Origin of the sequence: Bartonella sp. AP36NXGY (genome assembly GCF_042195865.1) — a bacterium.
In the GTDB taxonomy this organism is placed as follows: domain Bacteria; phylum Pseudomonadota; class Alphaproteobacteria; order Rhizobiales; family Rhizobiaceae; genus Bartonella.
Map to the genome: position 1 here is coordinate 17,686 of NZ_JBHIPD010000008.1, position 44,959 is coordinate 62,644.

At 40.8% G+C, this 44,959-nt stretch carries 40 protein-coding genes; 12 read left to right on the forward strand and 28 right to left on the reverse strand.

Annotated features, from left to right (window positions below):
- Positions 1-442: 442 nt before the first annotated feature.
- From ACFINX_RS04715 to ACFINX_RS04790, 16 genes are all read right to left on the reverse strand, one after another.
- Complete coding sequence (locus ACFINX_RS04715; protein ID WP_375668390.1) at positions 443-601, reverse strand: hypothetical protein; 159 nt, start codon at positions 599-601, stop codon at positions 443-445.
- Positions 602-1,287: 686 nt separating this feature from the next.
- A complete protein-coding gene (locus ACFINX_RS04720) occupies positions 1,288-2,292 on the reverse strand; it encodes a phage tail protein (protein WP_375668391.1) in 1,005 nt (334 codons plus the stop codon).
- Positions 2,289-3,428: a tail fiber domain-containing protein gene (locus ACFINX_RS04725; protein WP_375668392.1), complete on the reverse strand. Its 1,140-nt coding sequence runs from the start codon at positions 3,426-3,428 to the stop codon at positions 2,289-2,291. The genes ACFINX_RS04720 and ACFINX_RS04725 overlap by 4 nt, the downstream gene beginning before the upstream one ends.
- The gene (locus ACFINX_RS04730; protein ID WP_375651070.1) at positions 3,425-3,877 is read right to left on the reverse strand and encodes a hypothetical protein; all 453 of its coding nucleotides are present in this window, start codon (positions 3,875-3,877) and stop codon (positions 3,425-3,427) included. Before ACFINX_RS04730 ends, ACFINX_RS04725 begins: the two co-directional genes overlap by 4 nt.
- Before the next feature lie 375 nt (positions 3,878-4,252).
- Entirely contained in the window at positions 4,253-5,716 is a 1,464-nt protein-coding gene (locus ACFINX_RS04735) for a hypothetical protein (RefSeq protein WP_375647466.1), read from the reverse strand.
- 119 nt (positions 5,717-5,835) lie between these two features.
- On the reverse strand, positions 5,836-5,961 hold the full coding sequence (locus tag ACFINX_RS04740) for a hypothetical protein (protein WP_375668393.1): 126 nt from the start codon (positions 5,959-5,961) through the stop codon (positions 5,836-5,838).
- An 80-nt stretch (positions 5,962-6,041) separates the two neighbouring features.
- On the reverse strand, positions 6,042-6,218 hold the full coding sequence (locus ACFINX_RS04745) for a hypothetical protein (protein ID WP_375668394.1): 177 nt from the start codon (positions 6,216-6,218) through the stop codon (positions 6,042-6,044).
- Positions 6,219-6,257: 39 nt separating this feature from the next.
- Positions 6,258-6,953 (reverse strand): hypothetical protein, encoded by a 696-nt coding sequence (locus ACFINX_RS04750; protein WP_375611682.1) that lies wholly within the window; start codon positions 6,951-6,953, stop codon positions 6,258-6,260.
- A gap of 83 nt (positions 6,954-7,036) precedes the next feature.
- Positions 7,037-8,155, reverse strand: coding sequence for a N4-gp56 family major capsid protein (locus ACFINX_RS04755; RefSeq protein WP_273791303.1), 1,119 nt, complete (start codon positions 8,153-8,155; stop codon positions 7,037-7,039).
- Between the two features lie 241 nt (positions 8,156-8,396).
- Positions 8,397-9,170, reverse strand: coding sequence for a hypothetical protein (locus ACFINX_RS04760; protein WP_375668395.1), 774 nt, complete (start codon positions 9,168-9,170; stop codon positions 8,397-8,399).
- A 340-nt stretch (positions 9,171-9,510) separates the two neighbouring features.
- Complete coding sequence (locus tag ACFINX_RS04765) at positions 9,511-9,669, reverse strand: hypothetical protein (protein ID WP_375668396.1); 159 nt, start codon at positions 9,667-9,669, stop codon at positions 9,511-9,513.
- A gap of 69 nt (positions 9,670-9,738) precedes the next feature.
- On the reverse strand, positions 9,739-11,580 hold the full coding sequence (locus tag ACFINX_RS04770) for a portal protein (protein WP_375668397.1): 1,842 nt from the start codon (positions 11,578-11,580) through the stop codon (positions 9,739-9,741).
- Positions 11,580-12,941 carry a PBSX family phage terminase large subunit gene (locus ACFINX_RS04775; protein ID WP_375666393.1) on the reverse strand — a complete coding sequence of 454 codons (1,362 nt, stop codon included), beginning with the start codon at positions 12,939-12,941 and terminating at the stop codon, positions 11,580-11,582. The genes ACFINX_RS04770 and ACFINX_RS04775 overlap by 1 nt, the downstream gene beginning before the upstream one ends.
- Before the next feature lie 858 nt (positions 12,942-13,799).
- Positions 13,800-13,931: a hypothetical protein gene (locus ACFINX_RS04780; RefSeq protein ID WP_375611677.1), complete on the reverse strand. Its 132-nt coding sequence runs from the start codon at positions 13,929-13,931 to the stop codon at positions 13,800-13,802.
- A 165-nt stretch (positions 13,932-14,096) separates the two neighbouring features.
- On the reverse strand, positions 14,097-14,228 hold the full coding sequence (locus ACFINX_RS04785; protein WP_375668398.1) for a hypothetical protein: 132 nt from the start codon (positions 14,226-14,228) through the stop codon (positions 14,097-14,099).
- A gap of 184 nt (positions 14,229-14,412) precedes the next feature.
- Positions 14,413-14,742: a hypothetical protein gene (locus ACFINX_RS04790; protein WP_375668399.1), complete on the reverse strand. Its 330-nt coding sequence runs from the start codon at positions 14,740-14,742 to the stop codon at positions 14,413-14,415.
- Between the two features lie 793 nt (positions 14,743-15,535).
- Between ACFINX_RS04790 and ACFINX_RS04795 the strand changes: the two genes are divergently transcribed.
- Positions 15,536-15,904, forward strand: coding sequence for a helix-turn-helix domain-containing protein (locus ACFINX_RS04795; RefSeq protein WP_375668400.1), 369 nt, complete (start codon positions 15,536-15,538; stop codon positions 15,902-15,904).
- 349 nt (positions 15,905-16,253) lie between these two features.
- On the opposite strand, the gene ACFINX_RS04800 is transcribed toward ACFINX_RS04795, so the two are convergent.
- A complete protein-coding gene (locus ACFINX_RS04800; RefSeq protein ID WP_375668401.1) occupies positions 16,254-16,490 on the reverse strand; it encodes a hypothetical protein in 237 nt (78 codons plus the stop codon).
- Between the two features lie 1,132 nt (positions 16,491-17,622).
- Between ACFINX_RS04800 and ACFINX_RS04805 the strand changes: the two genes are divergently transcribed.
- Positions 17,623-17,991 (forward strand): helix-turn-helix domain-containing protein, encoded by a 369-nt coding sequence (locus ACFINX_RS04805; protein WP_375668402.1) that lies wholly within the window; start codon positions 17,623-17,625, stop codon positions 17,989-17,991.
- A gap of 1,707 nt (positions 17,992-19,698) precedes the next feature.
- Here the strand turns inward: ACFINX_RS04805 and ACFINX_RS04810 are convergent.
- Positions 19,699-20,094, reverse strand: a complete 396-nt coding sequence (locus ACFINX_RS04810) for a hypothetical protein (protein ID WP_375638506.1) — start codon at positions 20,092-20,094, stop codon at positions 19,699-19,701.
- A 643-nt stretch (positions 20,095-20,737) separates the two neighbouring features.
- On the reverse strand, positions 20,738-21,973 hold the full coding sequence (locus ACFINX_RS04815) for an MFS transporter (protein ID WP_375646295.1): 1,236 nt from the start codon (positions 21,971-21,973) through the stop codon (positions 20,738-20,740).
- A 1,634-nt stretch (positions 21,974-23,607) separates the two neighbouring features.
- On the opposite strand from ACFINX_RS04815, the gene ACFINX_RS04820 reads away from it, so the two are divergent.
- Together ACFINX_RS04820 and ACFINX_RS04825 are read left to right on the forward strand one after the other, a co-directional pair.
- Positions 23,608-23,979: a helix-turn-helix domain-containing protein gene (locus ACFINX_RS04820; RefSeq protein WP_375638514.1), complete on the forward strand. Its 372-nt coding sequence runs from the start codon at positions 23,608-23,610 to the stop codon at positions 23,977-23,979.
- A gap of 383 nt (positions 23,980-24,362) precedes the next feature.
- Positions 24,363-24,734, forward strand: coding sequence for a helix-turn-helix domain-containing protein (locus tag ACFINX_RS04825; RefSeq protein WP_375668403.1), 372 nt, complete (start codon positions 24,363-24,365; stop codon positions 24,732-24,734).
- 404 nt (positions 24,735-25,138) lie between these two features.
- Here ACFINX_RS04825 and clpB read toward each other — a convergent pair whose 3' ends face one another.
- Positions 25,139-27,718 carry an ATP-dependent chaperone ClpB gene (clpB, locus tag ACFINX_RS04830; RefSeq protein WP_375668404.1) on the reverse strand — a complete coding sequence of 860 codons (2,580 nt, stop codon included), beginning with the start codon at positions 27,716-27,718 and terminating at the stop codon, positions 25,139-25,141.
- Between the two features lie 457 nt (positions 27,719-28,175).
- On the opposite strand from clpB, the gene ACFINX_RS04835 reads away from it, so the two are divergent.
- Entirely contained in the window at positions 28,176-29,207 is a 1,032-nt protein-coding gene (locus ACFINX_RS04835; RefSeq protein WP_375613817.1) for a DUF3472 domain-containing protein, read from the forward strand.
- Between the two features lie 607 nt (positions 29,208-29,814).
- Here ACFINX_RS04835 and ACFINX_RS04840 read toward each other — a convergent pair.
- Positions 29,815-29,952, reverse strand: coding sequence for a hypothetical protein (locus ACFINX_RS04840; RefSeq protein WP_375638510.1), 138 nt, complete (start codon positions 29,950-29,952; stop codon positions 29,815-29,817).
- A 1,338-nt stretch (positions 29,953-31,290) separates the two neighbouring features.
- Between ACFINX_RS04840 and ACFINX_RS04845 the strand changes: the two genes are divergently transcribed.
- Together ACFINX_RS04845 and ACFINX_RS04850 are read left to right on the forward strand one after the other, a co-directional pair.
- On the forward strand, positions 31,291-31,662 hold the full coding sequence (locus ACFINX_RS04845; protein WP_375655489.1) for a helix-turn-helix domain-containing protein: 372 nt from the start codon (positions 31,291-31,293) through the stop codon (positions 31,660-31,662).
- 157 nt (positions 31,663-31,819) lie between these two features.
- A complete protein-coding gene (locus tag ACFINX_RS04850) occupies positions 31,820-31,999 on the forward strand; it encodes a hypothetical protein (RefSeq protein ID WP_375668405.1) in 180 nt (59 codons plus the stop codon).
- Positions 32,000-32,089: 90 nt separating this feature from the next.
- On the opposite strand, the gene ACFINX_RS04855 is transcribed toward ACFINX_RS04850, so the two are convergent.
- The 4 genes from ACFINX_RS04855 to infA all read right to left on the reverse strand — a co-directional run bounded on the left by ACFINX_RS04855 (position 32,090) and on the right by infA (position 35,273).
- Positions 32,090-33,298, reverse strand: coding sequence for an MFS transporter (locus ACFINX_RS04855; protein WP_375668424.1), 1,209 nt, complete (start codon positions 33,296-33,298; stop codon positions 32,090-32,092).
- Between the two features lie 494 nt (positions 33,299-33,792).
- Positions 33,793-34,077, reverse strand: coding sequence for a DNA gyrase inhibitor YacG (yacG, locus tag ACFINX_RS04860; protein WP_375611670.1), 285 nt, complete (start codon positions 34,075-34,077; stop codon positions 33,793-33,795).
- 21 nt (positions 34,078-34,098) lie between these two features.
- Entirely contained in the window at positions 34,099-34,812 is a 714-nt protein-coding gene (locus ACFINX_RS04865; RefSeq protein WP_375611669.1) for a Maf family nucleotide pyrophosphatase, read from the reverse strand.
- A 242-nt stretch (positions 34,813-35,054) separates the two neighbouring features.
- A complete protein-coding gene (gene infA, locus ACFINX_RS04870) occupies positions 35,055-35,273 on the reverse strand; it encodes a translation initiation factor IF-1 (RefSeq protein WP_004857577.1) in 219 nt (72 codons plus the stop codon).
- A gap of 1,819 nt (positions 35,274-37,092) precedes the next feature.
- Here infA and ACFINX_RS04875 point away from each other — a divergent pair.
- The gene (locus ACFINX_RS04875; RefSeq protein ID WP_375668406.1) at positions 37,093-37,458 is read left to right on the forward strand and encodes a helix-turn-helix domain-containing protein; all 366 of its coding nucleotides are present in this window, start codon (positions 37,093-37,095) and stop codon (positions 37,456-37,458) included.
- Between the two features lie 1,058 nt (positions 37,459-38,516).
- Here the strand turns inward: ACFINX_RS04875 and ACFINX_RS04880 are convergent.
- From ACFINX_RS04880 to ACFINX_RS04890, 3 genes are all read right to left on the reverse strand, one after another.
- A complete protein-coding gene (locus ACFINX_RS04880) occupies positions 38,517-38,660 on the reverse strand; it encodes a hypothetical protein (RefSeq protein ID WP_375638483.1) in 144 nt (47 codons plus the stop codon).
- Positions 38,661-39,371: 711 nt separating this feature from the next.
- Entirely contained in the window at positions 39,372-39,953 is a 582-nt protein-coding gene (locus ACFINX_RS04885; protein WP_375613594.1) for a disulfide bond formation protein B, read from the reverse strand.
- A gap of 10 nt (positions 39,954-39,963) precedes the next feature.
- Positions 39,964-40,116 (reverse strand): DUF5993 family protein, encoded by a 153-nt coding sequence (locus ACFINX_RS04890; RefSeq protein WP_273790835.1) that lies wholly within the window; start codon positions 40,114-40,116, stop codon positions 39,964-39,966.
- A gap of 821 nt (positions 40,117-40,937) precedes the next feature.
- Here ACFINX_RS04890 and purE point away from each other — a divergent pair.
- The 4 genes from purE (at position 40,938) to ACFINX_RS04910 (ending at position 44,443) form a co-directional block, all read left to right on the forward strand.
- Positions 40,938-41,435: a 5-(carboxyamino)imidazole ribonucleotide mutase gene (gene purE / locus ACFINX_RS04895; RefSeq protein ID WP_375610656.1), complete on the forward strand. Its 498-nt coding sequence runs from the start codon at positions 40,938-40,940 to the stop codon at positions 41,433-41,435.
- 1 nt (position 41,436) lies between these two features.
- Positions 41,437-42,642, forward strand: a complete 1,206-nt coding sequence (locus tag ACFINX_RS04900) for a 5-(carboxyamino)imidazole ribonucleotide synthase (protein WP_375668407.1) — start codon at positions 41,437-41,439, stop codon at positions 42,640-42,642.
- A 1,260-nt stretch (positions 42,643-43,902) separates the two neighbouring features.
- Complete coding sequence (locus ACFINX_RS04905) at positions 43,903-44,277, forward strand: hypothetical protein (protein WP_375638481.1); 375 nt, start codon at positions 43,903-43,905, stop codon at positions 44,275-44,277.
- Positions 44,270-44,443, forward strand: a complete 174-nt coding sequence (locus ACFINX_RS04910) for a hypothetical protein (RefSeq protein WP_375651104.1) — start codon at positions 44,270-44,272, stop codon at positions 44,441-44,443. Before ACFINX_RS04905 ends, ACFINX_RS04910 begins: the two co-directional genes overlap by 8 nt.
- Positions 44,444-44,959 lie beyond the last annotated feature (516 nt).

Genomic DNA, 44,959 nt, shown 5'->3' on the forward strand with positions numbered 1-44,959 from the left:
GACAACCATATGAAAAGCTTTTGAAAAAAAATTCCTCATCGAAAATTTTTACAAGGTATTTTTTTAGATTATACTCTGTTTTCCACCTAAAATGATGATTTTACCACCTAAAACCAAAGAGAAATGCATGTCACCTTGCATGCTGTATCAACCTTTCCCAAAAGGACAAAGCCCACACCGGTCTTTAAATAATGGCAATCAATAAACAATGGTTTGTAAACAATCTGGCTTCTTATCTAACAGATTTGACTTGGCTTCCCCCTTCAAATGCATCCTTGTAATGTATCCCCTGTCCAGAGTTATTCTACAAAAAAATGCTGCGTTAGGAATACGCACAGATGAAAAACACCCCATGCATAAAATTTTAACCACATCTCAAACAATGGTATTTTACAACACAACGGAACAAACTATTGTCTTATAGATTTTTCTCGTATCACTCTCATCCCGTTTCAAGAAGTTGCCTGATAAACACAAAATGCCATCTCAGAGGGTTCAATGCCTCACCATGTACTACAACGCATCGCCAACCTGCTGCTCTTGCCAACAGTGCACCCATTTTGAAAACAAAGAGTGGCTTTTTTCCTACACGCTTTGCCAAAAAAGGGAGTGCTCCATTTTGCTTTTTCTCGCTTTAAATAAACATATCCGTTGACCTCTTTCCACCACCCTCAAAGGACAAAGGTTTTAGCCCCACATCGGTTTGTAAACAATCCAACTCCTCTGAAGGAGCTCCATATCTGCTCATTATTTATATGATTCACTTGCATAATACTTAACCAAGCAAATCCTCCCCAGAACAGTTGCTAATGTATTAAATACTTTAAGCTATCTTACTGATATCACCAGCTTCAATAATAGTGTTTTAATGACGGTATTTACGCTATAATAGGATAAAATTATCTAGGGGCTTTTTGTCATCGCACAGCAGCGGTTTAAACCCAGCACTTGAAACAATGGATCACGATACCACAAGAGAGAGGCATTTGGGATAAAATCTTTATTCCTCAGCAAAAAACGCCATGAATAAAGAAATTTTTTTTGTTCTTTCCCTACCTTTAATAATCACTGTCTTGATCCTCTAAAGAACAATAGGTAAACTCACCTTTAGGCATCCAACAAAGGCAGCACAAAAAATAAAAGAATAAAGAGAGTTGAGTTTTTTTTCTAAAGCGCCTCAAAACTTTCTGCACAATATATTCTATAAGACTTTATATTCAATAAGACTTTTTTTCATAACAAACATTTTGCAAGCATTTTTATCTTTCTCTCACACAGCTTTCATTCTCAGGCTTTGACAGCATAAACCACCGCCACATTGACAGGACGTGTTTCATCTCCCCCTGTTTTTTGCAACAAGACCTTATGTTCATGCTCTCCCGCAGGACCTGTCAACAAATTTTTATTGTAAATTTGAGCCAGATTTCTATAATATTCACCGTGATTCATATCCCAAACTACCTCTTCAATCATTGGATAACTATGCTGGTGGTTACCTGTTGAATCTGTTTTTCCCTCATGGGTATGGGATTGAAAAGACTCTTCTTGTCGGCTTCCCAAGCGACGTCCTTTATCAATTTCTTTTCCACTATCGAGCCCCCGTAAAAACATTCCACGCAAATCGGGAACATTGAATGTTGTTCTCCCGTTTCCTTTTCCCCATGTTTCTCCCAGAACAGCAAAGAGATTAGCATAGTTCCTTCGCGAATATTCTTTACCATCACACAGTAACCATCCAGAGGGTATTTTTTCTGTAGCAAAAGTCCCGATAAATCCAGAAGAAAAAGTTTCAGGCAAAGGAGGAAAGGGCGGAATTTCAGGAAGTTTTATAGTAGGATTGGTTAAAAACCAGCCATCAGCATTTTTTCCGGCAATATCACGCGTATAGACGACTTCATAAAGCCCCCCTTTTTGAATTTCCCCGCCCTTTAAAGGCATAATACCCTCTGGCGTTGCCATATAAGTTGGTCTTGGCGGCAATTGATTTAAAGAAATATTTGTTATTCCTCTGTTGACGCCTTGTGCTTTAAAGCGCACAACAATGCCATCCATATAAGTCTCAAAAAAAGACTTTGTTGCCAAACGAAGTGACGTTCTCTCATTTTTCACATCGACAGTAAACTGTGTTTCAATCCCGCCCCCATTATCCAACAAATATTCTTTGATGCGTTGCATCATAGCGCGAGCACTATCATTGACTGTGCTTGGCGGTTGCCCTTCTGCCCAGTTTATATTCTCGTCGACATAAGCATTTTCTGATGCAACAATTGACCAATCATAAATCGAGCTCATAGAAGATACTCTTTTTTCAAAAAGGGAAAACGAGCAAAAAATGAAGAAAAGAAAGCCGCAATTTTATTTTTAGATGCCGGCATTTTCTCCATTTTCATTTTTTCCATTTTCAGGCCTATTTTGTCATAATCAACATGCAATAACTTTGTTTTCGCATTGACATAAACAGCTTCAGGGTTCACACGCAACACGTCTTGCGCCATAACGCCCTGATAACGTTGTGGATTTCCCTTATAATTAAAGGTATAAAGTGGATATCCCTTTTTCTGCCCCACAGGGATAATATTTTCTTTTGCTCTCACATCACAAAGCCCTAAAATTCCTCCGACCAATCCAAGTACTTGCTGCGCATCACGCAATGGATCTTTTGTCACAGAAGGCATTGTCGTGGATTTTCCTGAAGTCGTTCCGTAATTTCCAGCAGCCTGTGTCCCTACCTGTAACAAGCTTTGCAATCGGTTCCAATCTTGATTATCTTTTTCTGACCATTTTTGGCGTTCAGCATCTAAGACATTTTGGCGGTTTATATCTTGAATCATGCCCCCTTTCAAAGCATTGCTTTGCACGTTACTCTGTCCTTGATAATAGCTATTTGCTGCATTAACCTGATCCTGCTGAGAGCGATCAATCATCTGGTTCGCGTTCATCATATTATTAATATCTTGATTATACTGCTGTACCGCAGCATTTGTTGCCAAGGCGCCTAACTCATCGGCCAGCACACCAGTATGAGCTCCAGAGCCATAACGTCCTGCTCCCGACATCGATTGATTAATTGCATCGGACGTTTTATTCAGAGCATTTTGCAATGCAGTATTAAATTTACTATTGCTTCCAATCCAGCTTCCCTTAGCCATACCGGAAAGATTTGTAGCGCTGTTGGTTGGTGCATTCAACCATTGCGTTACCGTTGGATTATTATAGAGCCCAGCTGCTTGTTGTAAACCAGTTAGCGCATTTTTTGTCATATCGCTAAGACCGGCAACTCTCTCTCCCTGATAAACGTTTCCGCCAATTCCTTTATTATAAAGTCCAAGCGCGTTAGCACTGGCTTGTTTAAGAATATCAGCAGCCCAAGCGGGTGGTGCATTTGTTTGTGTTGTTGTCTGCACTTGAGGTGTTTTTTTTCTACTCATGAACCCAGAACCTTTCTATATTGAATAAGATTACGAGAATATCCGTGATGAGCGAGCTTTTTCGCCCATCCAGTTCTTCCAAACATGTGCATTTCGTCCGCATTGATTGTTCGCGCCCATTTTTCGACTTCATCAATCAACTTGACCAATTTCAGCCCTCCCTCTCCCGCAAGATCTGAGAGAACGACGCATTTTTTTCCCGTATGGGTTATTTCAACTTTGGTAATTGCAAAAGCACTAAATTGGATTTTATTTTTTAAGACCAGCCACAATTGTGCTTGTCCTGTAGCGATTTCTTCAGCAATTTTTTCCAGACAAACATCATCCGGAAAGCGCTGCGCATATTTTTTCAATGCAGCATTGAGTGCCTCTTGATAGGGAGCTATTTTTCCCCATGGCCACTGCTCTGTCAGATGAGCAGAATATAAACCTTGACTCTCAAGCATCATAATTTGGGCTCTTTTAGCTTTGTCACCCCCTCTTTGAGCAATACGCATCCCCATACGTACTTCACGCGTTCGTGCTTACCGCACAACTTTCAAAAAGAAGAAGAGAGACACCACAACAAAAAAGAATTCCCCATCATCCCTTGTAACAAGAAATAGGGAATACGCCATTCCTACTTTATAGAAACCATGGTGCAGCCTATTTTTCCTTTATCGCAGAAAAGCATGAAACATAACGCACCACCTTGTTCTTCATATTATAAAGACACAGCTTATCGCATTGTGCCTTTGTTTATAAAGGTTTGGGAAGCCTATGGGGCATTTGTTCTTTAATAATAGAGGCTTGAGCCTATCGCATGGTATTACAAAAGGGCATGCCTATCGCATGCCGGCCCGCGTCAATTCCACATCAAATCCAGTGACATGAGTCCAATTCACCCCTTCAGGAATACGCAATTTAAAGCGATAAAACCGTGCCCTTGCACGACAGTGAATTTGTCCAGTATTATAAGAGGGCTGTTTTTCTGGCAACCAAACAGTTTCCTCTTCAAGAGATTGTCGAAAGCGCATTCCCACAGACAAATAAAACTTTCCACTATTGACTTGAGGCATAATATTTTTCACCCGTGTTATCATGCCATTTGTCTGCCCCATTTCTTGTGATGTCACGACACAAGCCATAGGACCCCCAGAAAACGAACCCAGTCTCCCCTGTTGATCAAATGCCCCCAGAATAGGCGATTCATTTTTCCAAGCTTTACTATCAAGAGAAAAGGACAAATCGTCAATATTCTTAGTCACAAAATCAAGACCTTCTAGGGTTGTTCCGGCTAAGAAAATAGGCAATATCATTTTGATATCGACGAGAGCTTTTGTCCATTTTTGCAATCCCCAATCATAAATGAGCAAGATACGTTTATGAAGGTTCTCATCAGAATCAACCATCCAATAAACACGATTATACACCCCATCGATAGCAGCAGACAGAGTGTACAGATTATCCTTCCTTGATTTTGCGGTCATCGTTCGATCGACTTTTTCGAACCCAATGGGTATAATCTGTCCCTCATTTGTTATTTGATAAAACCCGCCCTCATCGGCAAAGAATGCTAAATCGCCTCTACAAACAATTGATTCAGCATTTTTTGCGCCTCGTTTATCGTGGATTTTTTGGAAACTAAAAATAATCTTAGAGCCAGGAATAAAAGAACCAGCATAGATTGCAGAACGCATAAAGATAATTGGATTTGTTGTCTCCGTTGCCCCTTGGACGAATCCGCCATCAGGAAAATCTTGATAATCACAACTTTTTTTTCCCACGGTCCAAAATTCAGCATCATTTAATCCAGACCAATGAACCCGTCTTGGATTTTCGGTTAATTTCATCAAACAAACGAAATCTCCCCAGATTCGAACAATCCCTGCCTGTGGTGGATTTCCTCCTAAATTTCTAAATGTTTTATCATGATTAATATCAATCACTTGTGGTTTATCATTGGCATTCACAGCAATGATAAAATCACCAAACAAAGCAAAAGACCACGGAGCATCAACATTAGCCAGATAAGGTTTTCCTTTTTGGCTAATATCTTTCCAGTTCATTGTTGTATTATCAAGTAAGTAGATTTTATCTCTTGTCCCGACAATAATAGAAACCCCATTTTTTGTTTTAACCGCAAGAGTGCCTAAGATTGGCTCCGGACAAGGCTCTGATAAAGGCTCAAAACTTGGCATAGGGATATAGGAGCCATCCGCCGGGAGCACATTAACAAGTTCATCGGTAAAAATTCCATTGATATCCGCCACATCGGGTCGATAATCAGCGATTGGGAAAAAAGCCATCAAGACCCCCATAAAATCTTTGAAGAGCCCAGTGCCATTCAAAACACCAAGGCTTATTGATAAAAAACCACAAAAGCCCTTAAAACTCTAAAGGCATAAAATTCAACAAAATAAACAACCTAAAGTTGTTTAATGCACCAAAAAAACGATACCATCAATAATGGCCACCCCAACGCCATCCACCAGCGCCAAACCAAAATCAACTGCCCGCAATCACCCCCCACAATGACGGGGGAAAGAGCCATCAAAAGCCCCCATAAAATCTTTGAAAAGCTCAGTGCCATTCAAAATACCAAGGCTTATGGATAAAAAACCACAAAAGCCCTTAAAACTCTAAAGGCATAAAATTCAACAAAATAAACAACCTTAGGTTGTTTAACGCACCAAAAAAAACGATACCATCAATAATAGCCACCCCAACGCCATCCACCAACCCTTCACCATCAACACCCAACGCGCCCATCCAACCATAAGTGACAAACCAGCCGCAGTGCCAAACCAACCTTCAACGCCCGCCATAAACGATTTCGAAAAAAGCCTTTTAAAAACGCATTGGACGAATTTTTGAAGAACCTTTTCGGCGCGATGTTTCAATACGCAAAGCTTGAAGCTGTTCTTGAAAATCTCTGAAAGAAACGGCGGCATATTCAGGATCTTTAAGGATATTTTTATACAATTCATATTTTGCCCGTGCTTTAATAAGATCAAAAGCATAAATCAACCAAGGGTTATCATCCTCTTTCAGCTGTTCATCGGCAAAATGAACAGGAGCATAAGAAAGCTGTACAGCTTCCAGATGTTCTGGTGTTGGAAAGAGTCCTATTTTTTGATCAAGGTAGGTATAAAAGAATGGCGTTCCTAGCGCAGGATGCATACCATATTGTTGATGCAACACTTCCAAGGGCTTAAAGAACAACTTTGTTGGTGTTGCACTCTTTGTTACTAAAAAGACGCCCTCCAAACTCTTTTCTGCTTCAATAAAAACCCCTTCTTCTTGCCCATACCATGTTTTACCACTTTGTGTTTTAAACGTCCTTTCTCTTTTTTCATTAAAGAAAAAGGGTTCGCGTTCACACAAACGCAAAGCCGTAAAAATTGAATCTTGAATTTGCAGGGAATATTCCGCTGTTGTATCGTCAATTTCATCTTGAATAAGCGCGACCATATAAGCAAAAGTTTTAGAATGGTCTGAATGTGTAAGGTTTAGATTTTGGGGATCAGTGGATAAAGTGGTCATAAGCCTGTCCTTGTTTCTGGAAGCATTTTAAATTTTTCCCCCAACAGATCCCTCTTGTTGGGGGAAGAGAGCAAGCGTTCGCTTTAAGCGGGTGCTCCATAAGTTGGAATGACAATAGTGCCAAAATCCTGAGCCCCTTGCGTACTTCCTGGCAAGGTAAAGCAAGTTTTTTTCATCCCAATAATGGTTTTTGCCGCAACCCCGAATTCTCTTTCATAGTCGAAGAGTTCCTCCACCAATTTATAGCGTGTCGCCCCTCGATCTTTACCAAAAGCAATCACAGCACTCTGCGCACCAAGCAGAACAGCCCGCCGCACATTTGGTACAGCTTTGTTAGCGGTTCCAGCTTCGACCCCTTCGGTAATATGTTCAGCTTCGCGCAAAACCACACCATTATACATGCCCAAAGACCCATCATAGAGCGGATTTTTGATACGACTTCCACTATAGATTGCCTTAGTAATGTCGAGCCATTGCCCCGCATCAGTATTGGTTCGCAATTGTGTCACTTGGGTTGGATGAAGATAAAGCACATAAACATTTTCCCCATCGATCCGCACAGGTCTAATTTTAGGATTTGCCAATTTAGCCCGTTCAACTGCTTTATCAATCAAGCTGAGATCAAAAACATCGTCTTCTTTTAAGTCCTCATCTTTTGCTTTATCATTAGGACGTACCACACGTTTATTGGTTGGTGCCGTTGGCGCATTAAACCCATAATGAACTGGTTTAAGGGTAATCGTGCGTCCTTCAAAGTTAATTGTTTTTGCGGTATACCCGCAAACTTGAATGAAGAACATCATACTCAGACGATCTGCATACCAATCAACCAAACCATTTTTTGCCTCGGTGCGCAAATCATGGAGAATTCGTTGTTGATCAATCGTTCCCTCATTTTTGACACGCACAGCATGAACGAGTTCATTAATTGCCAAGCGATCATTGAGAAACTGTAAAGCTTCTTCATTGCCTTCCAATGTCTGCCCTTCGCTTACCCCATCGCCTAGCAACTGCACACGCAAATTAAAGCTAATAGCATCCCCACTTGCTTTCGTAGTTTCATCTTTTAATTGTACGATACTGTTTGAATCATTTCCAATCAACGGCGCAATTGGAAGTGCTTTTGAGACTTCTTGGTTTAGTAATTTAGACCATGTGCGCACTGCCATTGGGTCATTAAGTCCGATATAAGTTACAGTCATTTTGTCCTCTAAAAGTTTTATTGACATAAAAAACCCGGCAAAGCGCCGGTTGTTAAAACACCACATTTCATTTCAAATGGTGAATAGGTTGTTCGTGAGTTTTATCTAATTTCTGTTAGCGTCTGCCTCCTCCTTATAAGAGCTCTCCTCACCACATCCGTGTTTGAGAAATTCCCCCGCATTCTCCTGCGCTAAAAGCCTCTTAACGTTCCCGCAAAAAACACCTGCCACATTCTTGTTTTTAAAATTCTCTTCCCCCCATTAAACGATTAAAAGCGGCTTTATTTTTAGGATCAGCAACCCAAGCGCTAAACTCTGCTTCTGACATTTTATCAAGCATATCCAAAGAAATTGGCCCATTTGGAGTCAAGCCGTTATAAGCAGCAAGAGTACGCGCAGAATTGTGTCTTTCCTGTAAATTTTCATCCATGTTATTGGGAACATTTGTGTAGCCAATTTTTTGTGCAATCGTGTAAATCACTTCAGCGGGGTTTTGATTTTTTTGCGCACAATCGCGCAAGATCTGCTTCAACTCATCACCAATTATCGCATCAATATTTTTTGGGTCTGCCATCTCGGGATAGAGCGAAGCACAAGCTGCCAACTGTTTAGCCCGCGTTTCATAAATAAAATCAGCTGCTTGATCAAAATCATGATGCTTTTGTTTAACACTGGCAACAGACTGCTGAAAAAATGCATGCAACTGCTCTGCTTCGCGAGCCAGAGAAGGTTGTTGTTTTTCATGTAAAAGCCCTTGTTTTTGGAGTGTTTTTCCCAACCATTGCATATAGCCCATAAAGTCTTTTTGTGGATCTGGTGGAGCATCTTCTCCCCCTTGAACCTCTTTTCCAGCCTTTTGCGAAGAGTCCTGTTGTTGATGCATTTGCCCTTGGAAATTATCTTCAAGAGTTTTTTCTTCTCTTGCAATTTCACCATCTTCTCCCTCTTGTGTTGAGACCAGAAAATCTTGTTTCAATTGGTTTTGTTCTGCCGGCGTTAAGTGTTCTTGATCCATGACATTAGCCTTCTCTTTTTTTTAACAATAAAATCAAATTTTTCAGATAAAACAGCCCATAAGCACTTATCCCCTCAATGTTCTCCCATCATTTGAGCACCAGTATTCCCCCCAATGCTCTCCACCCCACATGACGGCAAAACTCCCCTCTCCACCCTACTTTTCCCAACAGTCCTGCCCTACAAAACAGGTCTTTTAAGAAAAGGGAGCCCATGCACTACGAAAATCGATAAGCCCATTCTGCGCTCACCATCCCCACCATGTTTTCACCCCACATGACGGGCAAGCCTCCCTCTCCACCCTACTTTTCCCAACAGTCCTGCCCTACAAAACAGTTCTTTTAAGAAAAGGGAGCCCATGCATTACGAAAATCGATAAGCCCATTCTGCGCCCACCATTCCCCACCATCACCCCACATGACGGCAAAACTCCCTCTCCACCCTGCTTTTCCCAACAATCCTGCCCTATAAAACAGGTCTTTTAAGAAAAGGGAGCCCATGCACTACAAAAATCGATAAGCAATTTATGATATATGGCGTTTATCAGAAGTCACGCATGACAAAGCACCCTATTGTTGAGCCTTTACTGTCTGCAACATCTGCATTATCTGTTCTGTCCCCACATTATCCCCCATCTGCGCTGAGGCATTTTGCTCTTCTTGAAAAGAGTTTTGCGCCTTTATCGCAATTTTATGAATAAGTGAAGCGGGTAAAGGCGAATAGCGTAAGAGATCGAGCATAATTTCAGGTGTTGCAAAATTTTGCATCAAAGGCAGCAATTGCATGATCAGTGCAAAGGTACGCTCTTTTTCATTAAGACTTGTTGGCGCATCATCCACGACAATATCATATTCCAAGCTTGTCACCATTTCGCGTGTCAGCGGCACATACTGGGCATTTTCATCCCCAGCAATACGCACCAACCGCCCATCGGAGAGATAATTTTGAATAAGATAGAGAATAATTTTTCCCTGTCGTTGCCGATATCGACGCAACCCATCAAAAAAGGAAGCCAAAAGATTAAGTGACGATTGTCGTCGTTGTTGTTCAAGAATACCAGGCTGATTGACAGCTCGCGTCCCAATAAATTCAGAAGACAACCCCGTCACCTGTTCGAGTGCGCTCTTTGCTTCATTAAACAATTGAAAAAAACCTTGCGGAAATTGCGCCACGGGTTTAGGTTGGATTCTTCCGCCAGACACAGCCCCACTTTTCAACCAAGTAATGCTATCGGCTCTAGCCCAACTCTCGACGGCTTGTCGATCATCATCAAAAGCATCGCGTTCTGCCATAATGCCGCCTTTTGATTGGCTATTGAGCAAATGCATCACTTGACTAAAATATTTATTTGCCCACCGTTGCGGATCTTTTGTTGGCTTGACCAGTCCATAAAATTGTCGGCTTAACTTATCAAAAGTACCGGTAATACACTCCCATCCCAATTGATTGGGTGGCCCCAAGGGCTTATCAGGCGCCTCGAGCAGCTTTCTGCCCAAAAATGCTCGTTTGACAATTTTTCTGGTCAATTTTGTTGCTTGAACATGCGGAAAGGTTTTACTTAAATTTTGGAAATCCTGCTCTGAATAATCGATAAATTTTCCACTTTGAGGCTCAAGGACTTTATAAACCACCTCGCGTTCAAACCAGCGACATTCCGCCAATGTCACCATTTTAGGACGTTGATAACAGCTTGCCTCTTCTCCCTCTAGCAGATCCCCTCCCTCTGCTTGATAATTTTGTGTCATTCCATTGCTGGTTGGGTGTAAAAAGCTCTGATATTTAACCCAATCAGCATGAAGATCGCTCCAATGAACATTGGGAAACATTTCCTGCGCCACAGCAAGCGGTTTTTCATCAATATACCATAAGCGTTGAGCATCAATGAGATTAGACTTAACAGCACTAGCATCCCACACCATTTTCATAGGGTCCAGCCGCGCAATGACTGGTTTTCCTTGCGGATCTTGTTCATAATCAAGGCGTGTATCTGTCCAGCCCATTCCGCAAATAATTGCATCTTGAAAGGCATCGGAATCTTCGTATTCCCCGTCAGCTTCATCACGAAACCATTCGGCTGCTCCTGTCAGAATCTGGTTTGCAAAGGCAGCGCCTTCTTGTCGTGGAATAAATTGGACTTGCCTTTTATTATTGCGCTCAGCCCCGATGACAGCATTAATTAAAGGTGCAATACGATTAAAAGTCATCACGGGTCTGTTTTGTTCGTGCAAGACAGCAAGGTCTTGCTCATTCCATTGCCGCCCATTATAAAAATCGTAATCTTCTTGGGCATTTTTTCGCCATTTTTCGACATGGGTAATATCATCCTGATACCATCCCACGAGTTTTTTAAAGAGAGCTTGATTTTCAAGCGTTTCGATTTGATTAAAAGAAGAATTTGTAGAACTATTCATTAAAAAGCCATCCATGAAGTTTGAGAATGGTGAGAAGAGCGATAAGGTTTTTTTTGCGCTCTAGCATTTGGTTGTTCATAAGCCACACACATCAGTCCAAAGGCATCGGCGCCATGGCTTGCCCAATCATGTTCAGCGCCTAGTCCGATATTGCGCTGTTCATCACGCTTTTCATGATACCAGGCGAGCGCTTTTCTCCCGGCAGATGTCGTTTCACGATTAAACCATAGAGCAGGAAACAACCGCCTTACGGCTTCGATACGCATTTTAACAGCGCCTGTTCCTTGGTTAGGAATTATTTTGGTTTGAAAACCGGCTTGTTGAAGGGCACTTTCAAAACTCACATTATAGACACGATCTTTTGTTGCGCCATCATGAGGCAAAACCATAAGAGCCTTTTCATATCCCCTTTGAAAGACCCAGCCCACATGTTCTGAGAGAGGTTGACCTTGGGCTTCATAATAATCGAGCACTCGGATTTCCCGTCCAACAAATTGCGCGACCCACAATGCGGTAGCATCAGCCTTTGCGCCTGTTCCCCCGATATCCCAAAAGATTCTCACCTGCATCAAAGGATCCCGTGGAACAGTGGTAATCCGCCCTTCCATTTCGGCTTCCAGCAGACATTTCTGATAATAAGCCCCTTGCATAGCCTGGAGATATTCGCCTTCCCAAATATGGTTATACTGTTCTGGTCTTTGCTGCAAATCGTCCATACGATCACGATTGAGTTTTTCAGGAAATTGCGGATTATCGCGCCAATTGATTTCCACCCCTTTGATATGAGGATTATCGACATTTCGGAAACGTTTTTCCACGGGTGCATTTTCATGGCACGGGTTCCAAGTGACCCATAATTCTGCATTCCAATCTTTTCCTTCTTCGCGCAAAGTTGGAATAAGTGTTTGCCAAGCATTTTCTGTCACGGGCTCAGCTTCATCGACCCAACAAAGGAAAACGCGTCCCATTGATTTAATACTTGCGATATTGCGATCAAGCCCAGCAAACACATAGACGATCCGTCCATCTTTTGACTTAATATATTTATCGCCGATTTCATAATAATCTTGTAAAAAAGGATAAGCTTCGATAGCGCGTTTAATTTCTTCCAAAGAACTTTCATTGAGAGAATTTTGAAATTGCCGTGCACAAAGAATAATCCCGCGTTCTCCAGCCATTCCATGGCGATATCCCACCACGGCCGACATCAAAGCAAAAGAACGTGTTTTTCCAGAACCGCGTCCTCCCCAAGCAGCTCGCACATCGGCATTTCCAGTAAAAACAGGAATAAGCTTTGGGATAAGAGCTACTTGAGCCGTTTTCTGCTCCATTTTTTGAGAAATTTTCTGAACAGTTGTCATTATAAATTTTCATACTTGAGCAATAATTGCGCTGCACCCTTTTGCTTATCCCAAGTTTAATGATCCCAGAGCAATTGAACGAAAAGAGCAATTGAACGAAAAACGCCCTTCTCAAAAGCAGCGCTTTATCTTTTCTTCATCCTAATATTCAATAAATTTCACTTTTTTGCATGAGATCCCCTTGACCCCACCTATGCGCCCCAAGCCCCCAAGGCACAAAAGCCCCACCCCCTCAAACACCGCGCCTGTCATCCCCCAACCACAAGCAAGGTATCCCCCCAACCAAATCATAGCCTCAGCACATGGCTCTCAGGCATATCCAAAGCCCAACATCCTCCAATATCATGCCTCTCAAGCATCACCAATCCTCACACTTTATCCCCCAAGATACCCCCACCAAAACACATGCATCCCGCAAGCATAACACTTCTCTCAAGTTTCATGCCCCTCCCCCATCAAAACACTGTTCCATATCCACCACACAAATACCCTGCACCAAATTCCCTCCAGCACACGGGGGCCCTTACGGCATCATTCACCAAAGCCCCTTCCCAATATCACGAGCGCCTACAAGCACGATAGCCTCCGCTTCAATCCCCTCAAGATAGGCAATCACCAAAGCAGCCCCCTTGCAAGACATCACCCCACATCACCCACCTCAGCCTAACATTTTTCAATATCACAAGCCTCAGTTATCGAGGTATCACACTTCTCCGGTTCACTATTTTTTGCATTCACTGGTACAATCTCAATACGCGAAACTGCTTTAACATCTCCACACCTTCAATAACGAGAAAAAACCAAATCTTCACCAGATGTCCAAAACAGCAAATATCATCAAGCACTCCCCAACATCTTTCAGGTATCGCGCCCCTCACGCATCGCCATAAAAGCATCTTGCCGGCCCCTCTTCAAACAGACCACCCCAGACGCCATGTACCCCCAAAAAACACCATATGCACCGAAGTCTCCTCCAGTCCACGTCCTCATGCATCCCCCCAACCAAAGCCCAACAACTTCACAGCTCACATGCCTAAAGCACTCAGCCCCTCACCGCAATTTCAATCATAAGCTTTCAGACAAACACCTAGTATTCCCGTTCAAAGACAATATCCCTTAAACATCATATGCCCAACCCAATATTTTCTCATAACTTCAAGCCTCAGTGACCAAAGGATCAAGCTTCTTCGGTTCGCTATTTTTTGCATTCACTGGCACAATCTCAATCCGCGAAACTGTTTTTGATATCTCCACACCTTCAATAACGAGAAAAGACCAAACCTTCACAAAAATCCAAAACAGTAGATAACAACCACACCCCCTAAGCATTGTACCTCTCGGGTATCACCTCTTCAGCACACGCCCCTCTGTCATCGCCCATAAAAGCCGGCATCTCGACATAGGAAGCCCCAATATCTCCCACCGAAATATTCTGCTCTCCAGTAAATGCCCAAACATCACAGCTCCTTCTTCAAACCTTAGTTATCGAAGTATCACACTTCTCCGGTTCGCTATTTTTTGCATTCACTGGTACAATCTCAATACGCGAAACTGTTTTAACATCTCCCCCTGCTTCTCCCGTAACCTGAAGAGGCAAGACTTTTGCCAGCAGCGAAAAAAAAGGAACAGGATTATTCAACGCATGATATTGAAGATAAGACACCAGCCCATCCTCACCATAGTGATATCCAGCCTGCTCAGCGGCTGTCAAAAGAGCTTCATTAAATCGCTTTGTTGTTTTATTCAAAGTTGTTTTTTTCCGCCCTTTTCGACGTAAGGGAAGACAATGTTCATCTACCATCATCATGTTCCTTCCAACTAAAGAAAAACCAATACTTCAAACACAAAAAATGACATGAAAATCAGCAACAAAATTTAACAAGCCATCAACAATAAAAAATGAGACCACACCCTAAAAGACAAGAGCCCACATAAAGCCCAAATCCTCCGCATAATTTTACAGATTCACATTTTTACGCTTTTACATCATTACAGAACGCAGCCAAACGAAACGCTCAAATCACTACCCCGCACCGTTCTGTAAACACGGGTCTGTCAACAAGCTGATTTCTCGTCTATCAGATTCCCCTGCTGATTATTTCATATAGCTATCCCACACTTCAAAGAATGGTGTTTCATCAAACACGCCAGATAAGCTCTGATCTACAATTCGACTTCAAAAAGCAAATTTTCCTCTGCTGAATAAAGCTTCCACCCCGCACCGGTTTTAAACTATCATCCAACCTCTTCCCCAGTAAATTCCCCTACTAACATCAGATTACCACCCCCCCAAACATCCCTATTTTACAATATAACAGACTAGAAAATCTTTTAATTGTTCTTGCCAATCCCTTGAAATTACTTTATCACTCAAAGGATATTTTGATCGTCCACGCAACGATCAATAAGGGATAGTAAAGCCCTAAGCTCTAGCGTAAGAATGAACCCACTTTGTGGGTGTCCCGGGATTCCGGGAGTTTTTGCTATGTCCAGGTGTGATAAGCACTAAAAGCAAAAATGCTGACTAGAGCTCAGTACTTTACTACTCCCGGAATACCAATGCGAGGGCGCTCGCAACCGGAGGGGAGCTTGAAGTGCAAACTAAAAATTCACATTTCAACGACATTTCAATAGGTAAAAAGATCCGTCATAGAAGAATTTCAATGGGACTTTCTCAAAAGGAATTAGGAAGCTATTTAGGTGTCAGTTTCCAACAAATCCAGAAATACGAAAAAGGTTTAAATCGTGTAAGCGCGGGGTGTTTGCTCGAAATTGCTAAAAAACTAGCAGTTCCTATGAACTTTTTTTATGCGGATCTTTTAACAGCAGATATTCCCACAAAAGAACATGCCTTACACCACGATCAAGACACATATAGCGAAAAAGAATACGCCCTTTTAAAAAACTTTAGAGAGCTCCAGCCGAAAAAACAAAAAGCAATTTTGTGGTTAATTTCTGATTAGACAAAAGCACACCCATCAACATCCCTCGCCAATATATCCAACATCCTTAAAATATAAGCTTCAGATCACGACACTTCAAAGAAGGCAATTTTATCAGACACGACAGATAAGCGCTGCCCTAAAATATTCCCTCACACACTTTTCTCCAGTCAACGCGATTTATACCCCTCTTCATCCCAGCTTTCCCCGCTCCATTCACAAATGCGTCCCCTAGTTCTCCGACCACATTCCATGTCAAGACAAAAACATACAACGCATAAATCCTTCACTTCACTTTTACGTATTCACGTTTTTACGCTTTTACATCTTTACAGAAAGCAACCAAATGAAACTTTTCCACCAGCGTCTTTCACTGCTCTGTCAAGAATCCGACATCTTGTAGCAGTTTCCTCCTACCAACCCCACTCAGACAGATCAGCACACCATACCCCTCAAGCAACGGTATTTCACCACATTCAACAAGCAAGGCTTTTCTGAATATTCTTACACCCGTCCCTCTCCAACACAAAGAGCGAAAGCTCCTACAAATACCGATCAATTCCGCTTCGAAGCAAAGACCCCACCCAAAAGACAAAGCTTCACACACACCAAAAAGCTTCTCCCACAGCGCCAATTTTCACATTCTGCATCCTAGCTTTCGACTTCATTTGCAGACTCGTTCCCCAGTCCTTTCCCCCCATTCCATGCCAAGACAAAAGCATACAACGCATAAATTCTTCACTTCACTTTTACGGATTCACGTTTTTACGCTCTTCTATCTTTACAAAAGGCAGCCAAACAAAATTTCCAAACTAACCCACCACTCAATAAACAAGAGTCTGTTAACAATCCCACTTTTTATCGAGCACATTGCATTTGGGCAACCACCTCTCACCACCCCTCAAAGAATACTGTTTCACCAGACACGAACAGATAACCCCTACCCTCCAATATCCAGACACTCTCACAAAAAGCACCGTATAAATTGATATGCTTGAAGGTCCCTCGACGGCATATCCTTGCCTCTAATGCCTCCATCTCACCCTACCTCAAATGACAATATTTTACTGCATAAGGCATAAGGCATAAGAATATAATGAGATAATTTTTAAGATACAAAAAAATGCTCTCATTTTCCAAATCTTTTAATTGTTCTTGCCAATCCCTTGAAATTACTTTATCACTCAAAAGGTGCCTTGATCGTCTACGCAGCGATCAATAGGGAGTTGAAGCCCGAAAACTCAAACGTTAATTTACCCCACTTTGTGGGTATCCCGGAGTTCCGGGAGTTTTTGCTATGTCCAAGCACTTGTCAGCACTAAAAGCAAAAAGCTGATTTGAGTTCAGTGCTTTCAACCTCCCGGAATACTCATGCGAGGGCGCTCGCAACTGGAGGGGAGCTTGAAGTGCAAACTAAAAATCCAGATTTCGCACTTTTTTAAAAAGTACCCAATCTTATAGTCTTTGAAATTATTTTGATTTTTCTTGCCAATCTTCTGAAATTGCCTTATGAATTGATCTGTGTTTTTGATCGTCCACGCAACGGTCAAATAGGGATTTGAAAGCCCGAACGCTCAGTACATAAATTTATCCCGCTTTGCGGGTATCCCGGAATTCCGGGAGCTTTTGCTATGTCCAAGTGCTTGTCAGCACTAAAAGCAAAAGGCTGGCTGAGCTCAGTGCTTTCAAACTCCCGGAATACTCATGCGAGGGCGCTCGCAACCGGAGGGGAGCTTGAAGTGCAAACTAAAAATTCACATTTTAATGACATTTCAATAGGTAAAAGAATCCGTCACAGACGCATTTCAATGGGACTTTCTCAAAAAGAATTAGGAAGCCATTTAGGTGTCAGTTTTCAACAAATCCAGAAATATGAAAAAGGTTTAAATCGTGTAAGCGCGGGGTGTTTGCTCGAAATTGCTAAAAAACTAGCAGTTCCTATGAACTTTTTTTATGCGGACCTTTTAACAGCAGATATTCCCACAAAAGAACATGCCTTACACCACGATCAAGATACCACCAGCGAAAAAGAACACGCCCTTTTGAAAAACTTTAGAGAGCTCGAAGCGAAAAAACAAAAAGCAATCTTGTGGTTAATTTCTGATTAGGCAAAAACGCATCAATCGACATCCTTTGCCAATATTCCCCTCTGCCTAAAGCCTTGCCGCCTGATACCACCACATCTCAAAAAACGGTTTACGACACCGGTTTACGACATCATAGGATAACAAACTTCAAAATAGGATAAAAACACCAAAACCTTGGAAAAACATCCCCACCCCTCTCACAGAATTTTATCAAAAGATCTCTTCTGATTTAAACGCACAATTCCGATTGTATCATTATGATACCTTTTTACATTTACCTTGTCAAGTTTTTATATTTTTCTTTTGATATTTTTGTGTTTTTCTTTAAGGGAGCCACATCCCTCAAAACACTTTTCCTGCAAAATGCCCCTCATACAAAACACAATGTCTAAAACAACAAGAGCTAAAATAGGATTTTTCCTAAATAGGCATCCCTCTAAATGGGCTTCCGCCTAAATAGAATTCCCCCTAAATAGAATTCCCCTAAATAGGATTATTATTGTATTTCTCATTCACCCACTTATTAAAAAAACATCTCTCAATGCTTCTCACACCCATTTCACGGATATCCCCCATACAAATATAGACGCAAATATAATTGTTAAATTTCGCATAGAATATAAAAGCCAACCACAATTTTTATCTCTTCACATCTCTTTACACATCAGCTCTGCAATCTGTTCATAGCCATTCCCCACACACTCTTCTCCAGAAAACGCACTTCAACAACACTCTTCATCCCAACTTTCTCCTCCATTCACGAAGACACTTCCCCCAATCCTCGCACCACATTCCATGCCATGATAAAAGCTCTCACAAAGCACAAATCCTCCGCTTCATTTTACAGATTCACATTTTTACGCTTTTACATCATTACAGAACGCAGCCAAGGAAAGGTTCACCACCCCGCACCACTCTATAAACAATAGTCTATAAACCAACCCAGCTTTTTGCCTAGTACCCCCCTTACAGTCTTCAGACGCCCTCCTCAAACGACAGCACTTCGTCAGGCTTGACAAATCAAGCCCTATCTCCTTAAAAATCGCCATCCTTCACGCATCTCTTTGCACCAACGCCTTACCCACACTCTCCCCCCTATCCATGCGCACACTCTCTTCATCCTCCATTCCCCCTTTTTCTCTCCCATCACACACTCACAACTTAACAGCACTCTTCATCCCAGCGTTCCCCGCTCCATTCACAAATACATCCCCCAATCCTCGCACCACATTCCATGCCATAATAAAAGCTCTCACAAAGCACAAATCCTCCGCTTCATTTTACAGATTCACATTTTTACGCTTTTACATCTTTACAGAATGCAGCCAAAGGAAACTCCCAAACCACCACGCGACAATTTGATAAAAACAAAACACCTTTCCAACAATCTCAAACAACAGATTTCTGTAAAGAGTTCATATGAATTTGATTGTTTAGATCTGACTATTAGATTGGCATATAGAGCCGTAGAACAGAAAGTAATTTTCTATAAGACAGAAACGATAAAAGCGCTATATAACTGAGATAGAACATGAAGAATTGCAAACAGATAAAACGACATCTTTCTTCGTTACAACACTGAAATTGTAACCGAAACGACGAATAATTGTCATCTGAACATGTAATTTTCACATCTGCAAATTTTTATTGATTAATTCAATCCCAACACTTCCCCTGAAACACATTTCTTCATTATCTACTTCTTTGAGACAAACCGGTAAAGGGGTTTCATCGATTATAAGTGCGGATATAATAACGCGTTACTCCAACCTCATCATAAGAAACCATAGACATGATACCTGTCTTTATTGGCGTTATTTGATAAGTCAAGATTACACCATTTTGCTGTTTGTTTGGTTGATCTGTATAGATCACGTTATATCCATTCCGTCGCAAGAGATCAATAAATACAGGAGTAAAGTTGTCTTCTGTTTTATTTTTTTTCACAATAAGTGTTGTTGTAGCGGGCGGTAAAGGTTTTTTAAGATTACGAACAAAATCGTTAGCAATTAATTTTATATCATCTTGCGTAATATTTGGACTAACATAACTTGATGAATAATTATTGATAGATGCACAACCAGCCACCAATACAAGCGGTAACGGAAATAAATATTTTGACATCTTAACTCCCCTATTAATTGCATTCTCTTCTGAGAAGCTCCTACACCAGAAATAAGAGCCTCCTTTCAAAGAATAGCCTTAACAACATACTGCTTTACTATCAAGCATTAGTTAATCACTTTCTCGCTTGTTTAAAAAACGACCACCATCTCTCATAGTACTCAAAGCTTATGTTTAAGACACAAAATATATATGTTAAAAGTACGAAAAAACACATGTAAAGCATATAGTATATGTATACTTACTTTCATGGTGTGTTGCATTACATAAACCAACGCATAGCACCCTTCATTTCCCCTCCATTCACGAAGACACTTCCCCCAATCCTTCTCACCCCTCCATATCATGACAAAAAACACGCACAATATATGACCCCATAAATCCTCCGCTTCACTTTTACAGATTCACATTTTTACGCTTCTCCACATTTACAGAACAAAGCCAAGGAAAGCTTCATCCACCCCGTACCACTCTATAAACAACGGTCTGTAAAGAATTCAAATGCTTGCCTAGCAAATTTCCACCACTGACCACTCATTCGTTTCAGATCACCCCCTTCAAAGAGCTGTGTTTTTACCTCATGAATAAGATAATGAGCGAACCGTCTTTAGAAAAAAGAAACGGCATGGAGATATCAAATATATCAATGGTCGTCATCGACTGTCGTGTTAAGAGGTGTTAACTCTTTATTTTTCTTAATTTTTACAACGCCAATAATTCCGGTGGAAATAATTAATGCGGACATAGCTAAAAAAGAGCTTAACAATCCCACGAGTGCCAAAAGTCCAGCAATAAAGCCAGACATTGCTTCCGCAGAGTTTGCTAAAGTTGAAAAGGTTCCAAAACTCTTACCAAAATCTTCACGACGAGAATATAATTGAATAGCTGAAACTAAACCAATATCCACAAAGGCACCAATAAATCCTAGAACAAATGCTAACACGAGAAGGAATTTTAAATAAATTTCTGCAGCTAAGGGCATAACAAACAGAATAACCCCATAAAGAAGCCAAAATATCATGAGCTTCAACGAAGTAATATTTAATATAATTTTACTATATAACAAACCACCAACAATAGTTCCAACAGCCATGAGAGAAAAAATATAACTCACAAAGCTTTCCTCTCCCCCCACAAAAAGAACAAAAGCTGGAATTAAAAATCTTAAAATAGCACCCGTAAAGAGAATAGCAAACGACGATCCAACGAGCGTAATAAATAAATTATTATTTTCTGTAGAAATATATTTAAGATATGAAGCTGTTTCTCGATAAATTTTTATAAAATTGAATGATTTATTCTCGCTTGAATTTAAATTCATGAGATTAAATAACATGATAATAGATATAAAATAGGTAAAAAAATCAAAAATGAGTACTGCCGATTTATTTGCTAAAAAAAGCAGTATGGAACAAACCAAAGGGCCAATGACGGCTGCCGTTTCCATGATAATTTGAGCAATGCTATTGGCCTTTGTAAGATCTTTTATTGAAAACATTCTGGGAATAGCAGCTTGAAAACTTGGTTGGAAAATACTTCTTCCTATCGTTGTACATATTGCTGCAAAAATAAGAACAATGATATGTGCCGTACCTGTTATATAAGTTATAAAAACAAACAATGAAGCTAATAATCTCACAACTTCACTTAAGATCATATTTTTCTTCAAAGAAAAATTATCCGCTAACCAACCTCCTATAGGGCCAAAAAAGAGAAAAGGGATAAATCGAAAAAAATACACAAGACCTGTAAAAAAGGTGTTATCTGTTAATTCTAAGACCAGTAAAATAAAAACAACTTCATAAGCATAATCACCAACTTTGGAAATAAAGAGAGAGCAAAAAAGAGCTAATGGACTCTTTTTTAAAAACAAATTCATATCAACCATCCGATGTTAAACTTTTCTACACTTAAAGTTACACTTCCTTCGATACAATTGGTGATATGAACTTCAGAAGAGTCTTTTATTCTAATAAATCGCTTAATAAGTTAAGTGAAAACTTTTAAAGAAATACTCCTCTTGATATAAGCATTTACTCTAATATCAAGTAATATATTAATTTTTCTTGCTTATTTGCTTTAAAAAAGAAAGAATGTAAAAATTATGAGATCACAATCTGCTATATTAGTACATTGACCTCCGCCCCACGTTTCAAAGAATGAAAATTCCCAACCAGCACTAATCTACAATCCCACGTCAAAAAGCAGCTTTCCCCACAAAATAAAGCTTACACCCACCCACGCCTCAAACGACAACACTTCATCAGGTTCAATAAATCAAGCCCTATCTCCTCGCCATCCTTCACGCATCTCTTTGCAACACCCGCCTTACCCACACTCTCCTCTTATCCATGCGCACTCTCTTCATCCTCCATTCCCCCTTTTTCTCTCCCGTCACACACTTAACAACTGAACACCCCTCTTCCTCCCAGCTTCCCCCTCCATTCACGAAAACACTTCCCCCCAATCCTCGCTACCACATTCCACGCCCCCAAAAGCCCAAAGTGACCAAAAACACGCACAATATATAATCCACAAATCCCCCACTTCACTTTTACGGATATACGTTTTTACATCTTTACAGAACGAAACCAACGAAAGGTTCACCACCCCGCACCGCTCTATAAACAATAGTCTATAAACGAACCCAGCTTTTTGCCTAGTACCCTTACAATTTTCAGACACCCCCCCCTCAAACGACAACACTTCATCAGGCTCGACAAATCAAGCCCTATCTCCAAAACCGCCATCCTTCACGCATCTCTTTGCACCACCGCCTTACCCACACTCTCCCCCTATCCATGCGCACTCTCTTCATCCTCCATTCCCCTTTTTCTCTCCCGTCACACACTTAACAACTTAACAGCACTCTTCCTCTAAACTTCCATTCACGAAGACACTTCCCCCAATTCTCGCACCACATTCCACGCCCCCAAAAGCCCAAAGTGACCAAAAACACGCACAATATATAAATCCATAAATCCCCCACTTCACTTTTACGGATATACGTTTTTACGCTTTTACATCTTTAAAGAACAAAGCCAACGAAAGGTTCACCACCCCGCACCACTCTATAAACAATAGTCTATAAACGAACCCAGCTTTTTGCCTAGTACCCTTACAGTCTTCAGACACCCCCCTCAAACGACAACACTTCATCAGGCTCAACAAATCAAGGCCTGCCCTCAAATATTCTAGCTCTTCACACCCCTTCAAAGAGCAGTGTTTTATGGCATAAATAGAATAGAAAATTTTTGATTTTTCTTGCCAATCTTCTGAAATTACTTTATCACTTAAAGTGTAATTTTGATCGTCTACGCAACGATCAATAGGGATTAAAAACCCGAAGACTTGACACATAAATTTATCCCGCTTTGCGGGTATCCCGGAATTCCGGGAGATTTTGCTATGTCCAGGTGCTTTGGCACTAAAAGCAAAAAGCTGAGTCAAGTCAGTGTTTTTAACTCCCGGAATACCAATGCGAGGGCGCTCGCAACCGGAGGGGGGCTTGAAGTGCCAACTAAAAATCCACATTTTATCGACATTTTGATAGGCAAAAGAATCCGTCATAGACGCATTGCAATGGGACTTTCTCAAAAAGAATTAGGAAGCCATTTAGGTGTCAGTTTCCAACAAATCCAAAAATACGAAAAAGGCTTAAACCGTGTAAGTGCCAAATGTTTACTAGAAATCGCTCAAAAACTAGAAGTTCCTATGAACTTTTTTTATGCAGACATTGCCACAAAAGAAGATCTCTCAACAAAAGAAACTCTCTTACACCACAATCAAGAAACCTATAACGAAAAAGAACACACCCTTTTGAAAAATTTTAGAGAACTCCAGCCGAAAAAACAAAAAGCAATCTTGTGGCTAATTTCTGATTAAGCAACAGCACAACGATCAACATTATTTGTTAATATATCAAACAACGAAACATCCTTAAGTCAAATTCAGATCAGCTCCCCTTCAAAGAGCAATGTTTTACGGCATAATAGAATAGAAAATTCTTGATTTTTCTTGCCAATCTTCTGAAATTACTTTATCACTTAAAGTGTAATTTTGATCGTCTACGCACCGATCAAGAGGGATTAAAGGTCCTAAATCCGAGCGTAAAAATGAACCCGCTTTGCGGGTGTCCCGGGATTCCGGGAGATTTTGCTATGTCCAGGTGCTTCTCAGCACTAAAAGCAAAAAGCTGACTCGGATTCAGTACCTTTAACTCCCGGAATACCAATGCGAGGGCGCTCGCAACCGGAGGGGGGCTTGAAGTGCCAACTAGAAATCCACATTTTATCGACATTTTGATAGGCAAAAGAATCCGTCATAGACGCATTTCCATGGGGCTTTCCCAAAAAGAATTAGGAAACTATTTAGGTGTCAGTTTCCAACAAATCCAAAAATACGAAAAAGGCTTCAATCGTGTAAGCGCAAAATGTTTACTGGAAATCGCTCAAAAACTAGAAGTTCCTATGAACTTTTTTTATGCAGACATTGCCACAAAAGAAGATCTCTCAACAAAAGAAACTCTCTTACACCACAATCAAGAAACCTATAACGAAAAAGAACACACCCTTTTGAAAAATTTTAGAGAACTCCAGCCGAAAAAACAAAAAGCAATCTTGTGGCTAATTTCTGATTAAGCAACAGCACAACGATCAACATTATTTGTTAATATATCAAACAACGAAACATCCTTAAGTCAAATTCAGATCAGCTCCCCACACCCCTTCAAAGAGCAATGTTTTACGGCGGATAAACGGCATTTCTCTCTAACGTTTTTACGCACAAAGCAATAAAGCAATCCCGCTTGTGACTTCACTTATAAAATTGCAAGAAAATAGTTTTCACGACAAACAGAAGTAAAAGAATCCTACGATATTCGAAAACGCTGATTTAACATGCAAAAACACCAGCCACTCCCTTTGCTTTGCAATAAAATACCGCTGTCTCATCGTGAATTTTTCTAAATCAGCACGCCTCAAAGAGCGGTGTTTATCACATAATAGGATTATCACCGCCCTTTATACCATGAATTTTTCCAAACTTAATCTTCAGGCAAAAATTCCAACCGATCTCCTTGTTTTGTAATTTTCACCGTCGTCTCATCATGAATTTTTCCAAATAAGATATTTTCCGCCAGTGGGTCTTGAATTTCTTTTTGAATAATCCGTTTAAGGGGACGCGCACCATAAAGGGGGTCATAGCCCTTATCGGCAAGAAACTTTCTCACCTCTGGCTCGATTTGCAAAGTTATTTTGCGTTCATTGAGCAAATTTTGCAAATGTTCTATCTGAATATCGACGATAGCTTCCATATCGTGACGTTGCAGCCTTTGAAAGAGAATAATCTCATCAATACGGTTTAAAAATTCAGGACGGAAAGCCGCTTTAACGACATTCATAACATCATTTTTTGCCTGATCGGTTGTTTGCCCTTCAGGCAAAGCAGTTAAAAACTCAGCACCAAGATTTGAGGTCATAATCAACAAAGTGTTACGAAAATCGACGGTACGTCCTTGACTATCGGTCAAGCGTCCCTCATCCAACACTTGCAACAAGAGATTAAAAATATCAGGGTGTGCTTTTTCAATTTCGTCAAACAGAATGACCTGGTAAGGTCTTCTACGTACAGCTTCGGTCAGCACCCCACCCTCTTCATATCCAACATATCCAGGAGGTGCCCCAATCAGCCGCGCCCCAGCATGTTTTTCCATATATTCCGACATATCGATGCGCAACATGGCATTGGAGTCTTGGAAAAGAAAAGCAGCAAGAGCTTTGGTTAATTCGGTTTTCCCCACACCAGTAGGACCCAAAAACATGAAAGAGCCAAGGGGACGATTGGGATCTTGCAACCCTGCACGCGCGCGGCGTACAGCACGAGAAACAGCTTGAACAGCCTCTCCCTGACCAATCACACGTTTGCTAATTTCATCTTCCATCCGCAACAGCGCCTCCCGTTCTGCCTCCAGCATTCGATCAACAGGAATACCGGTCCAGCGTGAAACAATCCGCGCCACATGTTCAGCAGTAACCGTCTCTTCAACGAGATGATTTTGTTGGTCATCATTTTCCGCGATACTCAATTGTTTTTCGAGTTCAGGAATGACACTATAAGCGAGCTCTCCAGCGCGTTGGAATTGTCCATCACGTTGTGCAATAGCCAAAGCATTACGGGCTTCTTCGAGTTGTTTTTTCAAATCAGCAGCATGCCCTAATTTTTGTTTCTCAGCCTGCCAAGCACTTGTCATCTCAGCGGACTGTTGTTCCAATGTTTTGAGTTCCTCCTGCACATTTTTCAACCGTTCTTTTGCTGTTGGCTCGACATCTGTTTTCAAAGCTTCCCGTTCGATCTTCAACTGTAAAATACGCCGATCAACAGCATCGAGTTCTTCCGGCTTTGAATCGACCTGCATGCGCAAACGCGCCGCCGCTTCATCGATCAGATCAATCGCTTTATCCGGCAAGAAGCGATCCGTAATATAGCGGTTAGACAAACGCGCCGCCGCAATCAAAGCACTATCAGCCAAGCGCACTTTGTGATGTTGTTCATATTTTTCCTTAATACCACGCAAGATAGAAATAGTATCCTCTAAAGAGGGTTCAGGTACAAAGACAGGTTGGAAGCGGCGTGCAAGAGCAGCATCTTTTTCGACATATTTTCGATATTCATCGAGCGTAGTAGCGCCCACACAATGGAGTTCTCCGCGTGCAAGAGCAGGCTTTAACAAGTTAGAAGCATCCATAGGACCATCAGATTTTCCAGCGCCAACAAGATTGTGCAATTCATCAATAAACAAAATGATCTGTCCATTTTCAGCTTGCACCTCTGCCAGCACCGCTTTAAGGCGCTCTTCGAATTCCCCACGATATTTTGCACCAGCGATAAGCGCTCCCATATCCAACGCATGAAGCTGTTTATCCCGCAAAGTTTCAGGTACATCGCCATTAACAATGCGCAATGCCAACCCTTCCACAATAGCTGTTTTCCCCACCCCAGGCTCACCAATCAACACGGGATTATTTTTGGTACGCCGTGAAAGCACCTGAATAGTGCGGCGGATTTCCTCTTCCCGCCCAATCACAGGGTCGAGTTTTCCTTCACGGGCATCTTTTGTGAGATCCCGGGCATATTTTTGCAAGGCATCATATTGTCCTTCAGCATGGGGGCTTGTTGCTGTTTTTCCTTTCCGCAGCGCATTAATTGCCCGATTAAGCGCTTGCGGGGTCAATCCTCCACTTGTTAAAATATCGGCTGTTTTTGCGGTCTTTTCCATGATCAGCGCTTGCAACATGCGCTCCACGGTCACAAACTGATCACCGGCTTTTTTCGCAATATCCTCAGCCAGTGCGAAAACTTTTGCCAATGGCTGCGAAAGATAGAGCTGTCCATTTCCCCCCTGCACTTTAGGCAAAGCATCAAGTGCTTCTTTTAGCGCCTTTTGAATAAGAGTAAGATCACCACCAGCGTTTTGGATAAGCGATGCAGCCAATCCTTGAGAATCGTCTAACAACACTTTCAGGAAATGCTCCGGCATAAACTGCTGATGATCAGAAGCAAGAGCGCTATTTTGTGCTGATTGTAAAAAACCCTGCACGCGTTCGCTATATTTTTCCAAGTTCATTTTTTTTCCTTAAATCTCAAGCCATCACCACACTTTAACCTCTCCAATATTCCACAAAAGAAACATCCAGAAAGGATTTTCCAGCCTCTAAAAAACACCGCGAAAAAAGCAGCAAGAAGAAGAACCATAGTGCTAAAAAGAATATGGGTTTCTACAAGCCTCATAGCAAGAGGGAGAAAAAAAATACGCTATCATTTTAAATAAAAACCGCAACTTTTCTTATACCCCCATCATCACTCCCCCTTTTAAACCATCACCCCTAAATTCCACCATTAAAACTTAAATTTGAACAGCAGAAAAGGAGCATGCAAAAACACTTTAAACAAAGTAGTCTTTACAGCATATAGTTTAGAGTAAACATTAAAGTATTTTCTCTAATTTTACTTAACAAAACATTGAATATGTGCTTTAATACTTATAAAGTTACACTATTTTTATTAAGATAGAGGATTTGAGTATGTACCATACTGTAAAAAAGGTTATTTTAATACTTTTATTCCTTCTAATAAGTAAACCAAGCTATGCCGTTTTTGCCGGCAAAGTTATTACAATAGAGCATGAATGGCTTAAAAATGCATCATTTGATCTATTTGTGTTCACCCAGCAAGTAAATTACGATGGTGGGCCTAACTCCATCTATTTCTGGGGAAATAAATTTGAATTCCAAAATGGAAAAAGTGGACAAATTGGTTTTTTCAACAGGAGCGGCCGTACCATTCATTTTTCTATCTGGAATGCAACGGGATGGAAGGGTAATACATGTAAGCATTTTACTCAGGAAGGTTCAGGAGTACGATGTGAAATTAACTTTCCATGGGAGATGGGACGCAGATATCGATTATATGTTGAAAAAAATGGAAATCTAGTTACAGCGACAGTAGTCGATTTTATAACGGGTAAAAAAGTGAATATTGGGACCATAGAAGTACCAAATACATTTGGACAACTCCGTAAATCTTCAAGTTTTGTTGAAGACCATTCTCGTTGGAAGAGACATCTCTCCTCCTGTTATGATTTAAGTCCGCAAAGTTCGATTTTTTTTGAGCCTCAAGGCATAAAACAAAACAAGCTACACGAAGGGAGTCTGAAAGCTTCTAATCAAGGAAAGTGTCAAGATTCTGACTTCATCCAAACATCATGTACATCCAACTTTTGCATGACAAGTATAAGCGACTTTGGAGGTTTAGCCTCGCCTACTACTAAACCAGAAATACAAATTTCCAATGAGAAAGATCTGTCTGCAGAAACAATTTCTAACGTTTTGAAACAAAAAGAGCTTGTCGTTATTCGTTCAAAAAATCGTTCTTGGGCACCCAATATCTTTTTGCCATCTCCTGATTCATTTAAGTGGAAATCAATCTTTATAGATCATCTAGCGGCTTTCAGTTCTACGCTTCACACCACTCACGGCACACAAAAGATAACCACAGGTCAAAAGATTATGTATATGTCTGATGGAAAAACTTGGAAAATTATGAAAAGAAACTAACTTTTTTCTTCTTGATAAGCCCCTCACTCCCCTTTAAAAATAAATGGGGGTGAGGAAGTTTTTTTCATTTCCCCACCACGGCTCCCTTTCCCAGTTATTTTTTCGAGCCCTGCTCTCATCCCTTTAGCTCACCTCATCATCATACTTTCCAGCGCATTTTCTCCATTCTCACCCCCTTTCAAAACCACAACACCCTTTAATAAAATCCTCACCTCCCTCTTCTATCACCCTCACACCATCCCTTCACGCATCCCTCTGAACTACCCCCGCCTCTTATCCACACCCTCCCCCTTGTCCATAGGCACTCTCCCATTCCACGCACTCCTTTTTCTCTCCCATCACACATTCACGACTTACAGCACTCTTCATTCCAGCTTCCCTCCTCGATTCACAAGCTCTCGTTCTCCCCCCATTTATCTCACCCCATCCATGCAAAAACCCAACGTGCCCCCAAAATTAGCTCACCTCATCATCATACTTTCCAGCGTATTTTCTCCATTCTCACCCCCTTTCAAAACCACAGCACCCTTTAATAAAAGCCTCACCCTCCCTCTTCTATCACCCTCACACCATCCCTTCACGCATCCCTTTAAACTACCCCCACCTCTTATCCACACCCTCCCCCTTGTCCATAGGCACTCTCCCATTCCACGCACTCCTTTTTCTCTCCCATCAAACATTTACGACTTACAGCACTCTTCATTCCAGCTTCCCTCCTCGATTCACAAGCTCGTTCTCTCCCCATTTATCTCACCCCATCCATGCAAAAACCCAACGTGCCCCCAAAACACGCACAATGCATAAATCCATAAATCCTCCTCTTCACTTTAACAGATTCACATTTTTACGCTTTTACATCATTACAGAAAACAGCCAACGAAAGATTCACCCCACGCACTGCTCTGTAAACACTGTTCTGCAAAAATCTGATTTTCTTGTCTATTAGATTCCCCTGCTGATTATTTCATATGGCTATCCCACATATCAAAAAATGCTGTTTCATCAGACAAGACAAATAAGCCCTTCCTCCCAATATTCTCCACATACTCTTCTCCAGAAAATGCATTTAAGACCCCTTTTCATCCCAGCTTTCCCCGCTCCATTCACAAATGCGTCCCCTAGTTTTCTGACCACATTCCACGCCATGGTAAAAGCATACACACAGTACAAATCCTCCGCATTATTTTACGAATATACGTTTTCACGCTTTTACGTTATTACAGAAGTCAGCCAAATAAAATTTCCACATCACCACCCGCGCTGCACTGTAAACACTGTTCTGAAAACGAACCCAGCTTTTTGCCTAGTACCTTACAGTCTCCACCCCCCAAAGACAGCACTTCACCAGGCTCAACAAATCAAGCCCTACCCTGAATATTCAAGCTCTTCACTCCTCCTTCAAATAGCGCCGTTTTACGGTATAACAGAATAGAAAATTTTTCATTTTTCTTGCCAACCTTCTGAAACTGCCTTATGAATAAATATCGTAAGTTTGATCGTCTACGCAGCGATCAACAGGGAACTAAAAGCCCTAAACCCTAACGTACAATTGAGCCCACTTTTGCGAATATCCTTAGAATTCCGAGAGTTTTTGTTATGTCCAGGTGCGTTTCCGCACTAAAAGCAAAAAACTGACTAGAGCTCAGTATTTTGACTCTCGGAATACCAATGCGAGGGCGCTCGCAACCGGAGGGGGGCTTGAAGTGCCAACTAAAAATCCACATTTTATCGACATTTCTGATTAAGCAAAAGACGCGATTTATAATCCATATTTCGCACTTTTTTAAAAAGTACCCAATTTTATAGTCTTTGAGATTATTTTGATTTTTCTTGCCAATCTCCTGAAATTACTTTATCACTTAAAGTGTGTTTTTGATCGTCCACGCAACGATCAAATAGGGAGTTGAAAACCCGAACGCTCAGTACATAAATTTATCCCGCTTTGCGGGTATCCCGGAATTCCGGGAGCTTTTGCTATGTCCAAGTGCGGTAAGCACTAAAAGCAAAAGGCTGACTGAGCTCAGTATTTTCAACCTCCCGGAATACCAATGCGAGGGCGCTCGCAACCGGAGGGGGGCTTGAAGTGCCAACTAAAAATCCACATTTTATCGACATTCTGATAGGCAAAAGAATCCGTCACAGACGCATTTCAATAGGGCTTTCCCAAAAAGAATTAGGAAGCCATTTAGGTGTCAGTTTCCAACAAATCCAAAAATACGAAAAAGGCTTAAATCGTGTAAGCGCCAAATGTTTACTGGAAATCGCTCAAAAACTGGAAGTTCCTATAAGCTTTTTTTATGCAGACATTGCTACAAAAGAAGATATCTCAACAAAAGAAAATACCCCACACCGTGATCAAGAAACATACAGCGAAAAAGAACACACTCTTTTGAAAAATTTTAGAGACCTCCAACCAAAAAAACAAAAAGCAATCTTGTGGTTGATTTCTGATTAAGCAAAAGCACAACAATTACCATACCCCCTGCCTAAAGTTTCCCATACCTGATATCACCATACCTCCAAGAATGATATTTTACGGCATATAAGATAATTCACACTATAGCTCCTCGTTTTCTGTTTCCATTATTGCTTCAAGTCAAGCTGATTAAGGATTGGCAGCTGAGTTTTTAAGTTTGACTATTTGTAGCAAAGCGGAGTTAAACAAAAATGACATTGTCGCTCAAAACCATGCCCCCTATTGCGTTTACGAGACGGTAGAACAGCGTCAAGAAGGCAAAGCCCCGAAAAAAACATATGAGCGTTTAAGTAAAAATCAAAGATTAAACCTATAACGTCAAAAAAGCTGCTCTATGTTGGATTATCTCCACGTCCTCTAAATCTCAGAAAAATGATTTAAAACATTTGTTTTATTGATGAGCCAATCATTGAGATCGAACAATTAACAAAGAACGGTTCAGCAATATCCTGATAGCCAATAAACAGCATAATCCACTCAATCCAGAAAGAAGGAACAATTTTCCAGCCGAAGTGTGACCTAAAACAAACGCTCCAACAAACGGCGCCACCAACATAGCTAAATTTTGTATAGACTGCACCCATCCGGAAGCCAATCCAATCTGTTCATTGAAATTGCTTACCAGATAAACATTAGAAGATATGGAAAAGTAAGCGCTAACCATTCCAATAAGGAAAAAACAGAGCAACAAAGTCTCAATACGGAGTAAATCAAAGTAAAAAAAGCACACTGAGATCATGACAAAACCAATCATTGTTGACATTGCCGGCATTAACAACTCTGATATTTTGCCTGTAAGGGGTTTATACTTTGATTGTTTCACACTCCAAAATCCATAGAGAAAATTACCGATTGCCGAAGCCGATACCAGCATCCCAAGAGCCTGTTTATTCATTTTCATTGCACTAAGAATAACCGGCAACTGATTATTCACCATAAAGATCATGGCAAAATACACAAACATCACCGCCACATAGGCATACCAAGTTGTCCCATAAAGCCTCTGCTTTGATTTTATGGTATTCGCTGTTTTTATCATGAGCGACGAGACAGGTTGTGCACCAAGACAACAAAACACGATAAAGCCTAGCAATGTCAAAAATCCAGAAAACAATAAAGTATAGGTATCTGATAAAAGTACAGACAGAGCACTCCCCAAAGCAGGTCCGATCATCTTTGCCGCGCTATTGATCATGTTAAGCACAGAATAGTAACGAGTCCGTCCGTTTTCAGGCACCGAATTTGCACTGAGAACGGAAATTGCAGGCATGGCTAGACTGTTGAATGTCGCTCGAATAACTGCCAGTATAATAAATCCTTGCAGACTCGTCGCCATCAATAAACCGACAGTACAGAGTGCCCGTAACAGCAGTGACGCCCGCAACCAATGGATCATAGAACGGTGACTTACCAACATTCCAATTGGCTTAGACAGAACGATACCAGGTAATAATGTTGCCGCTCCAATAAAAGCGACATCATATTGATCAGCTTTCCACGTGAACACAGATACGGTCAAAATCACGATATAATCAATCCAACCGCCAAATGACACCACGCCATTACCCAGCAAAAGCACCAACAAGCGATTTTTTACTGCCCCATCTCTTTGCACCAAAACACGCACCCCTTCTTTTTCGTTAGCAATACTGATTAGATGATCAATTTTTCCTCACACCCTAAAGGCACCAACAACTTTCACGCAACAAAGCACTAACAAGCGATTTTTTACTGCCCCGTCTCTTTGCACCAAAACACGCGCCCCTCTTTTTCCTTAGCAATACTGCTTATTTGTTAGCAATACTGCTTAGATGATCAATTTTTCCTCACACCCTAAAGGCACCAACAACTTTCACGCAACAAAGCTCCATCGACCTTCATGCAACAAAGCAATTTATAATTATCCATGGTAAACAAAACCTCTGGAGATAAGTCTTAGATATGTATTAAAACTTCCATCGTTGATTGAACTTAATCTGCGTCTTTGCGAATGACGATAATAAGCAAGCCGTTAATCCAGCTCTTAAATACATTTACGATAATCCCGCGCGCCTCCCCTTCAGTTTCCATACAAAAAACGCTTTAGCGTTCTTTTCTCAAGAGAACTCTTTATTCTTCTTCATCACTTACTTGTGGTGGGGGTGGTAAAATATAAGAGCCTGAAAGCCAACGATTAAGATCAATAGCTCGGCACCGTGTGGAACAAAAAGGATAAGAAGATTTTTGTGACATCTGACCACAAATAGGACAAGGATGCGGAGGACGGGTCTCTTTTTGCAAATTTAGCTCTTTTTGTTCTTGGCACACCTTTGTCATTGGCTTCTTCATTAACTTTTCTTCTGTTGCTTTTTTTTCATTTTTGCTTTTCTCTTTTTGTTGCTTTTCACCTTGCATTGATCTTACCTTAAAGTTTTTCTAATGCGTTTGTTCAGCCCAGTGAGTGAAAAGTGGATAGTGATAAGCGGTCAAGAGATCGGCTGTTTCAGCCAAAGGCAATCCCACAACATTAGAATAAGAACCCGTGATATGGACAACAAAAGCCCCTGCTTTTCCTTGGATAGCGTAGCCACCTGCTTTCCCTTGCCATTCTCCTGAAGCAAGGTAAGCCTTCATCATGGCAGAGGTTAAGCGTCTAAAGCGAACACGACTTTCAACCAATTTTACGGTTATTTTTCCACGTTCATTGAGCGCACAAATGGCACCATAGACCTTATGCGAACGCCCAGAAAGGTATCGTAAACATTCATAAGCCTCATCCTCGCTTTCTGGTTTGGGGAAAATGGTCCGCCCAACAGCCACCACCGTATCAGCCGCCAAGATAATCATTTTCTGTCCAGGTAATTTTTCTTGACCATTCTGCAACTCGTCTTGACCATTCTGACTGTACCAGCGCAAAATTTTTTGGGCTTTCAGTGCTTTTTCTTTTGCCAAACGTTTGGCAAGGTTTGCAGGATGTTCTTTTAATTTTGGCGTTTCATCAATATCGCTTGCATAAACCTGCTGGGGATCAATCCCTATTTGTGCCAAGAGCGCTAAACGCCTTGGCGAAGCGGAGGCAAGCACCAAATGAATTTCTTCTGTAAGAGTATCTGCCAAACGTTTTTCCCCCCACTCTCTTATATTTCTCATTTCCACCCCTTCACAATTGACTTCCCTCTCGCCCCCTTTAGCGCCCCCTTTTAAGCGCCCCTTTAGCCTCCCTTTTAAGCGCTATTGATCTCCTTATCCTTTTTCCGCATCGATTTTACAGTTTTTCAAGGCTCTTCAAACACTCCCCTTTTTTCACTCATGAAAAGCAAACTAAAAAACTGTTAAAAAATAATAGAAATAATATGATAGCTTTTAGAAAAAAGTGCAAGCCACCCACGAGGCTACTTATAGCGATATGTAATACGCCCTTTTGTCAAATCATAAGGTGTCATTTCCACCATGATTTTATCACCGGCCAACACCCGTATACGATTTTTCCGCATTCTACCAGCGGTATGGGCAATAATTTCATGATCATTTTCCAGTTTCACACGAAACATCGCGTTAGGTAAGAGTTCAGTAACGATACCAGAAAATTCTAAAACTTCTTCTTTTGACATAAACAAACATTTCCTTTACAGTGCACATATTTTGTTAAGCTGCGCGTTATTTCCAGCGTTCATATCCTATTTTCTTAAGTTTGTGAATAAAAATTCCACAAAAAGGGAAAGGTTTTTCAAGTTTACTCTCTCATGTTCTCAAAAAACGTCATCCCACACCTTAAGAATCAAAACTTTTTTTCCACCAATTTTACCCGCTAATTTCCTTCAATTTTTATGATGATTTTGGTTTCAGTGTGACAAGAAATTACGCTAATTTTTTCCCCTAAAGCATTTTCCCAACACCTCTGACTAATCCCTCCACAACTTACTCACAATCATCCTCTCTCCAACTTTTCCTCACCTTCCACACTTTAAACATGCGCCCTTCAGATAAACACCACTCCCCCACGCCAGAAGCCCCTCCTTTTCTCAAAAACCTTCTCCATTCTTCACACACCATTCACAACATGCTTCACTGCCCCACACTTCATACTCTACGCATTTCCCATACAGCCTTCCCCATTTTCTCTCTCTTCACACGCTTCCTCTAAGCCACTCTTTCCATTTATGTTGTTCTTCCTACCTTCGAAAACACGATCCCTATACATTGCGTATCATTAACCACAACGCCTCTAACGACATAAAGCCTTTTCCTTTTTTACACATTTCCGTTTTCACGCTTTTACGTATTTACCGAATAAAGCCAAATGAAACTTCCACACCGCACCACTCTATAAACAATAGTATTACCCCAGCTTCTTGCCTAGCCAATCTCCCCAAGCACTTCAGATCACCCCACATTCACGGACTTCAGCCCCCCTCAAATGACACCACTTCATCAAGTACCATAAAAGCAAAGCGCTATCTCCTCACACCATCCTTCACGCATCCCTTCGCACCACCGCCTCTTACCCCCTCTAGTCTGTTCATTCCTATTCCGCCCCCACACTCTCTTCTCCCTTCAATCTCCCGTAGGCTTCATCCCAGCTTACCACTCCATTCACAAAAACTCTTTCCCCCATTTATCTCACCACATTCCATGCCATGCCAAAAGCATACACCCCACATAAAGTCCCAGCTTCCTTTTTTACATATTTCCGTTTTTACGCTTTTACATATTTACAGAATATAGCCAAATGAAACTTCCACACCGCACCACTCTATAAACAATAGTATTACCCCAGCTTCTTGCCTAGCCAATCTCCCCCAAGCACTTCAGATCACCCCTCAAACGAGATTATTTCATCAAACGCGACAAAAAAATCCAGCCTAAAATACTCATCATACACTCTAAAAACACCTTGATAAATTGATATGCCTGATATCACTCCCCCTATAAGCTCCCCTTCTAATCATGATTTCGGAGCCGCGTGAGAGGGACAAAACAAGCCGTTAAGTTCTGGGGGTCAAGGACGCCGTTAGGCGCCATGTAATGGTCTCCTTGACCTTAAGAACCTAGGATTGTTAGTCCCCTCATTAAACGCGGGTCTGATCTCATGATTTTGGTGAGCGTTCCGGAGAGTTTGAGAGGCGGAAAGCCTCTCATTAAAAAATAAAGTTTATAAATAAAAACTATTTTCATTTGCCAATCTTCTGAAATTACTTTATCACTTAAAGTGTAATTTTGATCGTCCACGCAACGATCAACAGGGAACTAAAAGCCCTAAACCCTAGCGTACAATTGAACCCACTCTTGTGGGTATCCCGGAATTCCGGGAGTTTTTGCTATGTCCAGGTGCGTTTCCGCACTAAAAGCAAAAAAGCTGACTAGGGTTCAGTACTTTTAGACTCCCGGAATACCAATGCGAGGGCGCTCGCAACCGGAGGGGGGCTTGAAGTGCCAACTAAAAATCCAAATTTTATCGACATTTTGATAGGCAAAAGAATCCGCCACAGACGCATTTCAATGAGCCTTTCCCAAAAAGAATTAGGAAGCCATTTAGGTGTCAGTTTCCAACAAATCCAAAAATATGAAAAAGGCTTCAATCGTGTAAGCGCAGGGTGTTTACTCAAAATCGCCCAAAAACTGGATGTTCCCATAAGCTTTTTTTATGCAGATATTGCCACAAAAGAAAATCTTTCAACACATACCGCACACTATGATCAAGAAACATACAGCGAAAAAGAACATTCCCTTTTGAAAAATTTTAGAGAGCTCCAGCCGAAAAAACAAAAAGCAATCTTATGGTTGATTTCTGATTAAGCAAAAGAGCACACAAAGCATAAATCCTCCGCATCATTTTACGGATATACGTTTTTATTTTACGGATCAACGGTTTGATGCTTCTCCACATTTACAGAAAGCAGCCAAATGAAACTTTCAAATTCCCCCCCGCACCACTTTGTAAACATAGGTTTGTCAACAATACAGCTTCTTACTCTAGCCAATTCCCCTGCTGATTTCAGATCACGACACCACAAAGGATAATGTTGCATCAAACGCGACAGATACGTCCTATTTTAAAATATTCTTGCCCCTTCACCACCCTAAAGTAAGATCACGCAAAGCACCGGTCAATCCCACTTCAAAAACAACTTTCCCCACACCCTCTCTCCTCTCTCCTCAACACCCCCACCTCTTCATCCAAGCTTCCCCCCTTCATAAAACTCTTCATCCCCACACCCCAATCTTCTCTCCACATTCCATGCCATGATAAAATCATACACCACGCATAAAGTCCCAGCTTCCTTTTTTGCACATTTCCGTTTTTACGCTTTTACATATTTACAGAAAGCAGAAAATCTGTAAAAAATGCATTACACAATAACGTTTTCAACAACTGTCATTAAAATCTCACCTCCCTTTTCATCTAACTCCCCCTATTTTCACTTAAATCATAGATATAAACCGCCCTATTATTGTATTGAGCAGCATAAAATTTTTCGAAAAATTCTAGCGATCAAAAGAGTGCATAAGAAGCATTTTACGACTTTTAAAAGAATTTTTATTTACACCCAGTGCTTTTTTGTAACGTAGAAGAGCACATTTAATTAATTGACTATAAGAAAGTTTGAAATGAGAGAAGCTTTTCGTTTTTCTCGTTCAACATCCACAACGATAACTCCTTCTTATAAATCAATTTTTTTCGTAATACAAAACGCACCAAAAGGAATAGGCTTATGTTGCATATTCACGCGCTTGTTTTAAAGAAAGATCTCTCAACGCTCCATCACACCCATTTTGCAAAACGCTACCCGTAAAGGAATGGTAAAGCTCCCATGAAGTGTATAAAATCCATTCAGCCCCCCTTATCTTTACGCTTATGGAAAAACAAGTTTACGCTTATAGAAGAACAAGCCGGCATCATCACAAAAACTCTGCCAGCTCCCAATGTTGCAGACAGCCTTCGGTTCAAGAGACACTTCATTAAAGGCATGCCTTTCTTGTACAGTTTTGACCCACATGCACGCCCCACCACTTATGATGTATAAGCCAAGTAATTTTAATTGATTTAATATGAGAGAACTGGTGATGAAAAATTTTATTATATTCAGCAACGCGCTTCACGGTAAAAAAATGGTTATTTATTATTATAAATCAATATATTAATAAAGAAGAGAGTCATCATCAAGACGCTTACCTTTTTCTAAAAAAGGCTTCACACTGAAAGAAAACATCTAAAACTTAGATAAAAAAAAAGGTTTGCCTCTAATAAACAAACCTCTGCAGAAAATTATTCACATAACTTTCAAAATTTTAAATTAATCCCTCTAGAAGCAATAAAAACGCTTTAGAAGCACCAAAATGAATACAAAGATCAATTTAACACAATGTTAAGAAAAATCAAGAACAAAAAATTTTTATCGTTAATGCACCTTTAAAAAACGAGGCTTCTTAACCTACGCGGCTCAAAAGTCCGGGGCTTCTCTACAAACGCCTCCAAGCCAATCAATCCCTTCATCTCTCTCAAAAGACAGCATAAAAGGTTCACAATACAAGTCTTCGCTAAAAAAATATCAATCGCCAGCGCTCATAAAAGCCAGCGTTGGTATAAAAGATCAGATTATCGAACAATCTTGCTAAAATGTCTTCCCAATAAATAAAAAAGAAGCGGTTTCTTAAATATTTCCGCCTCTTTAACAATAAAAATTATGATGAGGGATTATTAAAAAATTTCAAGACTGTGAAGGGAACCAATTTGATAACAATTCATACCTTACAGGATCATCGGCACACTGCCCACCACCACATTCCAGTATGGTAGAAATCAAATTTGCCGCAATCAAAAACACAAATAAGAAACTTGCCGCTTTACTCAAGACTGGAAAAGGAGAAAATTCTTTGAACTTGTGTGCCAACTCGCCTAAAATCATGACAAATGAGACAGCAAAGATACAAAGGACAGAAATAATGAAAGCCCAAGTATAAAAATGCAATCCAAAGAACGTTGAACCATATCCTAAATCATCGGGTGTGATATGCAAAAACACTTGCCGTGCTGCCACAGCACTGGTTACCATACAACCAAGAATAACCATACCATAATGGGTATTTTTCACCTTATGGTGAATATTGAGTAAGAACCCACAACCTGCCAGCATCAATCCAACGCGCTGCAGCAAACAAAGGGGACAAGGTAACTCAAACTTTACCAATTGATAATAAAAAGCCACCACCAAGACAATAGATAACCCAAAGAGTCCTAGCGTATTCATAAAGATGACGAAGTGAGGATTTTTTTGTTCAACATGTTCCATGGCTATTCTCTCAAAAAGATAAATTTAAAGTAGAAGTTGCGTGATGATTGAAAGTGAGAAGAATGACAACGAATAAAATTGCCCACAAAGCATAACTTATATTTTTTTTACCACACATAGTCGTTACTGCAGTACCTAAAGCGATTAAAAATGGAAGAAACATAGCTTTTAAATCTCCTTTACATCCGTTGTTTAACTCTTATTTATTTCAGCGTTCACCATATTACAAAATTGGGCAAAAAAGAGACCATGGATTTATTATTCACAATTCGTCACTCGCGATTGATATTGCCATTATATTTAAGTGAAAAAACGATATAATCGCTCAGAAGCACATCTCAACAAAAGCGTTAAAAGCACAAAAGCGTTGATTATTCGCTTCCCCTTATATCTGCCATTGTTAAAGATATATCGACAATTATAAAGATTATATCCCCTATAAAGATTATATCCCCCACTCACAAAAGAATCACTTGAACAACAAAATAAATAGGCTTTGAAATCGAGAGATATACATCTCTTTTTTTCTCAAAAGAATATCCTCATTTTGCAACACATTTTTGACATAAAAATCTCTTTTTCTCATAAGCAATGTTTCAAATTGCAACAGATTTTATATCATATGGTGATCTTGTTTATTTTAGCAAATAAAAAATAAGACATTTTTTTAAAAAAAACTTATAATCAATGGCTTTTCCCCAATACATTTTTCCCTCTTATCTTAAATAAAAGACAATACCGCAAGCTCAACAGCCTCATGGGTCCCACGCCACCCCGTGACATTGCCCTCCCCCCTCACAAGAAGTGCTTCATGCCTTCAATACTTTAGTTTTTCATCTCTCGAGATCCCCTTTAAATTTTTAGCTTTCCGCCTTATTTGAAAAATAACTGTTTCTCTGTCATCAATTGGCTTTGCAAAAAGAATATAAAACTTTAAAAAAATAATGATAAAGAATCGCATTGAACCTTTGAAAAGGATAGAGAATGATGAAAAAATCATGTGATGTGGCGATTTTAATGGGGAGCCAATCGGATTGGCAAACGATGTGCCATAGTGCAGATATTTTGACGAATCTTGGTATTTCTCATAGTTCGCATATTGTCTCAGCACACCGAACTCCTGAACGCCTTTATCAATTTGCCAAAGAAGCAAAAGAAGCAGGGTTTAAAGTTTTAATTGCCGGTGCGGGGGGGGCAGCGCATCTTCCAGGTATGTTAGCAGCCCTTACTCCTCTTCCTGTTTTTGGCGTTCCAGTGCATTCTCACTCTCTTTCTGGTCAAGATTCTTTGCTTTCAATCGTACAAATGCCAGCAGGGATACCCGTCGGCACATTAGCAATTGGCAAAGCAGGCGCAATTAATGCAGCCCTTTTAGCCGCAGCCGTTATGGCCGTTTATGACCATGATCTCGCCCAACGATTAGAAGATTGGCGTCAACAACAAACAGCCAATGTCGCCCAAACGCCTGTAACGGAGGTTTAAAATGGCACCGTTTTCCACCCCCCCCTCATCCAACGCCACCCCCTCCAACACCACTCCCTCCAACACCACTCCCTCCAACACCACCTTAGCCAACACCACCTCGTCCAACACCACTCCCTTCACCATGTTACCTCCAGGCAGCGTCATTGGTTTAATCGGGGGGGGACAATTAGCGCGGATGCTCGCCATAGCGGCCGCAGAATTAGGATTTCGAACCGTTATTTTTTGCCCTGAAGCCGATTGCCCAGCCGCTCAAACAGCAAACAACCATATTGTTTCCTCCTATGACGATATATCAGCTTTAGATCATTTTATTTCTCAGTGTGATGTTGTCAGCTATGAATTTGAAAATCTTTCGCTTCAAACGGTTCAATATGTAGAAAAGAGTAAGCCTGTTTATCCTTCTTCCAAAGCATTAGAGATCACGCAAGATCGACTTTTTGAGAAGCAATTTTTGCGTGATCAAGGGATTGGCACCGCGTTATGGCACGCTGTTGACAATTCTTCTTCTCTTCTTTCCGCTCTTGATACCTTAGGCGGACGTGGTCTTTTAAAGACGCGTCGTTTTGGTTATGACGGAAAAAACCAGATCAAGCTTGATCACCCAGATGAACAAACCCTTGACGAAGCCTTAAGGACTTTTCAGGAACAGCCTTGTATTTTAGAAGAAATAGTCCCTTTTTTATCGGAAATTTCGGTTCTTTCGGCACGTACAAAACAAGGAGAACATATTTTTTATGACTGCCCTGAAAATCAACACAAAAATGGTATTCTTCATAAGTCCTTTGTTCCATCACATATTCCACTTGACGTGCAAAAAGCAGCTCAAGAAATCAGTGTAACAGTCATGGATGCCCTCGATTATGTTGGTGTTCTTTGTATTGAACTTTTTGTCTTAACGAATGGTCATCTTTTAGTGAATGAATTAGCACCGCGTGTCCATAATTCTGGTCATTGGACACAAAAGGCATGCATAACTTCACAATTTGAACAGCATATCCGTGCTATTTGCGGACTTCCCTTAGGCAGTCCCTATCGCCATAGCGATTGCCAAATGACCAATCTTCTTGGTAACAATTTTAGCACGTTAAAATATTTTCTGAAGCAAGAGCGCACCTCGATCCATTTATATGGCAAAAGCACTGTTCACCCCAACCGCAAAATGGGGCATATCATCCAATTACTGGGACCAGCCAACAAATCTTAAGCCCACATATATACAAATACTTTTTCACACTTTTCCCCTAAATGAACTGAAAAAACAACCTCTCCCCCCACACCGATATCCATCGGCTTCAAAAGCGCCCCTAACCTTTTAATTCTCCCCTGAAAGGGCGTGAAGCCCTCCTACAAGCTCCTTCTCTCTTAAAAACATCACCTCTTCCCCCTCCAAACCGCTTCATCCTACACGAACATCTCATCCGCCCTCAAAAACAAAGCTTCACTCCACACCAATATCCAAGCAGCACAACAAGCGCTCCCAACCCTTCAACTCCACCCCCTAGCTCTTCTCCCCTTCCTTTTCTCAAAAATATCCCCCAGCTAAAAATAATCCACCAGCCCCCAACTTCACTACCCCTCCACCTCCCACAGCATAAATATTCCCCTATAACATACGCAGCCCCTTCATTTTTCTTTTAATGCCAATCTTTAAGCCTTTTAATTCCAACCTTTAGAGGATAAACTTACCTCTTGCGGCCTATAGAGAGCATTCTAACAATGCGTTCTCATTGCCTCTAGTCTCCCTTCTTGTGTTCATTCTTTCACAAAAGTGCCAAGCGCCGCTCCGCACCACGCCTTGAGTTTCATGTCAAAGATATAATTACAGTACTAAGCTTATCCATCATAGAAATATCCTCTCTCCCCTCATAAGGCGATATTACCTGTGTTGTATTTTCTAGAGCTTGAAGCGTCTCTCCTTATTTCATTTCGCAATAAAGCTTAAAATAGCAGATAAACATACAACTACACACCGAAAGAAAACCGTAAATTTAGCTTACACTCTAAAACAACAACCGTTTTAAATATCACTCACTTTAATATCTGTAATATTTGTCACCTTCGTTATGTCTATCGCCTTCGTTCTTTCCCCTATAAAATTACGTTATTCAAATTTGAGCGCCTAACCGCACTCAAGGACGAAGATTCCTGTGCCGATCTATCAACAATCAAGCTTTTCTTAAGTAAATTCAACCGGCTAAACACTTCAATATTAAATGCCTCTTCGCCTGTAGTTTAGTGATAAAATATAATTGTACTCACAAAACGAATCTTTTATACAGCGGCACGAAAAATTGTACATGCCTCATAATAATAAAGGGAAGATGCGCTACAGACGTAGCAAGTCATTCGTATTATCATTTTAACAACTACAGAAATCTTTTTTCATTTCATAAACATAGTCTGAGAAACTGAGTTATTCGCTTTATCAAAAGACAAAACCCTCAAGAAACAAACGAATATCAACATGACAAAACCAAACCTATCAAATGCATCACCAAAAGAACAAAATGATACATCTTCTCAATGGGACTTAGTCCTCGATATCCAAAAAGAAGTTAAGGAAACATTAAAGGCTGGTGTTGTTTCACTGAGAGAGTTTATATTCATAATTTTTATAAGCATCTGTTTATACATTTTCCTCTCAATATTAGGCAGTGCGGATAAACCTCAGATGAATGTAGCAACTGCAATCGGGCTGATATGCGCATTAATTCTGTACGGTTCGATACCAATCTCTTTGGTGCTACGGATCATAGTAAAGAAGAAACTGAAAAAAGTAATGAAACAACTAGACGAAGCGGTTGCTAATCAAAATACAATAAGGAGAGAAAATGACTGAAGCTATAATATTAGGGCGCATTCTAGGGATCCTTGGCGGTTGTGCAATAATAACATTATCCGTTTGGCTTGTTTATTCTACCATTAAATATCGAAAACTGTACCGTAAAGCGCTTACAGGACTAAACTTAGCAATTCAAAAATGTAATAAAGAAATTAATAAATAAAAAAAGTCGTGAAAAACGTGGTATTAAAATACCATAATCCTTATTTTCATATTTCTAGACGTATTTAATGTGATTACCAGTTATTGATGACCCATATTGAGGGTATGAGATTTTTCATAAGGGGACGTTTGAAACTATCGGCATGATATTATGTGCGTATAGCCAATACAAGAAACAATTCCAACGGCGTCCCCTCTTCCCCACTTCAAGCATTTCAGCCGGCGCACGCACCTGACAGGGCTTCACAAGCCCGCAACAAACAAGCCTCTTGCGTTTTAAGAAGTCCCCCTTTGCCCTTAACGACAAAAACCCACACCACTTCAACAATCCAACGGCGTCCCCTCTTCCCCCCACTTCAAGCATTTCAGCCGGCGCATGCACCTGATAGGGCTTCACGAGCCCCCACAAACAAGCCCCTTACGTTTTAAGAAGCCACACCTTGCCCTTAACGACAAAAACCCACACCACTTCAACAATCCAACGGCGTCCCCTCTTCCCCCCACTTCAAGCATTTCA

Coding starts and splice junctions, on each gene's coding strand:
- ACFINX_RS04880 (WP_375638483.1), bottom strand. CDS start 38,660: ATGTGGGTCAAAACTGTACAAGAAAGGCATGCCTTTAATGAAGTGTCT.
- ACFINX_RS04790 (WP_375668399.1), bottom strand. CDS start 14,742: ATGGTAGATGAACATTGTCTTCCCTTACGTCGAAAAGGGCGGAAAAAA.
- ACFINX_RS04735 (WP_375647466.1), bottom strand. CDS start 5,716: ATGGCTTTTTTCCCAATCGCTGATTATCGACCCGATGTGGCGGATATC.
- infA (WP_004857577.1), bottom strand. CDS start 35,273: ATGTCAAAAGAAGAAGTTTTAGAATTTTCTGGTATCGTTACTGAACTC.
- ACFINX_RS04725 (WP_375668392.1), bottom strand. CDS start 3,428: ATGAGTAGAAAAAAAACACCTCAAGTGCAGACAACAACACAAACAAAT.
- ACFINX_RS04760 (WP_375668395.1), bottom strand. CDS start 9,170: ATGGATCAAGAACACTTAACGCCGGCAGAACAAAACCAATTGAAACAA.
- ACFINX_RS04755 (WP_273791303.1), bottom strand. CDS start 8,155: ATGACTGTAACTTATATCGGACTTAATGACCCAATGGCAGTGCGCACA.
- ACFINX_RS04720 (WP_375668391.1), bottom strand. CDS start 2,292: ATGAGCTCGATTTATGATTGGTCAATTGTTGCATCAGAAAATGCTTAT.
- ACFINX_RS04740 (WP_375668393.1), bottom strand. CDS start 5,961: ATGGCTCTTTCCCCCGTCATTGTGGGGGGTGATTGCGGGCAGTTGATT.
- ACFINX_RS04835 (WP_375613817.1), top strand. CDS start 28,176: ATGTACCATACTGTAAAAAAGGTTATTTTAATACTTTTATTCCTTCTA.
- ACFINX_RS04730 (WP_375651070.1), bottom strand. CDS start 3,877: ATGATGCTTGAGAGTCAAGGTTTATATTCTGCTCATCTGACAGAGCAG.
- ACFINX_RS04775 (WP_375666393.1), bottom strand. CDS start 12,941: ATGACAACTGTTCAGAAAATTTCTCAAAAAATGGAGCAGAAAACGGCT.
- ACFINX_RS04770 (WP_375668397.1), bottom strand. CDS start 11,580: ATGAATAGTTCTACAAATTCTTCTTTTAATCAAATCGAAACGCTTGAA.
- ACFINX_RS04905 (WP_375638481.1), top strand. CDS start 43,903: ATGACAAAACCAAACCTATCAAATGCATCACCAAAAGAACAAAATGAT.
- purE (WP_375610656.1), top strand. CDS start 40,938: ATGATGAAAAAATCATGTGATGTGGCGATTTTAATGGGGAGCCAATCG.
- ACFINX_RS04815 (WP_375646295.1), bottom strand. CDS start 21,973: ATGAATTTGTTTTTAAAAAAGAGTCCATTAGCTCTTTTTTGCTCTCTC.
- yacG (WP_375611670.1), bottom strand. CDS start 34,077: ATGCAAGGTGAAAAGCAACAAAAAGAGAAAAGCAAAAATGAAAAAAAA.
- ACFINX_RS04900 (WP_375668407.1), top strand. CDS start 41,437: ATGGCACCGTTTTCCACCCCCCCCTCATCCAACGCCACCCCCTCCAAC.
- ACFINX_RS04910 (WP_375651104.1), top strand. CDS start 44,270: ATGACTGAAGCTATAATATTAGGGCGCATTCTAGGGATCCTTGGCGGT.
- ACFINX_RS04765 (WP_375668396.1), bottom strand. CDS start 9,669: ATGGGCTCCCTTTTCTTAAAAGACCTGTTTTATAGGGCAGGATTGTTG.
- ACFINX_RS04810 (WP_375638506.1), bottom strand. CDS start 20,094: ATGTCAAAATATTTATTTCCGTTACCGCTTGTATTGGTGGCTGGTTGT.
- ACFINX_RS04885 (WP_375613594.1), bottom strand. CDS start 39,953: ATGGAACATGTTGAACAAAAAAATCCTCACTTCGTCATCTTTATGAAT.
- ACFINX_RS04890 (WP_273790835.1), bottom strand. CDS start 40,116: ATGTTTCTTCCATTTTTAATCGCTTTAGGTACTGCAGTAACGACTATG.
- ACFINX_RS04750 (WP_375611682.1), bottom strand. CDS start 6,953: ATGACCACTTTATCCACTGATCCCCAAAATCTAAACCTTACACATTCA.
- ACFINX_RS04780 (WP_375611677.1), bottom strand. CDS start 13,931: ATGAGGACGTGGACTGGAGGAGACTTCGGTGCATATGGTGTTTTTTGG.
- clpB (WP_375668404.1), bottom strand. CDS start 27,718: ATGAACTTGGAAAAATATAGCGAACGCGTGCAGGGTTTTTTACAATCA.
- ACFINX_RS04840 (WP_375638510.1), bottom strand. CDS start 29,952: ATGGGGAGAGAACGAGCTTGTGAATCGAGGAGGGAAGCTGGAATGAAG.
- ACFINX_RS04865 (WP_375611669.1), bottom strand. CDS start 34,812: ATGAGAAATATAAGAGAGTGGGGGGAAAAACGTTTGGCAGATACTCTT.